The organism is Paeniglutamicibacter sp. NPDC012692 (assembly GCF_042901625.1).
Taxonomy (GTDB): Bacteria; Actinomycetota; Actinomycetes; order Actinomycetales; family Micrococcaceae; genus Paeniglutamicibacter.
This window is the reverse complement of sequence record NZ_JBIBDE010000004.1, coordinates 381372-439042: the sequence shown is the minus strand read 5'-3', so window position 1 is coordinate 439042 and position 57671 is coordinate 381372. Positions and strand designations below refer to the sequence as shown.

At 67.0% G+C, this 57671-nt stretch carries 41 protein-coding genes (2 of these 41 cut by a window edge); 21 read left to right on the top strand and 20 right to left on the bottom strand.

Annotation, left to right across the window (positions count from 1 at the left end):
- Positions 1–1110, top strand: partial view of an HNH endonuclease signature motif containing protein gene (locus ACFY5D_RS16255; RefSeq protein ID WP_387532046.1) — the 3' portion only. Its footprint begins 693 nt before the window's first position; only the last 1110 of its 1803 coding nucleotides appear in the window; its start codon lies beyond the left edge, outside the window; the stop codon is at positions 1108–1110.
- Between the two features lie 77 nt (positions 1111–1187).
- Here the strand turns inward: ACFY5D_RS16255 and gatB are convergent, their stop codons facing one another.
- The 5 genes from gatB to ACFY5D_RS16230 all read right to left on the bottom strand — a co-directional run bounded on the left by gatB (position 1188) and on the right by ACFY5D_RS16230 (position 6097).
- Positions 1188–2702: an Asp-tRNA(Asn)/Glu-tRNA(Gln) amidotransferase subunit GatB gene (gene gatB / locus ACFY5D_RS16250; RefSeq protein ID WP_387532044.1), complete on the bottom strand. Its 1515-nt coding sequence runs from the start codon at positions 2700–2702 to the stop codon at positions 1188–1190.
- Position 2703: 1 nt separating this feature from the next.
- Positions 2704–4251 carry an Asp-tRNA(Asn)/Glu-tRNA(Gln) amidotransferase subunit GatA gene (gene gatA / locus ACFY5D_RS16245; RefSeq protein WP_387532041.1) on the bottom strand — a complete coding sequence of 516 codons (1548 nt, stop codon included), beginning with the start codon at positions 4249–4251 and terminating at the stop codon, positions 2704–2706.
- A gap of 3 nt (positions 4252–4254) precedes the next feature.
- Complete coding sequence (gene gatC, locus ACFY5D_RS16240; RefSeq protein WP_387532038.1) at positions 4255–4551, bottom strand: Asp-tRNA(Asn)/Glu-tRNA(Gln) amidotransferase subunit GatC; 297 nt, start codon at positions 4549–4551, stop codon at positions 4255–4257.
- A gap of 183 nt (positions 4552–4734) precedes the next feature.
- Positions 4735–5337 carry a hypothetical protein gene (locus tag ACFY5D_RS16235; RefSeq protein ID WP_387532035.1) on the bottom strand — a complete coding sequence of 201 codons (603 nt, stop codon included), beginning with the start codon at positions 5335–5337 and terminating at the stop codon, positions 4735–4737.
- 235 nt (positions 5338–5572) lie between these two features.
- Complete coding sequence (locus ACFY5D_RS16230) at positions 5573–6097, bottom strand: GNAT family N-acetyltransferase (RefSeq protein ID WP_387532032.1); 525 nt, start codon at positions 6095–6097, stop codon at positions 5573–5575.
- Between the two features lie 228 nt (positions 6098–6325).
- On the opposite strand from ACFY5D_RS16230, the gene ACFY5D_RS16225 reads away from it, so the two are divergent.
- The 7 genes from ACFY5D_RS16225 to ACFY5D_RS16195 all read left to right on the top strand — a co-directional run bounded on the left by ACFY5D_RS16225 (position 6326) and on the right by ACFY5D_RS16195 (position 14170).
- Entirely contained in the window at positions 6326–7477 is a 1152-nt protein-coding gene (locus ACFY5D_RS16225; RefSeq protein WP_387532029.1) for an ROK family protein, read from the top strand.
- 74 nt (positions 7478–7551) lie between these two features.
- A complete protein-coding gene (locus ACFY5D_RS16220; RefSeq protein WP_387532027.1) occupies positions 7552–8940 on the top strand; it encodes an extracellular solute-binding protein in 1389 nt (462 codons plus the stop codon).
- A 103-nt stretch (positions 8941–9043) separates the two neighbouring features.
- Positions 9044–10012: a carbohydrate ABC transporter permease gene (locus ACFY5D_RS16215; protein ID WP_387532024.1), complete on the top strand. Its 969-nt coding sequence runs from the start codon at positions 9044–9046 to the stop codon at positions 10010–10012.
- Position 10013: 1 nt separating this feature from the next.
- On the top strand, positions 10014–10853 hold the full coding sequence (locus ACFY5D_RS16210; RefSeq protein ID WP_387532022.1) for a carbohydrate ABC transporter permease: 840 nt from the start codon (positions 10014–10016) through the stop codon (positions 10851–10853).
- On the top strand, positions 10853–12337 hold the full coding sequence (locus ACFY5D_RS16205) for a glycoside hydrolase family 3 N-terminal domain-containing protein (RefSeq protein ID WP_387532019.1): 1485 nt from the start codon (positions 10853–10855) through the stop codon (positions 12335–12337). Before ACFY5D_RS16210 ends, ACFY5D_RS16205 begins: the two co-directional genes overlap by 1 nt.
- Positions 12334–13359, top strand: coding sequence for an ROK family protein (locus ACFY5D_RS16200; protein WP_387532017.1), 1026 nt, complete (start codon positions 12334–12336; stop codon positions 13357–13359). The genes ACFY5D_RS16205 and ACFY5D_RS16200 overlap by 4 nt, the downstream gene beginning before the upstream one ends.
- A gap of 19 nt (positions 13360–13378) precedes the next feature.
- Positions 13379–14170 (top strand): glucosamine-6-phosphate deaminase, encoded by a 792-nt coding sequence (locus tag ACFY5D_RS16195; protein ID WP_387532014.1) that lies wholly within the window; start codon positions 13379–13381, stop codon positions 14168–14170.
- Between the two features lie 136 nt (positions 14171–14306).
- Here ACFY5D_RS16195 and ACFY5D_RS16190 read toward each other — a convergent pair whose 3' ends face one another.
- Positions 14307–15206 (bottom strand): inositol monophosphatase family protein, encoded by a 900-nt coding sequence (locus tag ACFY5D_RS16190; RefSeq protein ID WP_387532011.1) that lies wholly within the window; start codon positions 15204–15206, stop codon positions 14307–14309.
- A 922-nt stretch (positions 15207–16128) separates the two neighbouring features.
- On the opposite strand from ACFY5D_RS16190, the gene ACFY5D_RS16185 reads away from it, so the two are divergent.
- The 3 genes from ACFY5D_RS16185 (at position 16129) to ACFY5D_RS16175 (ending at position 23593) form a co-directional block, all read left to right on the top strand.
- Positions 16129–17454 carry an aspartate kinase gene (locus ACFY5D_RS16185; RefSeq protein WP_387532008.1) on the top strand — a complete coding sequence of 442 codons (1326 nt, stop codon included), beginning with the start codon at positions 16129–16131 and terminating at the stop codon, positions 17452–17454.
- Between the two features lie 544 nt (positions 17455–17998).
- Positions 17999–19372 (top strand): aspartate aminotransferase family protein, encoded by a 1374-nt coding sequence (locus tag ACFY5D_RS16180; RefSeq protein WP_387532005.1) that lies wholly within the window; start codon positions 17999–18001, stop codon positions 19370–19372.
- Positions 19373–19429: 57 nt separating this feature from the next.
- Positions 19430–23593 carry a Pls/PosA family non-ribosomal peptide synthetase gene (locus ACFY5D_RS16175; protein WP_387532002.1) on the top strand — a complete coding sequence of 1388 codons (4164 nt, stop codon included), beginning with the start codon at positions 19430–19432 and terminating at the stop codon, positions 23591–23593.
- Positions 23594–23675: 82 nt separating this feature from the next.
- Here ACFY5D_RS16175 and ligA read toward each other — a convergent pair whose 3' ends face one another.
- From ligA to ACFY5D_RS16145, 6 genes are all read right to left on the bottom strand, one after another.
- Positions 23676–25982 (bottom strand): NAD-dependent DNA ligase LigA, encoded by a 2307-nt coding sequence (gene ligA / locus ACFY5D_RS16170; protein WP_387532095.1) that lies wholly within the window; start codon positions 25980–25982, stop codon positions 23676–23678.
- A 126-nt stretch (positions 25983–26108) separates the two neighbouring features.
- Entirely contained in the window at positions 26109–27221 is a 1113-nt protein-coding gene (locus tag ACFY5D_RS16165) for a PP2C family protein-serine/threonine phosphatase (protein ID WP_387531999.1), read from the bottom strand.
- A gap of 1 nt (position 27222) precedes the next feature.
- Complete coding sequence (locus ACFY5D_RS16160; RefSeq protein WP_387531996.1) at positions 27223–28488, bottom strand: adenylate/guanylate cyclase domain-containing protein; 1266 nt, start codon at positions 28486–28488, stop codon at positions 27223–27225.
- Entirely contained in the window at positions 28481–29068 is a 588-nt protein-coding gene (locus tag ACFY5D_RS16155) for a hypothetical protein (RefSeq protein WP_387531994.1), read from the bottom strand. Before ACFY5D_RS16155 ends, ACFY5D_RS16160 begins: the two co-directional genes overlap by 8 nt.
- A gap of 122 nt (positions 29069–29190) precedes the next feature.
- Positions 29191–30057 carry a biotin--[acetyl-CoA-carboxylase] ligase gene (locus ACFY5D_RS16150; protein WP_387531991.1) on the bottom strand — a complete coding sequence of 289 codons (867 nt, stop codon included), beginning with the start codon at positions 30055–30057 and terminating at the stop codon, positions 29191–29193.
- 51 nt (positions 30058–30108) lie between these two features.
- Positions 30109–30969, bottom strand: a complete 861-nt coding sequence (locus tag ACFY5D_RS16145) for an SDR family oxidoreductase (RefSeq protein ID WP_387531988.1) — start codon at positions 30967–30969, stop codon at positions 30109–30111.
- A 194-nt stretch (positions 30970–31163) separates the two neighbouring features.
- Here ACFY5D_RS16145 and ACFY5D_RS16140 point away from each other — a divergent pair, with 194 nt between their 5' ends.
- The 4 genes from ACFY5D_RS16140 (at position 31164) to ACFY5D_RS16125 (ending at position 36153) form a co-directional block, all read left to right on the top strand.
- Complete coding sequence (locus ACFY5D_RS16140) at positions 31164–32777, top strand: acyl-CoA carboxylase subunit beta (protein ID WP_387531986.1); 1614 nt, start codon at positions 31164–31166, stop codon at positions 32775–32777.
- Positions 32774–33001, top strand: coding sequence for an acyl-CoA carboxylase epsilon subunit (locus ACFY5D_RS16135; RefSeq protein WP_387531983.1), 228 nt, complete (start codon positions 32774–32776; stop codon positions 32999–33001). The genes ACFY5D_RS16140 and ACFY5D_RS16135 overlap by 4 nt, the downstream gene beginning before the upstream one ends.
- A 198-nt stretch (positions 33002–33199) precedes the next feature.
- Positions 33200–34297: a FecCD family ABC transporter permease gene (locus ACFY5D_RS16130; RefSeq protein ID WP_387531980.1), complete on the top strand. Its 1098-nt coding sequence runs from the start codon at positions 33200–33202 to the stop codon at positions 34295–34297.
- Positions 34294–36153: an ATP-binding cassette domain-containing protein gene (locus ACFY5D_RS16125; RefSeq protein WP_387531977.1), complete on the top strand. Its 1860-nt coding sequence runs from the start codon at positions 34294–34296 to the stop codon at positions 36151–36153. Before ACFY5D_RS16130 ends, ACFY5D_RS16125 begins: the two co-directional genes overlap by 4 nt.
- A 197-nt stretch (positions 36154–36350) precedes the next feature.
- Here the strand turns inward: ACFY5D_RS16125 and ACFY5D_RS16120 are convergent, their stop codons facing one another.
- The 7 genes from ACFY5D_RS16120 to amiA form a co-directional block, all read right to left on the bottom strand.
- Positions 36351–38057, bottom strand: coding sequence for an ABC transporter ATP-binding protein (locus tag ACFY5D_RS16120; RefSeq protein ID WP_387531974.1), 1707 nt, complete (start codon positions 38055–38057; stop codon positions 36351–36353).
- The gene (locus ACFY5D_RS16115) at positions 38054–39826 is read right to left on the bottom strand and encodes an ABC transporter ATP-binding protein/permease (RefSeq protein ID WP_387531972.1); all 1773 of its coding nucleotides are present in this window, start codon (positions 39824–39826) and stop codon (positions 38054–38056) included. The genes ACFY5D_RS16120 and ACFY5D_RS16115 overlap by 4 nt, the downstream gene beginning before the upstream one ends.
- Positions 39813–41096, bottom strand: coding sequence for a hypothetical protein (locus ACFY5D_RS16110; RefSeq protein WP_387531970.1), 1284 nt, complete (start codon positions 41094–41096; stop codon positions 39813–39815). The genes ACFY5D_RS16115 and ACFY5D_RS16110 overlap by 14 nt, the downstream gene beginning before the upstream one ends.
- 5 nt (positions 41097–41101) lie before the next feature.
- Positions 41102–42490 (bottom strand): YcaO-like family protein, encoded by a 1389-nt coding sequence (locus ACFY5D_RS16105; RefSeq protein ID WP_387531967.1) that lies wholly within the window; start codon positions 42488–42490, stop codon positions 41102–41104.
- Positions 42487–43518: a CocE/NonD family hydrolase gene (locus ACFY5D_RS16100; protein ID WP_387531964.1), complete on the bottom strand. Its 1032-nt coding sequence runs from the start codon at positions 43516–43518 to the stop codon at positions 42487–42489. Before ACFY5D_RS16100 ends, ACFY5D_RS16105 begins: the two co-directional genes overlap by 4 nt.
- Positions 43515–44255 (bottom strand): hypothetical protein, encoded by a 741-nt coding sequence (locus tag ACFY5D_RS16095; RefSeq protein ID WP_387531961.1) that lies wholly within the window; start codon positions 44253–44255, stop codon positions 43515–43517. The genes ACFY5D_RS16100 and ACFY5D_RS16095 overlap by 4 nt, the downstream gene beginning before the upstream one ends.
- An 85-nt stretch (positions 44256–44340) precedes the next feature.
- The gene (amiA, locus tag ACFY5D_RS16090) at positions 44341–44442 is read right to left on the bottom strand and encodes a streptamidine family RiPP (RefSeq protein WP_387531958.1); all 102 of its coding nucleotides are present in this window, start codon (positions 44440–44442) and stop codon (positions 44341–44343) included.
- A 100-nt stretch (positions 44443–44542) separates the two neighbouring features.
- Between amiA and ACFY5D_RS16085 the strand changes: the two genes are divergently transcribed.
- From ACFY5D_RS16085 to ACFY5D_RS16075, 3 genes are all read left to right on the top strand, one after another.
- A complete protein-coding gene (locus ACFY5D_RS16085) occupies positions 44543–45775 on the top strand; it encodes a hypothetical protein (protein ID WP_387531955.1) in 1233 nt (410 codons plus the stop codon).
- Positions 45772–47619: a prolyl oligopeptidase family serine peptidase gene (locus ACFY5D_RS16080; protein WP_387531952.1), complete on the top strand. Its 1848-nt coding sequence runs from the start codon at positions 45772–45774 to the stop codon at positions 47617–47619. The genes ACFY5D_RS16085 and ACFY5D_RS16080 overlap by 4 nt, the downstream gene beginning before the upstream one ends.
- Before the next feature lie 363 nt (positions 47620–47982).
- The gene (locus ACFY5D_RS16075) at positions 47983–49650 is read left to right on the top strand and encodes a DUF885 domain-containing protein (RefSeq protein WP_387531949.1); all 1668 of its coding nucleotides are present in this window, start codon (positions 47983–47985) and stop codon (positions 49648–49650) included.
- Between the two features lie 627 nt (positions 49651–50277).
- On the opposite strand, the gene ACFY5D_RS16070 is transcribed toward ACFY5D_RS16075, so the two are convergent.
- Entirely contained in the window at positions 50278–52848 is a 2571-nt protein-coding gene (locus ACFY5D_RS16070; RefSeq protein ID WP_387531946.1) for a LuxR C-terminal-related transcriptional regulator, read from the bottom strand.
- Between the two features lie 322 nt (positions 52849–53170).
- On the opposite strand from ACFY5D_RS16070, the gene ACFY5D_RS16065 reads away from it, so the two are divergent.
- From ACFY5D_RS16065 to ACFY5D_RS16055, 3 genes are all read left to right on the top strand, one after another.
- Complete coding sequence (locus ACFY5D_RS16065) at positions 53171–54577, top strand: dicarboxylate/amino acid:cation symporter (RefSeq protein ID WP_387531943.1); 1407 nt, start codon at positions 53171–53173, stop codon at positions 54575–54577.
- A gap of 210 nt (positions 54578–54787) precedes the next feature.
- Positions 54788–55438: a TetR family transcriptional regulator gene (locus ACFY5D_RS16060; protein ID WP_387531940.1), complete on the top strand. Its 651-nt coding sequence runs from the start codon at positions 54788–54790 to the stop codon at positions 55436–55438.
- Positions 55368–57671: the 5' portion of an MMPL family transporter gene (locus ACFY5D_RS16055; RefSeq protein WP_387531937.1), read on the top strand. The gene runs 1314 nt beyond the window's last position; the window shows 2304 of its 3618 coding nt (coding positions 1–2304); the start codon lies at positions 55368–55370; its stop codon lies beyond the right edge, outside the window. Before ACFY5D_RS16060 ends, ACFY5D_RS16055 begins: the two co-directional genes overlap by 71 nt.

Sequence of the window (57671 nt, the reverse complement as noted above, 5' to 3'; positions counted from 1 at the left end):
CTCCTGAGCAGCATCCAGAGCTCTCTGGAACAGGGAATCACCCAGCCCTCCGAGGAAGTCCTGCGTTCAAGGCTCGGGTTGTTCTACCGCGGAATGAATTCGGGCACCGCGGAATTCCTCTTGCGGATGCTGCCGGGCGATGCCGAATTCGTTCTCTCGCTCTGCGCCCAAACGGATAATCCCCGCACCAAGGCGGGCGACCGCGCGGGCTTGCTTAAACAATCCCCGTTCGGCACCTCGCCTCGGGAGGGCCTGGTTCCCGACCCGGGTTCGAAGTCATCCGCCGCCCAAGGCAACCGCCGAGCCCCCGGTTCCGAACCGGCTGATGCAAGCCGAACCACCTATCCGGACTTCCTGCTGGCCGCGTCGCCGACACACGACAAACCACTGGCAACTCCCGAAGAGCTCGCCGCAATCACGCTCGGCAACGAGCCAGTCCAGTACCTGCCGCAGGCGACAACGCCAACGCCGGATCCGTTCGAGGTCCTGAACCAGGGTGCAACGGGTGCCGACGGCCTCACTCCCCCGCAGCGCCACCTGCAGGGCCTGCTCAACCTCCTGAAATCCAACGGCATGGCGGACAAGAAATCCACGGGCCTTCCGTCACCGGACATGGTCATCATCGCCACGTTGGCCGAGCTCGAGGAACGCGCCAGCACCAGCTGCATCACCAGGCACGGCCAGCGGCTCAGCGCCGCGGAATTGAGGCAACATCTCTGCAACTGCCGGGCCATCCCCATCGTCATGAACGGCAAGAGCCGGATCCTGGACCTGGGGCGCTCGGAACGATACTTCCCCGACTACATGCGCCGGGCGATCCTCGCCAGGGACGGCGGGTGCGTGGTTCCCGGGTGCACCGTGCCGCCCGAACATTGCGAGATCCACCATCTCAAACCGTGGGAACTCGGCGGGCTGACACGCGTCGAGGACGGCACACCCGCGTGCAGCGGGCACCACCACGCGGTCCACGCGGGCCTGATCGAAATTGTCCACAACGAAGACGGCTTGCCGGCGGCCATCCTTCCCGCCTTCATGGATCCGGGACAGCAGCCGCGGCGCAACACGTACTGGAACCGCCGGCCAACGTTCACCGCCCCCACGCTGTTTTGATTCCCGGCCTCACAAAGCACGAGGCCCCGGCTCCTCCCGCAGGGAAAGGAACCGGGGCCTCGTGGCGTCGGAGGGTGTTAGCCCTCGATGCCGAGCTTCTCAAGCACGAGCTCCCGCACGCGGCCGGCGTCGGCCTGTCCGCGGGTGGCCTTCATGACCGGGCCCATCAGCGCGCCGATGGCCTGCAACTTGCCGGCCTGCACCTTGGCGACAACGTCCGGCATGGCTTCCATGGCGGCGTCGATCGCGGCACCCAGTGCCGAATCGTCGTTCACGACGGCCAGCGAACGCGCCGCGACAACCTCGGACGGGGTGCCCTCGCCGGCAACCACGAACTCGAGCACCTGGCGGGCGATCTTGTCGTTGATCTTCTTGCCCTCGATCAGCGAGTTCAGCTCGACGATCGTGGCCGGGGTGACGCCCAGGTCCAGGATCTCGACGTCGGCGTTCTTGGCCAGGCGTGCGATCTCGCCCATCCACCACTTGCGGGCCACGGCCGCGGTGGTGCCCGCGGCGATGGTCTCCTCGATGGCCTCGGTGACGCCGGCGTTCACGACGTCGCGGAACTCTGCATCAGAGTAGCCCCAGTCGGCCTTCAATCGCTTGCGGCGCTCGGCCGGAGGCTCGGGCAGGCGGGCGCGCAGCTCCTCGATCCACTCCGGGGTGGTGATGACCGGGACAAGGTCCGGCTCCGGGAAGTAGCGGTAGTCGTCGGCGTCGGACTTCGGGCGGCCCGAGGTCGTCGTGCGGGTGTCCTCGTGCCAGTGGCGGGTTTCCTGCACGATGGCCGCGCCGGAGTTCAAAACGGCGGCGTGGCGCTCGATCTCGAAACGCACGGCGTGCTCGACAGCGCGCAGCGAGTTCACGTTCTTGGTCTCGGTGCGGGTGCCGAACTTCTCGGCGCCCTTGAGCATCAGCGAGACGTTTGCATCGCAACGCACGTTTCCGCGTTCCATCTTCGCGTCGGACACGTCGAGCGCCTTCACGATTTCGCGGATCGCGGCAACGTAGGCCTTGGCCAGCTCGGGGGCGCGCTTGCCTGCACCCTCGATGGTCTTGGTGACGATCTCGACCAGTGGGACACCCGAGCGGTTGTAGTCAACCAGCGAGAAGTCCGCACCCTGGATGCGGCCGGTGGCCCCGCCCATGTGGGTGAGCTTGCCGGCGTCCTCTTCCATGTGGGCGCGCTCGATTTCGACGCGGAAGACCTCGCCGTCCTCCAGCTCGATGTCCAGCCAGCCGTCGTACGCGATCGGGTCGTCGTACTGCGAGGTCTGGAAGTTCTTCGGGGTGTCCGGGTAGAAGTAGTTCTTCCGGGCGAAACCGGACCGTTCGGCGATCTTGCAGTTCAGTGCAAGGCCGATCATCATCGCGTATTCCACGGCGGTCTTGTTGACCACCGGCAGCACGCCGGGCAGGCCCAGGCAGACCGGGGTCACGTTGGTGTTCGGGGTGTCGCCGAACACGTTCGGTGCCGCGGAGAACATCTTGGTCTTGGTGTTCAGCTCGACGTGGACCTCGAAGCCCAGCACCGGATCGTACTTTTCCAGCGCGACGTCGAAGTCGACGAGTTCATCGGTGTGCATGGCCATGTTAGGCAACCCCTCCAGTGGTGGCGGCGGACAGTTCCGGGGCCTGGTCGATCAGACGGCCGCCCCACTTGTCTTCCAGCAGCTTCTCAAGTGCCGCGCCGGCACGGTACAGGCGGGCATCCTCGCGGGCCGGGGCCAGGAACTGGATGCCGACCGGAAGGCCCTCGGACAGGCCGCCCGGAACGGTGATGCCCGGGACGCCGGCCATGTTCGCCGGGATGGTGGCAACGTCGTTGAGGTACATCGCCAGCGGATCGCCGGTCTTCGAGCCCAGCTCGAAGGCGACCGTCGGGCTGGTCGGGGAGATCAGCACGTCGGCCTTCTCGAACGCGGCGTCGAAGTCGCGCTGGATCAGCGTGCGGACCTTCTGGGCCGAGCCGTAGTAGGCGTCGTAGTAGCCCGCGCTCAACGCGTAGGTGCCCAGGATGATGCGGCGCTTGACCTCTTCGCCGAAGCCCGCGGCACGGGTTGCACCCATGACGCGTTCGATCGTCAGCGGACCCTCCGTGGGGAGCACGCGAGTGCCGAAGCGCACGCCGTCGAACTTCGCCAGGTTGGAGGAGACCTCCGAGGGCATGATCAGGTAGTAGGCGCCCAGCGCGTACTTGAAGTTCGGGCAGGAAACCTCGACGATTTCGGCGCCCGCGGCGCGCAGCGCCTCCAGCGACTCGTCGAAGCGTGCCTGCACGCCCGGCTCGTAGCCTTCGCCCTGCAGTTCCTTGATGACGCCGACGCGCACGCCGGTCATGTCACCGGAGGCGCCCAGCTCGGCGGAGGCAACCAGCGCCGGAACCGGCTCGTTCAGCGAGGTGGAATCGGCCGGGTCGTGCCCGCCGATCAGCTCGTGCAGGTATGCGGAGTCCAGCACGGTGCGGGTGACCGGGCCGATCTGGTCCAGCGAGGAGGCCATGGCGATCGCGCCGTAGCGCGAGACCCCGCCGTAGGTCGGCTTCACGCCGACGGTGCCGGTGACGGCGCCCGGCTGGCGGATCGAGCCGCCGGTGTCGGTGCCCAGGGCCAGCGGCGCCTCGAACGCGGCAACCGCAGCGGCGGAGCCGCCGCCGGAGCCGCCGGGAATGCGGTTCAGGTCCCACGGGTTGCGGGTCGGGCCGTACGCCGAGTGCTCGGTGGAGGAACCCATCGCAAACTCGTCGAGGTTGGTCTTGCCCAGCATCGGCAGCTTCGCGGCGCGGATCTTGGTGATCACGGTGGCGTCGTACGGGCTCATCCAGCCTTCGAGCATCTTCGATGCCGCGGTGGTGGGCTGGCCCTTGGTGACGATCAGGTCCTTGATGGCGATCGGCACGCCGGCGAACGGGTGCAGCGCTTCCGCCGCGGCGCCGCCCGCTGCGCGGATGGCGTCGACCTCTGCGGCAACGGCCAGTGCCTCTTCGCCGTTGACGTGCAGGAATGCGTGAACGCCGTGCTCTCCCCCGTCAACCTCGGCGATGCGGTCCAGGTGCGCCTGCACGGCCTGCACGCTGGTGATTTCCCCGGCGCGCAGCTTGGCCGCAAGCTCGGTTGCGGAGTAACGAATAATCTCGTTCATGAATTACTCTCCATCCAAAATGGCCGGCACCTTGAAGCGCGTGTCGGCGGAATCCGGCGCGTTCATCAGCGCTTCCTCGGCGGTGAGCGTCGGGCCGACGACATCCTCGCGGAAGACGTTGAACAGCGCAATCGGGTGGGTGGTGGCCGGAACATCGGCGGACGCGGCTTCGGACACCGACGCGATTGCTTCGACAATGACACCGAGCTCGCCGGTCATCTTGTCCAGCTCGGCATCGCTCATCTCAATGTGGGCCAGGTGCGCCAAGTGCGCAACGTCCTCACGGCTGATGGCAGACATGTATCTCCCTAAGTGGGCGGATGGGTTTCCCCACTAGTCTAGTACGCCCCGCGGGTCCGAACAGCGCCGAATTTCCGGGTCGACGCGTGATCTCGCATGTGCATTCGCCGACGCCGCGGCCGGTCCGACGCCCGTGCCGCCAACCCGTCGACCAGGAGTCCCTTTCGGGCGACCGGCAACGCGTCAGGAAAGTTCGACGACGGCACCCGAAACGCTGCCGCCTTCGAGATCGGTCCACGGTGCGTTGACCCATGCGAGCGCACCCGCGGAACCGGATCCGTCGGCTTCGGGGCGGCGGATCACGGCAAGGCCGGGGTGCTCGCCGGTGTCCGTCGCACGGGCATCCGCCGGCGCGGCCTGCAGCGCCGGCACCACGGTGATCGATCCATCGGGCACGTTCGAATCGTTTTGGTGCTGCGCCCGCGCCTTGCCGGCCACCAGTGCACGCATCTGCTCCTGCCACACCGGATCGCCCGCGGCGTCGTAGATCCAGCGGGTGCCCAGCACCCCGTGCTCGCTGGTGCCCAGCAGGTGGTCCTCGGCGCCGGCCAGTGCGGCCCCGCGATAGCTCAGAGGGACGTGGTAAACCACAGGATCCCCCGATCCGGAATCGAGCACCAGGATCATTTCCAGGCCTACCTCGCCGGCCGGATCGTCAAGGCGGAATCCTCCGACCACGCTGAGCACGGGAGTCGCATCGCCCTCGAACCAGGCCTGCTTCGGCAGCCAACCGGCCATCAGTTCGCGCTTGCTCGGGACCATTGTCGTATCGTGGATGACGCTCATGGCGGGGGCTTCCTTCGTTCGGCGGCTGGAACGCATCGTGCGCACACCGTCGAGCGTATCCAAATCCTGCGCCCGATCCCCTCCTGCACACGCGCAATGCCCAACCTCGGCACCGATTCGGGCGGTTGGACTCCGGCGGTTAAACGACGAGGCTTCCGTGCCCCACCCGTCGAAACGGATGGGACACGGAAGCCTCGGTTGCAGGTGCGGTGCCGGCAACGGCGCCGGCGCCGGCTTAGAGCGCCAGCGTGTAAACGACCAGGACGATCTCGGTGTTCGGAACGTACCAGTCGCGCTCGGAGGCGTGCTGGAATCCGTCGGCCTCGTAGAGTGCGCGGGCGGCAACCCAGTGGCCGCCCGTGGTCAGCGAGACGGTGTGCACGTCCTCGATCTCGCGGGCACGGTCGATGACCGCGTTGAGCAGCGCGCGGCCGGCGCCGGTGCGCTGCACGGCCGGATCGATGACCAGCATGCGGAATTCGAGCTCGCCTTCCAGCGCGATGTCGGCATACTCGCTGCCCGGGCGCACCAGGGTGACCGAGCCGATGACAACACCGTCGCGCTCGGCAACGAGGATCTCGGCGGCCGCGTGGCGCGCGGCGACCTGCTGCACGAACTGCAGGTACTCGTGGTCCGGGTCGTCGAAGTGGCCCGCGTCAAGGTAGGAGTCGACGGTGATCCGCGCGATGTGCGGGTAGTCGGCCTCCACGGCGGGACGGATCGTCAGGGTGCTGGCATCGGTGAGGGTTGCTGTAGTCATCACTTTCCAGTGTGACAGCAGGGCGTGCGTCGGGCCGGAAATTCTCGGCGCATGTAGCCAAGCTCACGATCGGCAATCCATCCGCCGCCCCGACGCCTCACGCCAAGTCCGCATGAAGCGGACCACTCCGGATTTTCGCAGTTTGTCCCACGTCACAATTCGATCACAAAGGAAGAACCTAACCCGACACCCTTGTGGTTTGTTTGTTAGTACAGTTTACTAACAACCATGAACACCTCACGGGGTCCCCTGCGCAGCATGGCAACAGGCGCAGCAGCACTGCCCTCACACGGCCGCGCACACAACCTGTCCCTCGCACTGCAGACGCTCCATTCAACGGGCCCGATGAGCCGCGCGGATCTTTCGCGCACCCTCGGCCTCACCCGCGTCACGGTTTCGGACCTGATTTCCGAACTGCTCGAGCGCGGACACGTCATCGAACTCGGCCAGTCCGAGAAAATCAGACCCGGGAAACCCGCCATCATGGTCGATCTAAACCGCCGGGGGCTTCAGATCATCGGTCTGGACCTCGCAGAGAACTCGGTGCTCCGCGCCGCCGTCCTGGACCTGGATGGAAACATCCTGCACCGTGTGGAAACCTCCACCGGGGATGAAAAGGGGCAGGAAGTCACGCAATTGGTGCTCGACCTGGCAACCAGTGCCATCGGCCTGGCCACCGCGCCGCTGCTTGGCATCGGCGTCGGAACCCCGGGCATCGTCGACCACGACGGGGTGGTGCTCACCGCGCCGAACCTCGACTGGAAGGACCTGCCGCTGCGTGAACTGCTCGAGCGGCAGACCGGGCTGCCCACGCTCGTGGCCAACGACGCTGATGCAGCGGTTCTCGCCGAGTTCACCTTTGGGGGCGGCGCGAGCGACATGATCCTGGTCAAGGTCGGCCGCGGCGTGGGCTCCGGCCTGATGGTCAACGGCCAGCGCGCCCGCGGCGTGCACTCGGCGGCCGGGGAAATCGGCCACGTCGTGGTCGGCACCGACGGCGGGCTCGAGTGCAAGTGCGGCAAGCGCGGCTGCCTGGAGACCTGGCTTTCGGTCCCGTTCCTCGAACGCGGACTCGCGGCGGCCGCGGCCTTCGAGGACCCCGAAGCGGCTGCCGAGAACGTCCTGCAGATCGCCGGCGAGCGCCTGGCCGTCGCCCTCGCGCCCATCGTCGGCGCCCTTGATCTGGCCGAAGTCGTCCTCAGCGGCCCGGCACACCTTTTGGAAGGGACCTTGCGCCAAAGCGTCGAAAAGACGCTGGCGGAACGGATGCTTCCACACAGGCCACCCTTGGTTGAAGTCCGCCTCGCCAAGGAACCGCAGGACGTGGTCCTGCGCGGTACCGCGGTCATGGTTCTTTGGAACCAACTGGGAGTGGCCTGACCCGTTGTAACCAGCACGACCCTTCGCATGGGATTACTCGCAGTAAACCCAGTCACCCTCCGAAAGGATCTCCAATGAAGAAGTACCTTGGGCTTGCGGCTCTCACGACCGCCGCGGCACTGTCCCTGACCGCTTGTGGCGGCAGCGGAGCACCCGCTGCGTCGTCCGCACCGGCGTCCACGGGATCCGCGGCGGCCGGCGATCCTGCCGGCAATGCGGGCAAGACCATCACCCTGTGGCTGGCCGGCGGCGACACCCCGGACGAGCTTCGCACCTACTTGAAGGACACCTTCAAGACCAAGACCGGTGCCACGCTCAAGATCGAGGAGCAGGGCTGGGGCGATCTGGTCACCAAGATGACCACCGCGCTTCCCGATGCCAACAACACCCCGGACGTCGTGGAAATGGGCAACACCCAGTCCCCGACCTTCACCAACATCGGCGCCTTCCTGGACGTCTCCGACATGTTCGAGGAGCTCGGCGGCGCCAAGCTGATCCCGTCCTTCGTCGAGGCCGGCTCGGTCGATGGCAAGAAATTCACCCTTCCCTACTACGCAGGCTCCCGCTACATGTTCCAGCGCGCCGACGTGTGGAAGGAAGCCGGCGTCGAGACCCCCAAGACCCTGGACGAGTTCAACACCGCGGTGAAGACCATCACCGAGAAGAACCCGCGCGACATCAAGAACTTCTCGGGCTTCTTCCTCGGCGGCCAGGACTGGCGCAACGGCATCTCCTGGGTCTTCGCCAACGGCGGCGAGCTGGCCAAGAAGGAAGGCGATCAGTGGGTCTCGACCCTCTCGGACCCGAACACCCTCAAGGGCCTGGCCCAGCTGCAGGACCTGTACAAGAGCGCCTCCCAGGCCCCGGCCGACGCCAAGGACGCCACCCCGTGGCTCTACATCAACGATGCCGACCAGATCCTCGACGAAGCGGGCAAGCCCACCGGCAAGACCTCGCTCGCCGCGGCCACCATCATGGCCCCGGGATGGGCGCACTGGTCGATCGGCGACCTGGAGAAGGACGCGAAGACCGGCAAGGACGTCCGCACCTGGGACGACAAGAAGTTCGGCGCCTTCGTGCTCCCGGGCAACGACGGCAAGCCGGCCCCGGTCCTGGCCGGCGGCTCCAACATCGGCATCTCCGCCAAGTCCCAAAACCCGGACCTGGCCAAGGAACTGATGCGCATCATCTTCTCCTCGGACTACCAGGACATGCTCGGCAAGAACGGCCTGGGCCCGGCGAACTCGGACAACAACGCCTCGATGGGTGACGACCAGTTCGCCAAGGCCGGCATCGCCTCGGCCTCGAACTCCAAGCTGACCCCGGCCGCACCGGGTTGGGCGGCCGTCGAATCCTCGATGAAGCTCGAGGAGTTCTTCGGCAAGATCCGCGACACCGCCGACCTGGCGGCACTGGCGAAGGAATACGACGCCCAGATCACCCCGATGCTGAACCTGAAGTAGCACTTGTCGATGGCCGGGGCGCGAACTCGCCCCGGCCTTCCGCTTGGTGCGCAGCACCCCCCGCACGTCGGCATCCGCCGAGACGAAAGGCCGTAAGAAGCTCATGCCCACCCACGCCCCGGCACCGCCGGCGCAGCAACCGCAACAGGTTGAACCCGCCAGCGCCACGACCCACGTTCCCATTGTCAAGAAGCGCACCTCCAGGGCCCCCTTCTGGCTGATCGCCCCGACGCTGGTCATCCTCATCGCGGCCCTGGGCTACCCCGTGGGCTGGCAGATCTACACCAGCTTCCAGAAGTTCGGCCTGAAGCAGCAGTTCGGCGCACCGCCGGAATTCGTCGGACTCGAGAACTACACGACGCTGCTCGGCGACCCGGACTTCTGGGTCATCCTGGGCCGCTCCCTGCTCTTCTGCCTGCTCGCGGCCGGCATCACCGTGCTCATCGGATTCCTCCTCGCGATCCTCATGAAGCGCGTGGGCACCGTCGCCCGCCTGGCCCTGCAGGTCTCCATGCTGCTGGCCTGGGCCATGCCCGTGGTCGCCGCCATGACCGTCTGGGTCTGGCTGGTCGACTGGCGCCGCGGCGTGCTGAACTGGCTGCTGACCCGCTTCGGGTTCGACGCCGAGGGCCACAACTGGCTCGCCGAACCGCTCACCTTCTTCGCCATCGCACTGGTCATCGTCGTCTGGATGTCCGTGCCGTTCGTGGCGCTGAGCATCTACGCGGGCCTGACCCAGATCTCCGAGGAGGTGCTGGAGGCCGCGGCCATGGACGGCGCCACCGGAATGCAGCGCATCCGGTACATCATCATGCCGCTGATCGCCCCGGTCCTCTCGATCGTGCTGTTGCTGCAGCTGATCTGGGACCTGCGCGTGTTCACCCAGATCAAGCTGCTGCAGGACGCCGGCGGCGTGGCCAACGAGACCCACCTGCTGGGCACCTACATCTACCAAATGGGCGTCGGCTCCGGCGACTTCGGCGCGGCAAGCGCGGTGTCCATCCTGATGCTCATCATCACCATTGCCGTCAGCTGGTACTACGTGCGCTCGCTGATGAAGGAGGAAGACTAGAATGCGGCTTAAATCGATCTCGACCGGCGTCTGGACGGCCGTTGCGCTCGTCGTCGCCGTCGCCTGGGCCTTCCCCGTCTACTGGATGTTCAACTCGTCATTCCTGCCCAACTCGGTGCTGCAGTCGGCCACCCCGACGTTCCTGCCCTTCGGCGGATCGTTCGACAACTTCACTGCGGTCTTCGCAGACGGCAAGTTCGTCGCGGCGCTGGGCATCTCGCTGACCGTCACGCTCACCACCGTGGCCGTGGCGCTGTTCGTCGCGTTCCTGGGCGCGCTGGCCATCAGCCGCTTCAAGTTCAAGGGCCGCAAGTCCTTCATCCTGGCGATGCTGCTGATCCAGATGCTGCCGGCCGAGGGCATGTTCATCGCGCAGTACAAGATGATGAGCTCCGTGGGCCTGCTGAACAACGTGCTGGGCCTGACGCTGCTCTACACCGCGGCCGTCATCCCGTTCACCATCTGGATGCTGCGCGGCTTCGTCGCCGGCGTCCCGGCGGAGCTCGAGGAGGCCGGCATGGTCGACGGTCTCTCCCGCACCCAGGCGTTCATGCGCATCACCTTCCCGCTGCTGGCCCCGGGCCTGGTGGCCTCCGGCGTCTACGCGTTCCTGCAGGCGTGGAACGAATTCACCGTCGCCCTGGTGGTGATGACCGAGGACCAGATGAAGACGCTGCCGCTGTGGCTGCGCGGATTCGTGCAGGCCTCCGCCACCCGCGAAACCGACTGGGGCCTGGTCATGGCCGCCTCCATGATGGTCGCGGTCCCGGTGATCATCTTCTTCATGATCGTGCAGTCCAAGATGTCCTCGGGCCTGGTCGGCGGGGCGGTGAAGGGCTGATGAACAACGTGGACTCCTTGAACCCCGCCACCGAGCCGGTGTCAGATCTCCTGTCCGACGCAGGGCTCCGCGCCCTCGCCGCCGGCACCCTGATGCCCGGCTTCACCGGCACGACGATGCCGGACTGGATCGGGTCCGCGCTCGACGCCGGGCTGGGCTCGGTCTGCATCTACGGCACCAACCTCACCTCCCCCGGCCAGCTGGCCGACCTCATGGGCCGGCTGCGCGCCGCGTCGCCCACCGTCCTGCTGACCCTGGACGAGGAGGGCGGGGACGTCACCCGCCTGCACTACCTCACCGGGTCCAACCAGCCGGGCAACGCGGTGCTGGGCCGCATCAACGACCCGGCAACCACGGCAGCCTCCGCCGCCGCCATCGCCGACGAGCTGGCCGCGCTGGGCTTCAACCTGAACCTGGCCCCCGACGCCGACGTGAACTCCACCCCGGAGAATCCGGTGATCGGGGTGCGCAGCTTCGGCGCCGACGCCGCGCTGGTCGCCGAACACACCGCGGCCTGGGTCACGGGCCTGCAGGACGCGGGCGTCGCCGCCTGCGCCAAGCACTTCCCCGGCCACGGGGACACCGCCACCGACTCGCACCTTGCCCTGCCGACGATCGACGTGGACGTCGAAACGCTGCGGGACCGCGAGCTGGTGCCCTTCGCCGCGGCCATCGCCGCCGGCGTCGCCAGCATCATGACCAGCCACATCATGGTGCCGGCGCTGGATGCGGACAACCCCGCGACCTTCTCCCGGGCCATCCTGGGCGAGCTGCTGCGCGGGGCCCTGGGCTTCGAGGGCGCGATCATCACCGACGCCCTGGACATGGCAGGCGCCTGCGCGATCACCGGGATCGAGGTCGCCGCCGTGCGCGCGCTGGCCGCCGGCGCCGACCTGCTCTGTCTGGGCTCGGAAACCTCGGCCGAACGCTACGACGGCATCCTCGACGCGATCGTCGCGGCCGTCCGCGCCGGCGACCTGCCGCTGGAGAGGCTGTGCGACGCCGCGCGACGCACCGCGGAACTGGCCGGAGCCTACCAGCCGGCGGCCCCCGCAGGAACCGGGAAGGCACCGGACTCCGCCACCATTACCGCCGCCTTCGAGGTCTCCGACGCCGCCCGCACCTGGCTGGCCGACCCTGCGCTCCCGGCACTGGTGCAGGTCGGCTCCGAGGCGAACATGGCGGTGGGACACGTGCCCTGGGGCGCCGCCGCGGTCGGCGCGGACACGGACCTCGACGCGGTGGACCGGTACGCGAAGATCGCCCTGGTCGGCCGCGGGCTGGATGCCGGGCACCCGGTCTGGCAACTCGCCGATTCCCTGCGCGCCGACGGCCGACGGGTCGTCGTCGTCGAATGCGGCTGGCCGCGCGGCGGCGCCGACCTCGTCACCTTCGGCGCCTCGCTGACCGTCTCCGCCGCGCTGGCCGGGCTGCTCGACCCGCGGCGCGCCACCCGCGAATCTGCACCTGGAACGAGTGCATGAACCTCGGACTGGACATCGGCGGCACCAAGACTGCCGCCGCGATCCTGCACGACGACGGCTCGGTGGCCACCTTGCACACGGCCCCGTCCGGGCACGGCCCGGGCGAGGTCATCGCGGTGGCGGCGATGCTGGCCAGGGCCGCGATCGCCGAGGTCGCGGCCGCGGGGTTCGCCGTGGCGGGGTTCGCGGCCGCAGGCACAGCCCGCGGCACCGGCCCCGCTGCGGGCATGCCGGCGCGCGGCGAACTGCCGCTCCGCGCCGGGGCGTGCATGCCGGGGCTCGTGGATCCGGCCAGCGGCATGGTCCGTCACGCGGTGAACCTGGGGGTCGACTCCATGGACCTGCGCCGCGGGCTTTCCGAGGCGCTGGGCATGGACGTGAGCGTCGAGAACGACGTGAAGGCGGCCGCGCTCGGCGCCGATGCGCTGCTGCGTGCCAGGTCCGGCGCACCGGGTGTGCCAGCCGCGCCGCCCTCGACTTTCGCCGACGGCCGCACCCTTGCGTACCTGAACCTCGGCACCGGCCTGGCCGCGGCCGTGGTCCGCGACGGCCGAGTGTTACGCGGTCGTGACGGAATCGTCGGGGAAATCGGACACTTTCCGGTGGCCGGCGGGACCCGGTGCAAGTGCGGCCAGTTCGGCTGTCTGGAGACGCTGGCCTCCGGCTCGGCGCTGGACAGGCTGTGGCGGGTGCCGGGGGGCCGCGGGCGCGATCCCTTTGCCGCCGCGGCGTCCGGGGACCCCGTGGCGGCGCACGCCGCGCAGGTGCTCTGCCACGGGATCGCGCTTTCCCTCCAGTTGCTGGTTCTCACCACGGGCGCCGAGCGGATCGTGATCGGCGGCGGGCTGTGCGCGTTGGGAAACGCACTGGAGAACGGGATACGCTCGGAGTTGACCCGTGATGCGGCGGCCTCCGACTTCGTCGCATCGTTGGAGCTGGCCGACCGCTTTGAACTGCTGCCCTCCGACGTACCGGTCGCCGCCCTTGGTGCGGCGCTGCTGCCGGCACGAGATCAGCTTTAGCACTAAGGAACACGTTTACATGGAAGTTTTGATCGTCGATACCCCCGAGGAAGCTGCGGCGTTTGCCGCTTCGGCAGTGCTCGATGGTTTGCGGGCCTACGGCACGGGGAACCCGGTGCTGGGCCTGGCCACCGGGTCGTCGCCGCTGGGACTCTATGCCGAGCTGGCCGCCGCGGCGCAACGCGGGGAAGTCGATTTCTCCGCCGCCCGGGGCTTCGCGCTCGATGAGTACGTGGGCCTGGATGACACGCACGAGCAGTCCTACCGCCAGACGCTGATCCGCGAGGTCTGCAACGTGATCGGCCTGCCCGAGTCCGGGCTGAACGTGCCCAACGGCAACGGGGAAACCGTTGCGCAGATCGCCGAGCAGGCAGCCGCCTACGACGAGGCGATCAAGGCCGCCGGCGGGGTCGACGTGCAGATCCTGGGCATCGGCGCCAACGGGCACCTGGGCTTCAACGAGCCTGCCTCCTCGCTGCGCAGTCGCACCCGCATCAAGCGCCTGGCCGCGCAGACCCGCGAGGACAACGCGCGCTTCTTCGACGGCCTGGACCAGGTCCCGACCCATTGCGTGACCCAGGGCCTGGGCACCGTGCAGGAAGCCGGCCGCCTGGTGCTCATCGCCACCGGCAGCCACAAGGCCGAGGCGATTGCCGCGGCAGTCGAGGGCCCGCTGTCCGCCTCGTGCCCGGGCTCGGTGCTGCAGCTCCACCCGGATGCCGTGGTGGTGCTCGACGAGGCTGCCGCCTCGCGCCTGAAGAACCGTGCCTACTACGACGATGCCGCCGCGGGACTCCAGTTCGGCATCTAGCACCGACCAAAACCTGTTCCGCGCCCGCGGGCGCATGCAAAGAGCCTCATCCCGCCGATGCCAGTCATCGCGGGATGAGGCTCTTTGCGTGTCCACAAGGTGCCGGTTCAGGTGCCGATGCAGGTGCCTGCGAGAGCTACTCGGCGGCGGGCAGCGCCGTGAAATCAAAGTGTCCGGCGGCCTGCCAACCCGGTTCGCTGGCCGGACGCAGCACCGGGATCCCAGCCTCCTCCGCGATCAGGGCACCAGCCGCCCAGTCGAATTCCTGCGTGCCATACTCCGCATAGGCGTCCAGCGTGCCGTCGGCCACCAAGCACAGGTCCAGCGCAGCCGATCCCAACCGCCGCACGTTCGCGAATCCCGGCATGAGCCCCAAGAGTGCGCCGACCTGGAACTGCCGGCGGTCGGCGTCGTAGCCAAAGCCCGTGGCCAGCAATCGGCCGGCTTCCTCCTTGTCGCCACCGTGCAACCGCATCACCGGCCGGGGTCCGGCAGCCGACGGCCCACCGGCCCGGACGCCATCGCGTGGTTCGGCAAGCCAGGCTCCTGAGCCTGCCGCGGCGTAGTACTCGCTGCCCAGGGCGGGCGCATTGATGGCGGCCGCCAGCCAGCGCCCCGTCCCCGGCGCCCCATGGTCGGGACCGTAAACAGCCACCGAGGTGCAGTAGTACACGATGCCGCGGACAAAGTTCGCGGTTCCGTCCAAGGGATCGATCGACCACCGGTAGCCCGACGGCAGCTGCGGGATCGTGCGGCCATATTCTTCGCCGGTGATCGAATCGTTGGGGCGGGCAGCGGCGATGACATCGCGCACCGCCATTTCCGCACGCCGGTCAAAGTCGGTCACCCAGTCCCCCGCGGCGCTCTTGGTGTCCGCATCGACCCTGGACCTGCCGCGCTCGGCCAGCACCGCAGCACCCGCGGCGGCTGCCTCACGGGCGATTTCGAGCAGTTGAGCCACCAGGTCCGTTCCCTCCAACGGGGCAGACGGTCCCCCGGGACTGGCCGAGTGCAGATGCTTTGGGTGCTGGTTCATGTGCTGCTCCTGGGATCGAAATGCTGCTTCTGCGGATCTGTTGCGTATGGTGCGGGATGGCCGGACAGACGGAGCGTGGAACCCATCGCGCCCGGACATTTCGAGCGTACCCAACCTGCACTCGATAACCGTGATCACGGTAAAGGTTCCGGCGCTATGAGTCGCAGGAGGCGTGCAAAAAGACCAGGCTGAGTTGCTGTCGAGGTCACATGAACGGATGTGGTCGGCGGAGTTGGAGGTCGAAGCACGCAGAACACGGTCCGGCCAGCAGCTTTTTCCGCCACGAAATCCGCATGCTAGGTACTGCTTCACGCGCCTTATTGGCTGATACTGAAGACGCCATCGTTATCTTTTGTGCACGTAACGATGGTTTCCGCGCCAAGATTCTTAATGGGATTGACGTTCCCTGCAGCCTTTGGCGTCGCCTGATAGCGGGCCGGTGGTCGGAAAACGAGATGGCACGCTCGTGGCTATGTATCCTCCCCTGACCCTAGATTGACCATTTCATTGGCTAACTTTATTGCTAGTCCCTGCTCAGAGCCGAGTTTCTTCCCGTGTTCAAATGCCGGCAACTGAATCCAGCCAGCCACAACGAAGTTCGTCGGAATCTCTTTGCCCCACGATGCCCGAGTTCTCAGCCAAGACGGGCGAACGTCAAGATTTCGCATACATTCATGTCATGGCTCGTGGAAGTATTGAATCCCCACATGTGCGGTGTCAGACTAGTGCCCTAAATGGTTGCCGTGCCACTTGAGGGGCCTGACAACCATCGGCGACTTTATCTAAATAATCGAACCGAAAACATCGATTAGTCGAGCCCACTCATTAGAAGTGGAGATGCCGAGTCCTCGATCTGCCGGTTTTTTGCAAATCGGGGATCTCGGGGAGAAAACTTATCCTGTTGCGATGACAGATCGTTCCCATGCAATTAAATACTCGCGTAAATTGGAGAGTAGGGAATCAGGGGTTCCCACCATCTCTCACCGGCGATAGCCTGATCGTTCAAAAATACGGCGGCTCATCGATCGAGAATATTGAAGGAATTCAGCGGGTTGCACGAAGAATCGTGGACACCCATCTTGCTGGACATCCTGTGGCCGTGGTTCTTTCGGCCATGGGCGACACCACCGACGAATTATTGGATCTCGCCGCTGGAGTCGCACCGTTGCGGGCATCCCGCGAACTCGACCTGTTGCTGAGCACGGGCGAACGAATCTCGGTTGCATTGCTGGCAATTGCCATTTCAAGTCTTGGGGCTTCCCCCCATGTCTTTACTGGCAACGAGGCCGGGCTGATCACGGACGAGACGCATGGCAAGGCGCGCATCGTCGGAGTGTATCCGCAGCGAGTACGCGATGCTCTCGATCGTGGCGAGATTCCCATTGTGACCGGGTTCCAGGGAACTAGCCGCAGAACCAACGAGGTCACGACTTTGGGACGGGGCGGATCGGATCTGTCCGCAGTTGCCCTGACCGCCGCGCTGAACGCCGGAGTATGCGAAATCTACTCAGACGTTGACGGCGTCTACACCGCGGATCCGCGGATCGTTCCGCTGGCGCAAAAGATCGATATGATCTCCAATGACCAGATGTTGGAATTGGCTGCAGGCGGGGCGAAGGTTCTGCAATTGCGTTGTGTCGAGTACGCTCGACGATTCGGTGTTTCGATCCATGTGCGTTCATCATTCGACCACGGCGAAGGAACGCTGGTAGTTGCTACCCCCACGGACGAGGTCCCTTATCCCGATTCCGAATCCTTGGAACAACCGTTTATCCGCAGTGTCACCGATGATCGTTCGGCGGTGCAGCTCACTGTCACCGGGGTGCCTGATTTGCCTGGCAAGGCAGCGCAGATTTTCCGCATCACAGAGGCTGCAAAGGCCTGCCCAGACATGATCACACAAAATTATGCTGCAGCGGGTCACCGTCCCGATATCGCGTTTACCGTACCCAGCTCCCTGGGACAGCCGATTTTCAAGGCCCTTTCCGAGGCACAGAGCGCCATCGGATTCCACTCGTTGCAGTGCGATGAGGTTGGCAGGCTGTCGCTGATCGGTTCCGGAATGCTCAACGACTCCGGCGTTTTCTGCCGGTTTATGAGTTCGCTTTCAGAAGCTGGAGTCAGCCTTCGGCTAATTTCGAATTCAGATACCCGTATTTCCGCAGTAACGGATATCGGAATGCTGGATCAGGCAGTTCGTGCAGTTCACAAAGAGTTCCGTTTATCCGGTGACTTGCTCATCGGGTAGACGGACGCCAACTAGGTCTTGGCCTTGAGACATCCAAACGTTTCAAGGCCAAGACCGCATCCAACTATTGCTCTAGCGAATGTTCATTCCATGATCCAACTCATCGGCTCCTCAAATGGTTGCCCGATGGCGGGGCTCGCGGTCACAAAACGGACCGCCACCCCAGTCCACCTGGCATCGGATCGACTGAATCCACAGTTCGTCGTACCAGCCCCACTCATGAGAAGCCCTTGCAGGTACCGGGAAACAAATTTTCGCAGCATGGTGAAATGGCCGGGCTCGATACAAGCACGGCCCAAGCCAAATGTTCTGCTCGTGACTTTGAGTTCACGTGAAATGACCACAAGGTTCGTTCCTTAGACTTCATCCGAGATTCGCCAGCCGATCCCTTCGACCAACCGGGAAATTGGAGATGTGGTGGGAATTCGCGAGCACCATGCGGAACGCCCCGTACCGACTTCAACCGCACTTTGCGCGGCCAAAGGCGCCGGAAAACCACCGCGTCCTTTTACCCAAGTAGCAGTCGCTGTAATCGGAGATTTCCATGACCTTCCAAACTGAGCTAGCCGATTTGACCGGTCCGATCGTGTCGGGGCCCGTGCCCGGACCGCGATCCGCCGAATTGCTTGAACGGCAAGCAGCCAGGGAATCCAATGCCCGCACTTACCCTCGGCATTTGCCAATCGCCATCGCTGAAGCTGCAGGTAGCTTTCTCCGAGATGTCGATGGCAATATTTTCATCGATTTTCTTGCCGGGGCCGGAGTACTTTCGCTCGGACACAACCATCCGGAGCTGGTCGGTGCAGCCACGGAGCAACTCTCCGTCCTGACCCACGGGTTGGACTTCCCAACGCCGGCAAAGGACGCCTTCATCGAAGCCCAGCTTTCAATGCTTCCTGCCACCATGCGTGACCGGATGAAGATCCATTTTTGTGGCCCCGCTGGGACCAACGCCGTCGATGCAGCAATCAAGCTGTGCAAGACAGCGACAGGTCGGGGGGAAATCATCAGCTTCCAGGGCGGATTCCACGGCAGTGGAGCCGCAGGCATGGCACTCACGGGCTTGGTGTCTCAAAAAGAGCCTGTGAGCAACGGACTTCCGGGTGTCCATTTCTTCCCGTATTCGTATTGTTCCAGGTGTCCTCTGGGGCTTACCCGGGAGACCTGCAGCACCAATTGCGCCACCTACTTTGAGCATTCGCTCAAGGACGATCTCAGCGGAATCCCTTTGCCGGCCGCGGTGATTATCGAACTTGTCCAAGGCGAAGGCGGAGCAATTCCCGCCACCATTGAATTCGCCCAGCGAGTCCGTGAGGTGACCCGCGAACTGGGGATCCCCCTGATTGTCGACGAAGTCCAGACCGGTTGCGGGCGCACCGGAACCTGGTTCTCCTTCGAGCAGTACGGCATCGAGCCCGATGTCATCGTTGCTTCGAAGGCGCTCAGCGGCATGGGCTTGCCGATTGCTCTGATCTTCTATGACAAGGAGTTGGATGTCTGGGCTCCCGGGGCACACACCGGGACCTTCCGCGGCAACCAACTGGCCTTCGCCACCGGCGTTGAAGCGATCAAGATCATCAAGCGCGACGATGTCATGGGCAACGTCGTCCGGCGCAGCGAACAATGCATGGGTCTCCTTGCACCGCTGCAGCAGCATCCATGGGTAAGGGAAATCCGTGGCAAGGGATTGCTGCTGGGCATTGAGCTGATGCATCCTTCCAGCGGGCTCCCGGCGGGAAACTTGGCCACTGAGGTACAGACCCAAGCGCTCAGCCGCGGGCTGATCCTGGAGCTAGGCGGCCGTGACGGCTGTGTCGTGAGATTGCTACCCCCGCTCAACGTTACCGAGGAGATCATGGAGGCCGCCTGCCGTATCCTGGTCGACTGCATTGACCAGCTTGAGTCGAAGGTCGGCTAGCCACACCGCACCCGCCTAGGTTTACTCGGCCGGTGCAAGCCCGAGATGGAGATCTTCGTGTTCAAGAACAAGCAGGTTCACACCACATCTGAAAAAACCTCCGTGACCGCACCCAAGTCTCTGAGTTTGATGCAAGGTCAGGTCTTGGTGGCTGCCGGCGAAAACCAAAGGGCCCGCTGGCTGCCGGGTGAACGGTTGGATCAGCTCTTTGAGGAACGCTGCGACCGGTTGCGGGAGGCGGGCTTGGGCTCGCATCTGGCCGTTGATTCCGACACGCTCACGCTCACCTACGATCAGTTGGATGGCTTGGCCAACCAACTCGCCCGGTACCTGATCGCGCGTGGATGCCGCCCCGGTGACAAGATTGCATTGCTATTTGATGAGCCGTTGCGATCCTTCGTGGGAATGCTCGCCGTATTGAAGATCCACGCAGCATATGTTCCTCTAGATGCCGGATACCCGGCGGACCGGCTTTCCTACATCATTGCCGATGCCGACGTATCGATGGTGTTGACCTTGTCTCATTTGAGCGACCGGCTTGTGGACGTCATTGCTCCAATTTCTTGTCTGGATAGGGAAGACACACAGATCGATTCCTTCGACGAGGCACGTTTGAGCGCTGTGGAAAAGGGGTCGGCAACCGAGCAGCTTGCCTACATCATCTACACGTCCGGAACCACGGGTCGCCCCAAAGGAGTAGCGATCGAACATGCCAGCATCTGCAATTTCGTGCGGGTTGCCGCCGATTCATACGGTTTCCAGGAAGGAGACCGGGTCTACCAGGGCATGACCATTGCCTTCGACTTTTCCGTTGAGGAAATTTGGGTTCCTTGGATGTCCGGTTGCACGCTGGTTCCCAAGCCGAGCGGCACCACGCTGCTGGGCGCGGAGCTGGCAGACTTCTTGGTTGCCAAACGGATCTCGGCCATTTGCTGTGTGCCGACCCTGTTGGCGACCTTGGATGATGACATTCCCGGCCTCAGGTTTCTGCTGGTGTCCGGGGAAGCCTGCCCCAGAGACCTGATCCTGCGCTGGCACAGACCCGGGCGCCGCTTTCTCAATGTCTATGGTCCAACGGAGGCCACCGTCACGGCGACCTACTCGGTGGTCGATCCAACTCAACCTGTCACCTTGGGAATCCCGCTACCCAGCTACGCGGTGGTCATCCTTGATCCGAGCGAACCACTGGCCCTGCCGGTGGGGACACTCGGCGAAATCGGGTTGGCGGGTATCGGGCTGGCCAGGGGCTATATCAAGCGCGACGACCTAACCGAGAAGGCCTTTATCTCCGATTTCTTGGCGATCGAAAACAACCCTTCGGGCCGGATCTACCGCACCGGCGACCTCGGCCGGATCAACGACGCCGGAGAAATTGAGTATTTCGGCCGAATCGATACGCAGGTGAAGGTCCGCGGCTACCGGATCGAACTCACGGAGATCGAGTCGGTGCTGATGCAGGTTCCCGGCATTTCCCAAGCAGTCGTCGACACCTATGAGTCGGCACCGGGGATGATCGAGCTCGTCGCCTATTACAGCCTGCGGCAAGACACGAAAGCCCTGGACACGGCGAATCTGAGGGAACGGCTCCAATCGCGCTTGCCCAGCTACATGGTTCCTGCATATCTGGAGCATCTGGAAGTCATCCCCATGCTTCCCAGCGACAAGGCGGACCGAAAGAGCCTGCCACCACCGAAGTCACAGCGTTCAAGTTCCAACGCCCAAGAGTACACGGCTCCGACCAACGAAACAGAGGAACTCCTAGCGGCTGCAATGGCCGAAGTCCTCAAGGTCGAGGTCGTATCGACTACGGCAAACTTCTTCACCGATCTCGGGGCCAATTCCCTGTTGCTTGCATATTTTTGTTCTCGCACGAGGAAGAACACTGCCCTTCCCGCGCTTGCCATGAGGGATGTCTACCAAAACCCGACAGTTCAAGAACTAGCCGGGGTGCTTGCTAGCAACAGCTCCGCAGCCGCCCTTCCGGTCACGTATCCCGAGCCAGCCGAAACCAAACCGGCCAGCACCCGCCAATTCGTGACCACCGGGATTCTGCAGGCTCTGATCTTCCTCGCCTACACCTACTCGTTCACCGTCCTCGCGGTCGCCGGATACCACTGGGCGTCGGCGGCGCCGGACGCTCTGCAGATTTGGGCACGGTCGGTCATTTTCACCGTTTCGATGTTTGTCTTGTTGTCGGTGATGCCCATTGCCTTGAAATGGGCAATTGTCGGGCGATGGAAGGAAATGGAAATTCCGGTCTGGTCATTGGCCTATGTCCGCTTTTGGTTCGTGAGGGCGCTCATCAGCAGCAATCCACTTCGAATGTTTGCCGGGACACCGTTGTTCAATGTCTATTTGCGGGCGCTGGGTGCCAAGATCGGGCACGACGTTGCACTGTTCTCAACCTCAGTGCCCATGTGCACGGATTTGCTCACCGTCGGTGACGGCACCGTGATCCGAAAGGACTGCGTTTTCAAGGGCTACCGAGCCGACCGTGGAGTCATCCAGGTGGGGCCGGTGACACTGGGCAAAAACGTCTGGGTGGGTGAGCAAACGGTCATAGACATATACACGGAGATGGGCGACAACTCCCAGCTCGGGCACTCATCGGCCCTGCACCGCGGGCAATCGGTACCGGCCAACGAAAGTTGGCACGGATCTCCCGGACGGTACTCCGGTTTCAACTACAAGTCTGTCGACCCCGCACGGATCACGATGAGAAGGAAGATCACCTACAGCTTCTGGGTCGTGTGCATCCGCATAGTTGGATTCGCTTCCCTCGCAACTTCGCTGATCTCGGCGTTGCTGCCGGACTACCTGCAATCAGGTTTACTCTGGAACGAGACCGGCGGGTTCTTCGCCGACTTGGTGATCATTTCCTTTGGCCTGACAACCGTCGGCATTGTCACTGGTCTGGTGGCAGTGGCCGTCCTACCGCGACTGCTATACCTTCTCCTGACACCCGGCAAGATCTACCCCCTCTATGGTTTCCACTACGCCATTCACGGGATGGTTAAACGACTCACGAACATCTCGTTCTTCACCCACCTCACGGGTGACAGCTCACTGATTCTCTATTACCTGAGCTATCTCGGGTACCACCAGCCGAACCCGGTGCAGACCGGGTCCAACTTCGGGCCCGCCGTCAAGCACGACACTCCTTACACGGTCACCATCGGCTCCGGGACAATGGTGTCGGACGGCCTGTCGGTCATTACCTCCGAGGTATCGAACACTTCGTTCCGCATCGTACCCACCGCCATCGGCGCCAAGAACTTCTTGGGCAACGCCATTACCTACCCACCTACGGGGAAGACCGGCGAGAACTGTTTGTTCGGAACCATGACCATGGTCCCGGTTGACGGTCCCATCCGTGAAGGAGTAGGGCTCCTGGGCTCGCCTCCCTTCGAGATCCCGCGGTCGGTCCAGCGAGATGCCGCCTTCGATGAGATGAAGACGACGGAGGAACTTAAGACGCGGCTTCCCGCCAAGAACCGTCACAACGGCCTCACCCTGGCGATGTTCCTATTGCTACGCTGGTTCGAGCTCTTCCTCGCCCTGTGGATCGGTTCGGTTGTCCTTACCCATTTTGAAGCGGCCGGTGCACTGGCCGTCATGATCGGATTGCTGATCATTGGCGCGGCGTTGGAGGCCATGACCATCGCGATCGAACGCCTCGCCCAGGTCCGCCACAAGTTGGTTCCTACCTTCTCCTCCATCTACGACGTTTACTTTTGGGAGCACGAGCGTTTTTGGAAGTTCATCGCCGGAAGGGCACTTGGCCTGTTCAGCGGCACGCCCTTCAAGTCGATCATTTGGCGACTACTGGGCGTGCGCGTGGGCAAGAGGCTCTTCGATGACGGTTGCGGAATGCCGGAAAAGACAATTGTCACCATCGGGGACGATGTGACCCTGAACTCCGGGAGCGTCCTCCAATGCCACTCGATGGAAGATGGCGCCTTCAAACTCGAGCCCATCACGATTGGCTCCAGGGTCACACTCGGCGTTGGCGCGTTCGTCCACTACGGCGTGACCATGCAGGACGGGTCGAAGCTGGAGGCGGATTCGTTCCTGATGAAGGGATCCGCCGTGCCTGCGGACGGAGTGTTCGGCGGCAACCCCGCGCAGGACCTGTCCGCCTACGTGGTGCGCGATGCGCGGCCGGTCCGGGTCAAGGGCCGGCACCTGGCACGGCGCGCACGGCACGCACGGCTTGTATGACAGCGGCCCCGCCTCCATTTGCAGGAGACGGGGCCGCTGTTTGGCTTCAGCCGGAGGATGAACCGACCGATCGGCCGATCGGTCAGGCCTCGGGGTTCGGGCGTCCCTCCACGGCCTCGGGCCCGCCGTCGAGCAGCAGCTTGAAGCCCTCCTCGTCGAGCACCTGCACGCCCAGGCTGATCGCTTTGTCCAGCTTGGACCCCGCGGCCTCGCCGGCCACCAGGTAGGCGGTGTTCTTGGAGACCGAGCCTGCGGCCTTGCCGCCGCGGATGATGATCGCTTCCTTCGCCGCATCGCGGCTGTAGGTCGGCAGCGTCCCGGTGACCACGATGCTCATGCCCTCGAGGTGCTTGGTGATCGACTCGTCCTGCTCGTCCTTCATCAGCACCCCGGCGGCTGCCCATTCGTCGACGATCCGGTTGTGCCAGCCGACGGAGAACCACTCGATCAGCGCGTCTGCGATGATCGCGCCGACGCCGTCGACCTCGGCCAGCGCCTCGCGCGCGTCCGGGGCGGCGAGCTGCTCGCGGATGGCATCCATCGACCCGTACTTGGTGGCCATGGCGCGCGAGGCGGTGGGACCCACGTGCCTGATGGACAGCGCCACCAGCACCCGCCACAGCGGCTGGGACTTGGCCTTGTCCAGCTCCGTGAACAGCTTCGCGGTGGTCTTGGACGGGACGGATTCCTTCTTGGCTGTGGCCTTCGTGTAGAAGTACGGGACCAGCTGGAACTTGCCGGTGCCCGCGCCCTTGGAACGGATCTCGCGCCACACGTTGACGCCGGCCAGCGCCTCGCGCAGGGCCGGGTCCGGGTAGCTTTCCGCCAGCGCGAAGACCTGCGACTCGGAGGTGATCGGGCCCGGGCCGGCCGGGGCGATCACGCCGCCGTTCTCCGCAGGGTCCGGGCCCGGGCCGACGGTGAGCGCCTGCGCCGCCTCGTAGCCCAGCGCCTCGATGTCGAACGCGCCGCGCCCGCCCAGGTGGGCGACGCGCTCGGTCAGCTGCACCGGGCAGGACTCGGCGTTCATGCACCGGATGTCCACGTCGCCCTCCTTGGCCGGGGCCAGCGGCTCGCCGCAGGAGGGGCAGGTGGTGGGCATGACGAACTCGCGTTCGCTGCCGTCGCGCAGCGCCAGCACCGGGCCGACGATCTCCGGGATCACGTCGCCGGCCTTGCGCAGGATCACCGTGTCCCCGATCAGCACGCCCTTGGCCTTGACGACGTCCTGGTTGTGCAGCGTGGCGCGCTCCACGGTGGAGCCGGCGACCTTGACCGGTTCCATGATGCCGAACGGGGTGACCCGGCCGGTGCGGCCCACCTGCACCTGGATGTCCAGCAGTTTGGTGTTGACCTCCTCGGGCGGGTACTTGTAGGCCACGGCCCAGCGCGGCACGCGGGAGGTGAAGCCCAGGTTGCGCTGGATCTCGAACGCGTCGGTTTTCACCACGATGCCGTCGATCTCGTGCAGCAGGTCGTGGCGGTGTTCGCCGTTGGCGGCGATGAACCCCAGCACTTCGTCGAGCGTGTCGACGACCTTGGAGTACGGGGAGACCGGCAGGCCCCAGGAGGCCATCAGCGCGTAGGTCTCGGACTGGGTGGCGGTCTCGAGCCCGGCACGCACGCCCAGGCCGTGCACGAACATCTTCAGCGGGCGCTTGGCGGTTTCCGCCGGGTCCTTCTGGCGGATGGAACCGGCCGCCGCGTTGCGCGGGTTGGCCAGCGGGGCCTTGCCGGCCTCGATGAGCGCCTCGTTGTAGGCGGCGAATTCGGCCGAGGGGATGAAGATCTCGCCGCGCACCTCCACCTCGTCGGGCCAGTTCTCCCCCGCCAGCTGGGTCGGGATCTCCTTGATGGTCAGCACGTTGTGCGTGACGTCCTCGCCGGTGGTGCCGTCGCCGCGGGTCGCCGCGCGCACCAGCTTGCCGTTGCGGTAGAGCAGGTTCACGGCCAGGCCGTCGATCTTGACCTCGCAGAGCCACTTCAGGTGGTGCCCGGCGGCACGCAGCGCCGCGTTGGCCATGGTCTTTTCGCCCCAGGCCACGACCTCCTCCAGCGAGAACACGTCCTCCAGGGAGTACATGCGCGAGAGGTGCTCGACCGGGGTGAAGGCTGCGGAGACCTCGCCGCCGACTTCCTGGGTCGGCGAGTCGTTGGCGACGATCGCGGGGTGCTGGGCCTCGATGAGTTCCAGCCGCGAGTACAGCTGGTCGAACTCCGCATCGGAGATCAGCGGCGCGTCGTTGTTGTAGTAGGCGGCGCGGTGCTTGCGGACCTGGTCGATGAGGTCATGGTACTCGGCGCGCAGGGCCTCGCTGGGCAGGCCGTCGCCGGAGGCTAAGTCCACGGTCGGGTCGGCACCCGGGATTGGCTCCGGCTGCTGGGTCATGGTTGCGGGCTGGGTCGCTTCTTGGTGGCTCACCCTCCCATTTTGCCCCACGATCGCGCCTCGCGTGATGACGTGGCCGCCATTGCGGTGCTCGTGCGTGGCGTGGCAGGGGTGCGGAGGGGCGGCTCAGGCGGCCTGGCCCGGCTCCGAAACGTCGACGATGACCACCGAGATGTTGTCCCGGCCGCCGCTGGCCAGGGCCGCGTCCACGAGCCGGGCCATCGCCTCGGCGCGGTCCGGCGTCTCGTTGAGGATGCGCTCGATGCCGGCTGGATCGACCTCGCCGGTGAGTCCGTCGCTGCACAGCAGGTAGCGGTCCCCGGCCGCCAGCTCGTGGAACTGCGAGTCGGGAACCGAGTTGCCCCCGGCACCCAGCGCGCGGGTGATCAGGTTGCGTTGCGGGTGGATGCGGGCCTCGGCCTCGGTGATGCTTCCGGCGTCGATGAGCTCCTGCACCGCCGAATGGTCGAGCGTCAACTGGGTCAGCCGACCGTCGCGCAGGCGGTAGCCCCTGGAATCGCCCACGTTCAGCAGCATCAGCCGCACCGCGGGTTCCTCGCCCGGCTCGGGGTCCCGTGATGGATCGCCCTGGGGAACGGCACCTTGGGTTGCCCCGCGCTGGTTTTCGGGGGTTTGTTCCCCGCCATCCAGCCGCGTCACGGCGGGGGTTCCGGCGCCCGCCGCGGGCGTGTAGGGCAGCACGTCGGTGGTCGGCGCCGGCTCCGCGGGTCCCGCCGCCCCGTGGTGGAACACCGCATCGCCGGGATGCACATGCGCCTCCTGGACCGCATCCAGGTAGCGCGCCGGGGACACCTCCGCCTGCGGCGCCGCGGCGGCATCGGGTTGGACAGGCAGCTGAATCGTGGTGACGGCCGCGGGCTTTTCCTGCGGCCAGGTGCCGCCGCCGGGTTCGCAGCTGACCAGGGCCAGCGCGCAGAGCGTGGTCCCGCCGCGGGAACCGATGGCATCGCGGATCATCGCGTCGGCCCGCTCGACCTGTGCCAGCACCGCCTGGGCGTGCGGAAGCCCGGTGGGCCCGACTCCCGCCGGGTCCACGGCGATCTGCGCCAGGGTCTCGATGCACAGCCGCGAGGCGAGGTCCCCCGCCTCGTGTCCGCCCATGCCGTCGGCCACCGCAAAGATGCTCCGGGCGCTGAGGACGGCGTCCTCGTTCACGGCGCGCCGCAACCCGATGTCGGTCAGTGCAGCGCCGTGGATTCGGCCCATCTGCGTGTGCATGTCAGTCCAGCACCAGTCCCGTTCCGGTTCCCGGGGCCAGGCGCACCGGGTTGATGTCGCCGAAGCCGCGCACGGCCGTGGTTTCCAGCGGGTGCAGGACAAACCTGTCGTCGCCGGCCAGCGTGGAGGCGGTGAGCTCGTCGGTGAGCACCGTGCCCGGCTCGGCCAGCGAGGTGAGCCGCGCCGCGAGGTTCACGGTGGGCCCGTAGATGTCGCCCAGCCGCGAGAGAATGCGGCCCCAGACCAGCGAGACGCGGGTGTTGGGCAGCAGCTCGTCGGCCGCGAACTCCCGGGACATGGCCAGCGAGATCAGCGCGCCGGCCTGCGGGGTTTCGGCGACGAAGAGCACCTCGTCGCCGATGGTCTTGACCAGCCGGCCGCCGCCGACGGAGATGATTTCCGCGCACTTGGACTCGAAGCGCTGCACCAGCTGGGCCAGCGTGCGCTCGTTCATGCGGCGGGACAGCGAGGTGTAGGAGACCAGGTCGGCGAAGCCCACGGCGCGGGCCAGCGGCAGCGAGATGTCGTCCTCGGAGCCGTCGCGGCCCTCCTCGGAGGCGGCCAGCCCGGTTTCCGCGCGCACCGCCAGGCGGTGCACGGCGGCGTTGAGCTGGCGGCGCCAGGAGTACACCAGCATCTGCTCGATGGGGTCGATCAGGTCCGGCAGCAGGTTCACCAGGTTGCGCCGGGCCTCCGGGTCGCTCATCTTCTGGTTTTGCACCATGTCCTCGACCAGCGCCTCGACCTGCCAGACCACCATGCGGTCAGTCATCTGGCCGATCGAGCGGGTCAACGAGATCGCGGTTTCCTCCGTGAGCATGCCCTTGCGGACCATGCCGAGCATCAGCTCCAGGGCGCCCTCGTCGACCTCGGTGAAGAAGACCTCCTCGTCCCCGAGGTTCGGGAAGCCCAGGGCGCGCCAGATCTTGCGGGCGGAGAGCAGCGAGACGCCGGCCGCGGCCGCGACCTCGCGTCGCTTCATGGTCCGATCGGCGCCCAGCAGGCGGCGTTCGAGTTCGCGCACGGCGTCGCGCGAGGAGGCAGGGGTCGTCTGGTCGACCTGCTCGGGGCGCCTCATGGCCGCCGCGAGGTCGGCGATGGGGTCGGCGAGCGCCGGCATGTCCCGCGCAGCCTCCGGTGCCGGTGCTTCGGCGCCGCCGAGGTCCTCGCCGTCGCTCGGCTGGCGCATGGCCTGGGCACGTGCCGCATCACGGGCAGCGGTGGGTGCAACGGGCTGTGAACCCGTTGCCTGCGACCGCTCACTCATGCTCAGTCCAATCTCTTTGCTGTGGGTGCGCTGGTTGATCCTGTTCAACGCGCTCTTCCATGTTTACACCATCAACCCGGGGGAAGTGTGGCAGGGCGGTTATCGCGCCGATGCCAAGCTCCCGCATTTTCTGCACGGCGGGCACGTGCGGGATGTTGATTCGCTGTTCGGCCAGCACGATCTGCAGCGTGCCCGGTGCCTCGTACGGGGCGCGCCTGCCCGTCAGCGCCACGATGTCCTGGATCGCGTAGAGGCCGATGGATCGCTGGCCGGCGGCGGATCGGCCGCGTTTTGTCACGATGCGTTCGGTGGTCAGGTAGGTGTAGGTGCCGGCCCAGCGGACCAGCGGGCGCAGGCACCAGATGACCAGCAGCACGCAGAAGACCACCGCTAGCAGGGCGAGCAGCAGCGGGCTGGCCTCGGCGGCCCAATCCGGCAGGTCGGTGCGGATCAGCAGCCCGGCCAGGAAGCTGGTTGCCGCCAGCAGGAGGAAAAACCGCAGCAGCGCTCCGCGCAGCGCGCGGGGGTGCGCGCGCGTCTTCACGATCACGCGTTCGCGCATTTCCAGTATCAGCTTCACGTCCGGCTCCTTCGGCCCCACACCGGTTGTGTGTGCCGGTCTATCCCTACCCATCCATCGTAGGGCCAGTGCACCCACGCTTAGGCCAGAACCCCCCGGTTCTCCACGTGTTTTGCCGCTCCTTAGACGTAGCTGCCGTCGCTGCGGCGCAGGTGGAACACGTCGGCGGCCAGCACGTGGTGCAGCTTTCCGGCCGCGTCTCGCAGAACCAGCGCGCCCTCGGCGCCGAGGTCCTCCGCCGTGCCGCGCAGCACCGTGCCGTCGGGCAGGTGGGCGTCCACCTCGTGCCCGATGCTCACCATGTGCCGGGCGATGGCCTGCCGCAGCGACACCCGGTCCCCGGGGCCGGGCTCATCCGCATGCCCGTGCACCGCGGCGAATCCGGCGTAGAGCTCGGCGACCCGGTCCAGGTAGCCGGCCATCAGTTCGGTCCGGTCGGTGGTGCGGCCCCCCAGCAGGGCGACGCTACCGGCCGTGGGAACGGGCAGCTCCGCACGGTCCTGGCTGACGTTCAGCCCGGCCCCGACCACCACCGCGGGCCCGTCGGCCGTGAGCACCAGTTGCGCCAGCACGCCGCAGAGCTTGTGGCCGCCGGCGACCACGTCGTTCGGCCACTTGAGTCCGGCCGCCAGCCCCGCCCGTTCGGAGAGCGTCCGCACCATGGCCGTGGCGCAGAGCATCGAGAGCCAGGGCAGCCCGGCGGGGTCGAATCCCGCGTCCGGGCGGAAGTAGATGCTGACGGCCAGGGCGCTGCGGTCGGGGGTTTCCCAGCCGCGACCGAGCCTGCCGTGCCCGGCCTCCTGGTGCTCGGTGGTCTCGACGCTCAGGTGGGCCAACCGCCCGGCCTTGGCCCGCTCCACGAGGTCGTCGTTGGTGGACCCGGTGGCCCGGCTGACCCACAGCTCCCCCATGCCGCGGCTTTTCATCGCTTCCCGCACGCGGGTTGCATCGAGGGGCGGACGCTGGACGGGTGCTGGTTCGGGGCTCATGGGCACAAGCCTAGCCACCTCCGCGCCGGCCGGCACCCCCGGGTGCGGCGGTCAGAGGAAGATGTCGGGGACCAGCCGGTCCTCGGGTGCGCCCATGGAGTAGCCGCCCAGGTCGGCCACCCCCGCCGCCGCCAGCACCGCTTCGTCGGTGAAGAAGTTCCCGCTGCAGGTCCCGGCCGGGCTGGTGAGGATGGCGCGGGCGGCATCGGCGACGATGTCCGCGGACCGAGCGGCCTTCACCAGCTGCTCGCCGCCGGGCATGTTGCGGATGGCTGCGGTGTCGATCAGCGTGGCCGGCCACAGCGAGTTCACGCCGATGCCCGATTCACGCAGTTCCTCGGCCAGGCCCAGGGTGGTCAGCGACATGCCGTACTTGGCCATGGTGTACGCCAGGTGCGCGCCGGCCCACTTGGGGTCAAGGTTCAGCGGCGGCGACAGCGTGAGGATGTGCCCGTTGTCGCTGGCGCGCAGGTGCGGCAGCGCCGTCTTGGAGAGCAGGAAGGTGCCGCGCACGTTGATGTCCATCATCAGGTCGTACTTCTTCATCGACACGTCGTCGGTCTTGGAGAGGTCGATCGCGGAGGCGTTGTTGACCACCACGTCGATCCCGCCGAAGCGTTCGACCGTCTGTGCCACGGCGCCGAGCACGTCCTCGTCGTTGCGCACGTCCCCCACGATGGCCAGCGCGGCGCCGCCCGCCGCCTCGATCTGCGCGGCGGCGGTGTGGACCGTCCCCTCCAGGGAGGCATGGGCCGTGCCGGTCTTGGCCATGATGGCCACATTGGCGCCATCGGCCGCGGCGCGCAGGGCGATGGCCAGGCCGATGCCGCGGCTCCCCCCGCTCATCAGGATGGTCTTGCCCTTCAGGGATCGCGCGTTGGCGGCGATGATGTCGCGTCGTGGTTCACTCATGTGACACACGTTACGCCACGCGGCACCCACAAGCTACCCGCCAGTAACTTGTTTTATGGACGACTCGGCCCCCAACACGGAGCGATTTTGTAGGGTTCCTACACACAAATCGACCCAAACCCTCACTAGACTGGCCGAGGTGGCATAGTTATTGTGCCTTTCCTACTACGCAACTACCCCAAGGGAGCCCCGGGATGACCCAGAGCCGCATCGACGACCTCACGGAATCGATCGACCTGTCGACCACGGCCGGCAAGATCGCCGAGTTCCGCCGCCGCGAGGCCCTCGCGCAGGCCCCCTCCGGGCAGGACGCCATCGAGAAGCAGCACGCACGGGGCAAGCACACCGCCCGCGAGCGCATCGACATGCTGCTCGACGAGGGTTCCTTCATCGAGTTCGACGCCCTGGCCGTGCACCGCAGCAACGCCTTCGGCATGGAGAAGAAGCGCCCGCTCGGCGACGGCGTGGTCTCCGGCTACGGCACCGTCGACGGCCGCCAGGTCGCCGTCTACTCGCAGGACTTCACCGTCTACGGCGGCTCGCTGAGCCAGGTCAACGGCGAGAAGATCGTCAAGGTCCAGGAATTCGCGATGCGCAACGGCTGCCCGGTCGTCGGCATCAACGACGGCGGCGGCGCGCGCATCCAGGAGGGCGTGGCCTCGCTGGCCATGTTCGCGGACATCTTCCGCAACAACGTGCACGCCTCGGGCGTGGTCCCGCAGATCTCGCTGATCATGGGCCCCTGCGCCGGCGGCGCCGCGTACTCCCCGGCGCTGACCGACTACGTGATCATGGTCGACAAGACCAGCCACATGTTCATCACCGGCCCCGACGTCATCAAGACCGTCACCGGCGAGGAAGTGGACATGGAGACCCTGGGCGGCGCCCGCCAGCACAACGCCACCACCGGCACCGCCACCTACCTGGCCACCGACGAGCAGGACGCGATCGAGTTCTGCAAGGAACTGCTTGAGTTCCTGCCCTCCAACAACATCTCCGAGGCCCCGTCCGTCGAGTTCGACGAGGAACTCGAGCTCACCGCCGAGGACCTCGAGCTCGACACGCTGATCCCGGACTCGGCCAACCAGCCGTACGACATGCGCAAGGTCATCGAGCACATCGTCGACGACGGCATCTTCCTGGAGATGCAGTCGCTCTACGCGCCGAACGTGATGATCGGCTACGCCCGCGTCGAGGGCTCGACGATCGGCATCGTCGCCAACCAGCCGATGCAGTTCGCCGGCACGCTGGACATCGCCGCCTCCGAAAAGGCCGCACGCTTCGTGCGCCACTGCGACGCCTTCAACATCCCGATCCTCACCCTGGTGGACGTCCCGGGCTTCCTGCCGGGCAAGGACCAGGAGTTCCAGGGCATCATCCGCCGCGGCGCCAAGCTGCTCTACGCGTACGCCGAGGCCACCGTGCCCAAGCTGACCGTGATCACCCGCAAGGCCTACGGCGGAGCGTACATCGTGATGGGCTCCAAGAAGCTCGGCGCGGACATCAACCTGGCCTGGCCGACGGCGCAGATCGGCGTCATGGGCGCCCAGGGCGCGGTCAACATCCTCTACCGCCGCGACCTTGCGGCGGTTGCCGCGGAGGGCGGCGACGTGGAGGCACGGCGCACCGCCATCATCGAGGGCTACGAGGCGGAACTGCTCAACCCGTACCAGGCGGCCGAGCTCGGCTACGTCGATGCGGTCATCGCCCCGAGCGACACCCGCCTGCAGATCGTGCGCGGCCTGCGCGCCACCCGCGACAAGCACGCGGCGCTGCCGGCCAAGAAGCACGGGAACATCCCGCTGTGATCGGCAACCAGCACCAGGCTCCGGCTGAGTCCTCCCTGCGCTTCACGCACGGCGCCCCGACCGCCGAGGAAATCGCCGCGGTCACCGCGGTCGTCGCGGCCATGCAAAGCGCGGGTTCGGCCGCCGAGCCGGAGACCCGTTCCGGCACCGTGCGCCGCAGCCGCATGCAGCGCCGGCGGCTGCTTGCCACCGCCCCGCAGCCGTGGCGCTCGGGCCGCCGCTAACCCGAGACACCCCCTGCAATCCGCCGTCGGCGGGATGCAGGGGGTGTCTTTTTTAACAAGCGGGCGATCCCGCTCCGGGTTCCGGGCAGGCCTCCACCCGCGGCGGGCATCACAGCGCTGGACCGCAAAGCCTCGGCCGATGGCAACCCGTCGAAACCTTTAACGATAATGATTCTCATTTACTGTATGGTGTGAAGCGTGAAAGCTTCCCCGATAACAGCCCTGAACCCTCCGCGCCCCGTGGCGCCCGCAGCGTGGCGGCGGCACGGCGCCACCTGGTTGCTGTCCGCCGGCATCGTGCTGGTCATCCTGATCTCAGCAAGCACCGGGCCGCTGGCCACCAGCCTGCCTGAGGCCGCGAAGATCATCACCGGGCACCTGGTTCCGGGCATGGCGTGGATGAACGACGGCACCATCACGGTCTCGCAGGACCAGGCCGTCTGGAACTTCCGCCTGCCGCGCACCCTGCTTGCCGGAATTGCCGGGGCTTCCCTGGCGCTGGCCGGTGCGCTGCTGCAGACCAACGTCCGCAATCCGCTGGCCGAGCCCTACATCCTGGGCGTCTCCGCCGGAGCCGGGGTCGGCGCTGTGCTGGCCATCGTGGCGGGCTCCACCGCCGTGGCCGGGCTGGGCCTGAACGCGGCGGCCTTCGCGGGGGCCGCAGGGGCCACCGTGTTGGTGTACCTGCTGGCCCGACAGGGCGGGATGATCGCACCCTCCCGGCTGATCCTGGCCGGAGTCGCCCTCGGGTCGCTCCTGGCAGCCGTCACCAACTTCCTGACCATCACCACCGAGGCGCAGAACGTCTACAGCGTGCTCTTCTTCCTGCTCGGCAGCGTCTCCGCGGCCAGCTACCCGCAGCTCATCCTGCCCGCGCTCGCCCTCGCGGGAGTCGGGGTCTATGCCATGCTGCGCTCGCGGGCCCTGAACGCCATGCTCGCCGGGGATGAAACTGCCGTCGCGCTGGGCGTGAACGTCACCTCCATGCGCCGGACACTGCTGCTGGCCACGGCCCTGCTGACCGCCACCACCGTTGCGGTGTGCGGCGGCATCGGCTTCGTGGGCCTGGTGGTTCCGCACGCGGTGCGCATGATCGTCGGCTCGGACCACCGGAGGATGCTGCCGCTGGCCATCGCCGGCGGCGCGCTCTTCCTGATGTTCACCGACCTGCTCGCCCGCACCGTGGCCCAGCCGGCCGAGATCCCGCTGGGCATCCTCACGGCCGCGGTCGGCGCCCCGTTCTTCCTCTGGCTCATGCGCACCTCCGGCGCCCGCGCGGCGGGGGTGGACCGATGAACGTCTCCTTCGAGAATGTGTCCGTCACCCTCGGGGGCCGCCGGATCGTGAACGACGTTTCCCTGACGGTGCCCTCCGGCACGGTGCTGGGCTTGCTCGGCCCCAACGGCTGCGGCAAGTCGACGTTGCTGCGCACCCTGTACCGCGCCCGGAAGCCCTCCTCCGGGGTGGCGCGTGTGGACGGGGCGGATGTCAGGTCGCTCGACGGGCGCGAGCTGGCCCGGCGGATCGCCGTCATGGCCCAGGAATCCACCCAGGAGTTTCCCATCACCGTGCGGGAGATGGCGATGCTGGGCAGGGTGCCGCACCAGCGCGGATTCGGCTCCGACTCCCCCGCCGACCACGACCTCATCGACGCCGCGCTGCGCGAGGTCGGGGCCGCGCACCTGGCCGTGCGCTACTTCGCCGGGCTCTCCGGCGGGGAAAAGCAACGCGTGCTGCTGGCCCGGACCCTGGTGCAGCAGACCCCGGTGCTAGTTCTGGACGAACCCACCAACCACTTGGACATCTCCTTCCAGCTCGAGCTCATGTCGCTGGCGACCTCGCGCGGGCTCACGGTGCTCACCGCCCTGCACGACATGAACCTGGCGACCGAATTCTGCGACAGCGTGGCCGTGCTGCGGGCGGGCGAACTGCAGGCCGTCGGCCACCCTGACGAGGTGCTCGACGAGGACGCCATCCGGGCCGGCTTCGGCGTCGACTCGCGCAGGATCGAGCATCCGCTCACCGGCCGGCCACTGATCGCCGTCGCCCGGCTCGCCCGGGAGCAGGTGCATGCGGCGCCGGCGATTGCTGCTCCCGTGGCTGCTGCTCCGCAACGACATTCCGACCACGAACCCAAACCAAAACAAGGAACTCGCATGAACAACAGAAACCTTCTTCTCGCCTCCGGCCTGCTGCTGGGCGGAACCCTGCTGGCCGGATGCGGCCAGGCGGTCTCCGCCACGGCGCCGACGGAATCCGCCGGCGCCGCGAAAACCATCGAGAACTGCGGCCGCACGCTCACCTTCAATGCGGTGCCGCAGCGTGCCGTGGCCATGACGCCGGGCCAGTCCGAGATGCTGGTGCGTCTGGGCCAGGCGGACAAGGTCGTCGCCGAGGCCCAAAGCAAGGGCCGGGCGCTCACGCCCGAACTCGCGGACCTCGGCACCGCCACGCAGTTGAGCGAGCAGGGACCGCCCTCGCGCGAGGTGCTGCTGGGCGTCACCCCGGACCTGGTCTACTCGCCCACCGGATACGAGTTCACCGCGGAACAGGGCTTCGCCGGCATCGACCAGCTCAAGGCCGCCGGCGCGCAGGCCTACATCGCCACCGCAGGTTGCCCCGAACGCCGCAGCAGCGCCGAGGTGACGGACCTGCTCACCGACATCGAGAACATGGGTGCGGTATTCGGCGTCGACGGGCAGGCATCGACGCTGGCCGGCGAGGCACGGGGAACCCTGGACGGCGTCACGCAGCGGGTCTCCGGCCTGGCGAAGCCCACCGTGGCCGAGCTCTTCGTGGAGGGCAACACCATCGCCGCGATCGGCGCGGGCATCGAGTACAACATGATCGAGGTCGCCGGGGGCGAGAACGTCTTCAGCCCCGACGACAAGGCGTTTGCCCAGTTCTTCTCCTCCGTCATCTCCCCCGAGACGCTGGTCGCCAAGAACCCTGAGGTCATCGTCTTCACCACGATCGACAAGGCCCACGAGCAGGCCACACGCGACTTCCTGCGCACCAGGTTCCCGCAACTGGACGCCGTGAAGAACAACCGACTGGTGGCCATCGACTCCGACGACGTCATGCCGGGCACCTGGGGCAACCTCCGGGCCGTGGAGCAGATTGCCGCCGGGCTTCACCCCGACGCGTTCTAGGGCCGCCGCCCCGCAACACCTCCCGTCGCCTTCGGGGTCCGCCACGTGGCGGACCCCGAAGGCATTCGTGTATCCGGAAGGGATCAGGAAGGCCGGGTCTTGCGCCTTGCCGGCGCGCCGGAAATACGTGCAAACGGCAGGGCCGGAGCCGGGGTCTCTGCCGGTGTTTCGCCCCGGATCCCTCCCGGGACGGCGGGCTATGCCGGCTGGGCCAAGGGTGCTGAGTGCAGGTCGGCGAGGCTGACCCTGCGGTCGCAGCGGACCAGCGTGGACTCCCGGTGCGAGATCGTGATGACGGTGGTGTCACCGGCCAGCGCGGACACGGCATCGAGCAGGATCGCTTCGGTGGCGGCGTCCAGCGACGCGGTGGTCTCGTCCATGACCAGCACACGGGGCCGCAGCAGCAGGGCCCGGCCCAAGGCAATGCGGGCGCGCTCTCCCCCGGACACGCTGGCGCCCGCCTCGCCGATCATGGTGTGCACCCCGTCGGGCCAGCGCCCGGTGTCCAGCCGAAGCCCCGCGCGGCCCAATGCGTCCAGGGCCTGCTCCGCGGTGGCCCCGGGGACCGCCAGGCGCATGTTCTCCAGCAGCGTCCCGTGGAAGATCGTGGCGTCCTGCTCCACCAGGGTGACCAGCGAGCGGAAATCGTGCGGGTCCACGGACGCCACGTCCACGGGCCCGCCGGTGCGCGGAACCAGCTCGATCGTGCCGGTGTCCGGTGCCCAGAGGCGCACCAGCAGCCGCGCCAACGTGGTCTTTCCCGACCCGGACCGACCCGAGATGCCCAGGTGTTCCCCCGGCGCCACGGACAGCCAGCAGCGTTCCAGCGCCGTGGCTCCGTCCCCGTAGGAGAACCCGGCTCCGCTGACATGGAGCCCCAGCGGACCCACCGCGGCAAAGGGGTGACCCGAAACCGACGCCGGAGATTCGTCGGGCATGGAAATCCCCTCCAGCACCCGGGCCGCGCTGGCGCGGTGAGGCTGCAATTGGGTGAGCACCGCGACCGCCTCCATCAACGGGGAAAGCAGCGTGAGCGTCCCGGCGACCACCGCCGGGATCCACAGCCGGTCCAGCCCCGGCTGGTTCCAGGCCGCCAGGAACACCGCGACCAGGATGCCCAGCGAACACAATTCGCGCACGCTTGCCGCCGCGGCCTCCCGTGCCTTGAGCCGTCGCTCGGCCCGGGCCACGGTGCGGGTTGCCGAGGCGAGCTGGCGCTGCACCTGCCCCTGCAGCCCGAAGCCCAGGATCTCCCGGGCGCCGGAAAGCAGGTCCACGGCCAGGGCCGACTGGTCGGACTTGGCCCGTTGCACGGCTTCACCCAGGCGTGCGTTGGCGCGCAGCCAGGGAAGCGTCAGCAGCACCAGGAGGGCAAAACCCGTCAGCAGGGCGGCGGCCAGCGTGCCGCCGATCCGGTACAGCGCCGCGGTGCCTCCAAGGAGCAGCACCGCGGCGCCGGCCAGCTGGGTCAGCGTGTGGGCGTAGAAGAACTCGAGTTTCTCCGTCTCCCCCATGGCGGTGGCAGCCAGCCGGCCGGTATGCCGGCCCGGCGTGCGCGATGGCACCCCGCGGGAAAACCCGTCGAAGAGTGCCATGCGCAACGCCGCGAGCACCCGGTAGGCGATGGAGTGCGAGAGGTCCATCTCGTGCCACGTCAGGACCGCGCGCAGCAGCACGGCCGCGGCCCCGGCGATCCACCACCCGGGTGCAGCCAGCTCGCCCTCGACCAGGGCGAGGGTCACCGCGTAGGACCCGGCCACGGCCAGGAAGACCAGGGCCAGGTTGTTGGCCAGGCCCACCACCCCGGTCCAGAAAAGGGCCATTCGGTGTGCGGCCAAGTGTGGAACAAGCCCCCACAGGGGATCGGCCCGGCGCCCGGCGGCGTCGGTGTGCTGGGTGCTCATAATGCCTCCGGGGATGCGGACGGGATGGTTTCGCGCTGGTTGTCCTGGCGCAGGGCGCCGTCGTGCAGTGTGCCGTCACGCAGGTACAGCACCGTGTCGGCGGCGTCCAGCGCTTCTGCGCGGTGGGCGATCATCACCACGATGCGGTTCCGGGCCTCGGCCCGCAGGGATTCCATGAGCTCGATCGCCAACTCCGGGTTCAGCGCCGAGGTGGGTTCGTCCAGGAGCAACACCGGGCGGTCGGCCAGGATGGCGCGGGCGACGGCCAGGCGCTGAAGCTGGCCGCCGGAGAACGAGTGCCCGGCTTCGGAGACCACGGTGTCCAGGCCGAGTGACCACGAATCCAGCTCGCGCGCCAGCCCGGCCCGCGCCAGCGCGCCGCGCATGCAAGCGTCGTCGGCACCGGGCCGCACGGCCGCGAGGTTCGCCCGGATGGTGCCGGGGAACAGGTAGCTGTGTTGGGACACCACGCTGACGTCCCCGGGTTGCAGCGGCCGCCCGTCCAGCAGGCAGTGGCCGTCGGCGGGCAGGAAGCCCAGCAGGATGTCGAAGAGCGTGCTTTTCCCGGTGCCCGAGGGCCCGGCCACGGCGGTGATGCCGCCGCGGCGAATGCGGGCCGCGGCATGGTGCAGCACCCAGGGCGACCCGGGTCCGTAGCGGAAGGACAGGTTTTCCAGGGCCAGGGTGTGGCCGGCCGGTGGCCGGCCGCCGGTTTCGCCGGCCGAGTCATCGGCGGAGTCCGCGAGGTCGGCACCGGCGGAGGCCAGTTCGGGGCGGGCAGGGAACCCTGGCATTTCGCCGTCGGCACCGATCGCCGCATCGATGCTGCCCAGTGCGGAGATGCCCAGGTAGCCGGCATGCCACTGGCGGGCCAGGTCGCGGATCGGCCGGAAGATTTCAGAGGCCAGGATGAGCGTGAAAAAGACCAGCGTCGGCTCCCCGCCGAGTCCCCCGGGCAGGACGCCGAGCACATCCATGGCTGTCAGTGCCGCGGCGGCCAGCAACCCGGCCTGGATCCCGAGGTCCGCCAGCGCAGTGTCGGCCAGCGAGACCCGCATGGTTGCCACGGTGGCCTTGTGCAACGCGTCGGAGCGTGTCTGCAGCCGGGTGCGGAAGCGCGGGACCGCATCGAGGATCTTCAGCGTCCGCATGCCCTGAAGCGCTTCGAGGAAGTCGGCGCCCAGGGCCTCGTAGGAGTCCCAGTGCGTGGCTCCGCGCCGGGCCAGGAGCCTGCCCCACAGCCGAGGTGCTCCCACGGACACTGCCACGGCGGCCAGCAGCGCCGCCGCGAGCACCGGGTTCAGCACGGCCACCCCGGCGAGCAGGATCGGGCACAGAACCTGCAGCTGCAGTGCATGGGGAATGTAGGCGGTGACGTAGGGTTCCACGCCGTCGGCCCCCTCGCTCAGGGCAAGCCTGCGGGCCCCGCCGCGTTCGGAATTGTCACGCAACCGCTCCGGGCGCAGCAGGGCCGAGGCCAGTGTGGCACGCAATTCCAGGCGCACCGCGGTCCCCAGCGTGCTGGCCAGCCTGGCCTGCACCTGTTGCAATGCCGCGCGGGCCAGGCCACAGCCGAGCACGGCCAGCAGGTTTCCGGTCACCTGCGCAGCGGAGCGTGTCTGGCCCGGCAGCAGCCCGGCCAGCGCGTTGGCCAGGAACCAGGCCTGCACCCAGTAGCTGGCGGTGCAGAGGCACACGACAACAGTGAGTGCGTTGAGGGTTCGGCCGTGGCCGCGGGTCAGGGCCATCAGGCGCCTATTGACCAACATGGGTGTTTCCTTCCGATCTGGGTGCCCGGAATCCGAGCGCGTGCAGCGTGGTGGACCCGCCGTGGGTCCCGGTCCAGCCGGCCACGGGCCGGAAGCTGGTTTCCGGGGATGCGGCCAGGGCGGAGTAGAGCAGGTGGGCGGCGGCGCCGGATGCCCACCACATGGCCGCTTCATCCGGGTCGGAGCGGGTGCGAAAGAGCAGCATCCCGTCCAGTGATTCGATCCATTCCTGTCCCGCGCAGTGCCGGTGCAGCTGCCTGCCGCGGATGGCCTCCCGGTCAAGGAACAGGACCTCGCACCCGGCCGGCGCGGGCAGCGGAAAGGTCTCCAGCAGCTCCAGCAGCTCCGGTGCGGGTGCGGGGTGCGTCTGGTGATCCGGGTGATCCGCGGCGGCAACCGGTCCGCCGATCGGCAGGCTGCGCCGGCGCTGCAGTACTTCCGCCCCGGGTGCGGTGCCCGGCGTCAGGTCCAGCGGCTCCTCGGGGTACCGTAGTCCCGGCCGGGCTGCCCACCGCTCCACGGCCGCCAGCGTGCGCGGTTGCCGTTGCGGTTCCGGCAGCGCCCGGCCCGCGGGTCCCGCGGCACCAAGCCACTGGGCCAGTTCGGGCAGTTCGTCACCGGCGCCCACCGCCAGAGCGGCCAAGGCCAGTTCCGCTCCGGTGTCCGGCCAATGCCGCTGCCACCGCGCGTAGTCGTGCAGCCTGGCTGCGGCGGCCAGGGTGGCCGGGTCCGCGGTGAGCCACCTGCTCGCCAGCCCCCGGGAGGCCGCATGGCGGGCCGTGCCCAGCAGGGCGTAGGCGGTGTCCGCCAGCAGCAGCGGCAGGGCCCTGTGGTGGTATTTCGCCGCTGTGCGTTGGGGCAGCACGGTGAAAACGACGATGGCGCCGGCCGTGGCGGGCGCGGATCCGGTGCGACGGTGCCAGGTGGATCCGGCGGGGTCGTACGCGTGGATTCCCGGTGGCAGGTCGCAGCCGGTGCCGCAGAGCAGATGCACCTGCACCGGGTAGCAGGCCCCGGCCGACGGAATGGCCCGTTGCGGGATGCTGCCCGGCTCCCCGGTGGAGGGGTTCTCATGGAAGCCGCGGGTTAGCCAGAGCGTGTCGAGCACAGCGGCGATCGGCACCGGAGCCCCGGACCGCGCGCGGCTCCCGGATGCGGTCGGGCCCCAGGTGTTGTGCCGGGGCCCGGGGTATGTCATGGCACCGGGGACGTTCTCGGACCAGGCCGCGGCGAAGTCCCCGCACGGGGTCGGACGGCTATCGGGTGTCATGGTTCCTACATGTGGGGTGGCGGGGCGAGGGTGAAATCCTCCGGGCCGTGTGGTGCGGTATCCCGCCAGCCTCGGGCCACCGCGGCCTCTGCGACGCGCGGACAACCCAGGTAGGCGAAGGCCGCCGGGGCGTTGGGGACCAGTCCGCCGACGACGACCCGCACCACGCTCAGCCCGGTCAGGGCAACGTCGTCGGTGGTCAGCTCGCGGGTGTAGATCTCGTGCCCGGCGTCGGCCAGACGCCGGTGGACTTCTTCCATGGGCACCGCGGCCACCTCGTCGATTCCCGCCAGCCCGCCGGCCGGTGCCCTGAAGCGGTCGGCCAGGGCGTGCATCCCCGGATCGAGCCACACCTGCACATGCGCGCCCAGGTCCCGGACGGCTTCGAAGTGCTCGCCCGCGTCCTGCAGGTAGCGGCGGTCTTCCCGATGCTCCAGGTACAGGCCCCGTGCCATGAGCCCGGCCTCGACGGCCTGGAAGACCCAGCCCTCCGCTTCGGTGGCACCCTGGGTGTAGATCCAGGTGTGGACCGCCTCGAGCACCGCCTTGCGTGCGGCATCGGCCGGATCGTTCTTGCAGGAGAATCCGGCGGCGTAGAGCCCGGTGTCGGGATCGAAGACCAGCGCGGCCATGGCCGGGGCGAACTCGCTGGGCATTTCAACAACCCAGTATTTCAGGCGGCAGCCTTCCATGGCTTCGTCCAGCCCGGGGATCGACTCGGTGCGAATCCCTCGGGTGGGGCCGTCGAGGTGCCACCACAGTTCCAGGGCGTCGCGTTCCACGGTTTCCAGCAGTGCCCGGTCCCGCGCATCTGCGAATCCCTGGCCTGTGGCGATCCCCGCGTAGTTCAGGTGGTGGATCCGCAGCAGGTGGGCGAATCGCCTTTGGCGCCAGTTCAGGTAGACCAGGCTCGCGGGCAGCCAGACCTCTTCCCCGTCGCCCTGCCGGCGGCAGGCGGTCCAAAGGGTTTCGGTGCCGGCATCCAGATCGCGGTAGGGGAAGCCGGGGCGCGCCAGTTGCCAGGGGGCAAAGCGGGGCAGCTGGTCCAGCGGCACCACGCGGTACCCGGCGGCCTCAGCCTGCCGGGCGCTGCCGATGAAATGTTCGGCATCGGGGACCTCAGCCGGGAGGAAGTTGCCGCAATAGCGTTCCATACCCTCGGCCACGGCCGCGATCCAGGCCTGTCGTTCGTCGCCGAAGGTGGTTCCCAACGACACCCTGTCCGCGGGCCAGTCCCCCAGCCAGCGGGCGTCGGAGACCTCGGCCGTCATGGACGTGTAGGCGGGCGGGGCGTGTTCGGGCGTGAGCACCGAGCGGACTCGACGGATGATCCCGGTGTGTTCATCCACCAGGGTGTGCAGCGGCAGCAGGCCAAGGTGTTCGGCGGTAGTCATAGGGATCCTTCGCATTCTGGTGGGGCCGGCGGGGTGGCCGCGGCGCGCGGCCGCGTGGGGTCGGCAGGCTCCCAGGAATGGGTGCCGTTGAGGTTTTCGGTGAATTCCCGGGCGAACGGGCGCCGACGGGCGTCGGCAAGGAATTCCTGGATCTGCGCCATGAGGCCGCCGTGGCGGCGCAGCGTGGCCGCGGTGCCGTGGTCCAGGTCGGCGGCCAGCCGGTGGCCCCACGGGCCGGTGAGGAAACCGGTGTTTCCCGCGGCCCAGGCGTCGGCCAGCTCCAGCGCCTCGCGGGCAAAGAAGTCCCGGTGCCCGGAAACAACCAGAAGCGGCGCCTTGCAGCTTCCGTAGCGGGCACCAAGGTCCAGCTTCGGCGCCGTCCACAGCCGCTCCCATTGGCCGGGGGCGTGCTCACCGTAGATGCCCGCGGGCATTGCACTGTGCACCCCGCGTGTTTTCGCTTCCTGGCACCGCCGTTCAAGTTCGGCGATGGCCAGCGGTTGGCGTGATTCGGCAGTGAATCCGTGCATGTGCCACCATCCGATCCGGTCGCGCAGGCGTGCGGTGCCATCGGGGTTGCGGGCAGTCTCAAAGAGCCCGAGGGCGGGGACCATGGCGATCACCGCCGCGGCCTGCACCCGGTGCGCTTCGAATTCGAGGCATCGGGCGGCTTCCAATGCGCAGTGCGCATCGTAGGAGGCCCCGGCCAGGATCAGCGCACCATTCAGCAGGTTCTCGCGTTCCAGGAATCGGGCGGTTTCAGCTCCGTCCGGGCCCTCGGAAGCGTAGGGCAGCCACGTGCCGGTGGAACCGTAGCGGCCGCGCACGTCCTGGACGAGCACGTCATGTCCTTGCGCCTGCCAGGCTTCGGCCTGGGCCCGGTATTCGCGGCGGTCGTACGGCGTGCGGACCAACACGATTCCCCGGCCGTTGTTCTGGCCGGAACGATAATGGTCGCCTGCAAGCACTGTGCCGTCACGCAGCGGTGTGCTCAGGGATGTTGGGACGACCCATGCTCCGGCGTTCACCGCGTTGGACCGGGCCGTTTTGCCGGTTCGGCAAATCCGAGGACCGGATGTTCACTGCTGCACAACGTCCGGGTGTCCAGACGCCAGAGGGTGCGCCGCAGCTTCGGGAGTTCCCGGGTGTCATGCTGCCAAGCCGCGGCCACGGCACGGACCCGGACCGCAAGGAATTGAGCGGCCAGGAGCGGCAACCCATCCAGGGTGGCGTCGGCTGGTCGGGCCGCATTGAGCCAGCCGTCCAGTTCCACCGAGGCGACGGAGGCTGCCAGCCGGCGGCGTATCACCTGGGAACCCGTCGGATCGGAGGGACACAGCGCGAGTGGATCCGCAAAGAGGATCTCCCCCTCGCGGTAGCAGCGCAGCACAGCAGTTCCGGTTGCCGGCAGCGCGTCCAATTCGATTCGCTCCGCCCGGGTCGTTGCGACCTGAACAACCAATCCATGCGACTGCTCCGGGATCTCGGGTTTGGTGACGTGCTGGACATCGAGTCCTGTCAACGCCGAGGCGATGGGCTCCCATCCGACATCCGGGGCAAGCAGGGCAAGAGAATCCCGCCCGGGTCGCGGCTGCATTCCTTGGGCTGATCGTGCTTCAAGCTGTTCCTTGATTTGGCTGCGAAGCGCGTCCGTCACGGGTGCCGGAGCACCGGTGGGCGTTTGAACCCGTAGGAATGTGCCATCGGAGGAACGCACCGTGGCGCGTCCGCTGAGCTCGAAGACGTCGATTGTCGGGCTACTCATGGGTCCTTTCAAGATTCCTGGCTCGGTGGGGGCACGCCCCTGCGGGGGTGGATGCCAGGCATCCACCCCCGCAGCGGAAACGCAATTAGTCGAACGGGTTCTCGACGAGTGCGTTCGAGTGGGTGGCCGACAGGTGGGCCAACTGCTCGGCCTCTTCAACTTCAGCCAGTACCACGGTGTTTTCCATGGGGGTTCCTTTCGTAGGTGTTATTTGCGTTGCCGTTCTGGCAACAACTAGAGACTATGCTTAATGAGAATCATTATCAAACACGCGTAATGGAGGCGTCATGAAACAGGAAGTACTCGTTGTGGCCGATCAGCGGGCCGGAGCCATCGGCTTCATCGATCCCGCGTTCCAAACGGTGGCCGGCTGGATTCCCGGCATGGTTCTGGCGGAACACGCCGGGATCCTGCCCCTGGGCAACGGCAGATGCGCCTGGGTCGACGATGCCGGCGGTTCACTGATCGTCATGGATCCCTTTGCCGCCACGCATCCCGATCCCACGACGGCGATCGAACACCGCATCTCCGTTGCCATCCCAGGCGAACACATTGCCTGCGACCCTTCGGGCCGGTTCGTTGCCGTCAGCACGGGACTCGGGCAATCATGGGAACCGTGGAGCGACCTGCTCAGCGTGGTGGACCTGCAGGCACCGGGAACGCCGCGCTCCCGGAGGATCCGCACGCGCGCCGGCGAGCCGGGAGTCGTGGTCGCCGCCACCCCGGACGGCCCCCGGGTGGTGGTGCGGCACCGCGAGCCAGGAGCCATCGAATCGGTTTCGGTGGACGCAATCCTCACCGAGGGCGCCCATTGCCCGCAGCTGCGCGGCGAGAGCGTCGAAACGGTTGGCGGCGCTGGCCACGGCGACGCCTACGACCCGGCGACGGGCACCATGTTCGTGGCCACCGAGCGCGGCCTCGAGTGCTTCGACGTGCGCGGACCGGCGCCCATCCCCCTGCCGACGCGTCCCTGGGAGGCGCCGGGTCGCGCCTACTTCCTGCGTTTTTGCCCTCGGCGGCGCCTGCTGGTGGCCGTGCTGCGCGAAGGCGGCGAGCACGCGCGCCGGTGGGACACCTGGCGCAATACTCTTTGGGTCCATGACATCGACGCCAACACCTCGCGCACGACGCCGCTTGGCGACGGGATGATCTTCCGCTTTGCCCTGACCCGCGCCTCCATCGCCGTGGCCCGGATCCACCCCGCCGGGGACGACCTGCGCACATACGACGCCAAAACCCTGAAAGAGCGCGGGCGCTGGGTCCTGCCGCCCATGGACAAGGCGCCGCGTCCCGGCGTCGAACCGTGGGACGACGCGGACCGCCGGGCCGTCGCAGGCTCACCCTGTGGCGAATGGGTCGCCGTGACGCGGGGCGGGCACGGCGAGGTGCACCTGGTCGACGCCGGTACGCCCGGGTCGGCACTCCACACCGTGAACGTTCCCACGCCGCTGCACGACGGCGGCCACCTCGGATGGCTCAACCTCGCCGACTCCGGCCCCGGGGACACGGTGGGCCGGTGAACCGGACCACCGGCGCGCAAAGGAATGGGGGCGCGGACGAGGCTTCGCTGGGGCTCGGGCAAAAGCCCCCGCTCTACGAGTACTTCCGGGCCCAAGTGCGGCAGTGGGATTCCACGGCCAGGCAGGGCATGCCCCAGGTCGCCGACGGCACCGCGGTCTTCACTTGGCGGGATTCCGAGGGCGATTTCCCCGCTCTGTATTCGGTTCCCGACCAATGGCTGCGCCGGGCCCTTTCCCCGTGCAATGCGCCTCCACCCCCGCCGCCGGCGGGCTCCGCGCTGCCGGTGCCCCCGAACCAGGTGGTGCGTGGATTCGCCCTCGATCCCTCCGGCACGAGGGTCGCCGCACTGCTCGGTCCGGCGGACACCGAGCTGGCCGGGCTTTGGCTGCTCTCAGCCGGTGCCGCACCGCTGCCGTTGCCGGGTCCTCGGTCCTGGCATGCAGCCCCGGTGTGGTCGCCGGACGGCGGGAGCCTATGGGTGCTTTCCGGCAAGCCTCCAGAGCAAGCCGTTTGGCGCTGCGAGTTTGGCGGGAGCGGCGCCGCTGCGCCGCCCGAGCCGTTGCCCTTTCCCGGGGATCTTGGAACGCCCGCGGCCGGGGCTCGGTTGCGACTGGGCATCAGGGACGGCGCGCTGCTGCTCACGGTGCGCACACCGGGGGCCGGATCCCGCTGCTGGATCCACCGCGAGGGCACCTGGAACCCTGCCACGACCGCGGACCCCAACCTCGATCCCGACCGCGGCCTCGAGCAGATCGCGGGACACAAGATCCTGGCCCGGGCGGGTTGCCCGCAGGGAGACGTGCTGGCCGTCGAGTCGCCCGCCGGCACCACGCTCACGCGGAACGGGGCAACACTGTGGCGGCTGGAGCCGGCCGAGCAACTCACTGCATTGTCGGTGAGCACCCATCCGGACGGTGACGCCCTGTGGATCCAGAGCGCTTCCCCGGAGCTGCCGTCTGGAGTCACCTGCCTCGAGCTGCCGAAAGCATCCGGGACAACCACATCACGGCCACCAGGCAAGGATGCAGGTGCCTTCGTGCACCTGCGATTGGCGATTCCGGCCCGGGACGGCGTGATGGTTCCAGTGATCGTCTCGGCTCGCACCGGGGACCTGGCCGGGCAGTTGCCCCGTTCCCCACGGCCGTTGCTGCTCTCCTGCTACGGAGGGTTCGGGGTCGTGCATCGCACCGAGCCCGAACCCAGCGTGGCGGCTTGGATTGCCGCCGGCGGAATCCATGTTGCGGCACAGGTGCGCGGGGGCGGGGAACTTGGCCCGCAATGGCACGAAGCCGGGCGCGGGACCAACAAGTTGCGCGCCATCCACGACCTGATCGACGTGGCCCGTTACCTGGCGGAACAGGGTTGGACACGCGTCGGGGACCTCGCAACCGTGGGCGCCTCCCACGGAGGCCTGGTTGTTTGCGCCGCCGCCTTGCTGGACCCCGGCGCCTTCGGTCGCGTGATAGCCGTGGCCCCGTTGCTCGACACCGTGGAACTACGGCGGCACGGGCTGGGGACCCAATGGCTCCACGAGTTCGGGGCCGACGGGGAAACCACCGGGCAGCAGCGGGCAGCATATTCGCCTCTGCACCTCCTGGCTGCCCTGGATTCGGCCGGCCATCTTCCTCCAATCCTGTGTTGCTTGGTCGGGAACGACGAACGGGTGGACAACTCCGCGGCGGTCGAATTCGCCTACGGGATCCGCCGCCAAGGCGGCCGGGCCTGGCTGCATCGGGAACACGGCGGTGGACATGCGCAGCGTGCCGCCGGCAGCCTGCTGGACTTCTCCGCCACGGTGCTCTCCTTCGCGGCAGGCCGGCAGCACGGGATGCCGCCGGGTTAGGCCGCGCCCGTTGGCCTGCGGCCCCCCGAAAACACGCCCATCTCCACCTTCTCCTTCCGGCGCCCGTTGGCGGTGATGCGTAGCTTGACCACCCTTCCGTCCCCGTGCGAATGGTTGCGCGGGGACGGAACCCTGGCAGCCCTGAGGGAGGCACTGCCACGGACCCTGACTTGTCACAGTTCCCCTCTCCCTGGACTCGGAACGCATCGATCTCACCGGCGGCCGCACCTGCGCATGCACCAGCCATCACAACTTCGGCAGCGACATCCCTCCGCCGACCGCGCTGGTTCACCGTCGCAAAACGGCCGAAATTATTCGGCCGGAATCTTCAACAACAGCTTCACAAGCGCATAGGCTGGTTCTATGACCAACACCACAGCCACGCGCACATCCAGCGCGATCGACACGGTAGCCACCGACTACTTCAAGAAGCTCCTCGAACTCTCCCCCGAATTCGCCACGTCGCTTGGCCTGCCGGGCAGCGAATCCGCGTACTCCGACTACTCCCCCGCCGGAACCGCCGCCCAGGTCCAGGCCGCACGCGCCGCATTGGACGCGCTCGAATCGCTGCAGCCCGCGGACAGCGTTGATGAGATCACCCTCGATGCCATGCGCGAGCGCCTCGGCCTGGAAATCGAGATCGCCGACACCCACCGCACCGAGCTGAACAACATCGCTTCCCCCGCCCAGGACATCCGCGCCATCTTCGACCTGATGCCGCAGGAAAGCGCCAAGGACTTCGCGTTCATCGCCGAACGCATGCACAACCTGCCGGCTGCCATGGAGGGCTACATCGCCTCGCTGCGCGACTCGGCCTCCCGCGGGCTGGTCTCCTCGACCCGCCAGGTCAAGATCGTCACCACGCAGGCCCGCGACTACGCCAGGGACGGCGGCTTCTTCGACACGCTGGCCGAGGCCGGCAGCAAGGTCTCACCGGAGCTCGGCGAGCGCCTGGCCTCGGGAGCGCAGCGGGCCAACGCCGCCTACCTCAACCTGGCCGATGTGCTGGAAAACGAGCTGCTGCCGCAGGCACCCGAAAAGGACGCCGTCGGTCGGGAGTACTACTCGCTGATGTCCCGCCGTTTCCTGGGTGCCACGGTGGACCTCGAGGAAACGTACGCCTGGGGCGTGCAGGAACTGGCGAACATCATCGCCGAACAGGAGCGCGTGGCCAAGCTGGTCTCCCCGGGGGCCTCCATCGCGGAGGCCAAGGCGATCCTCAACGAGGATCCGGCACGCCAGCTCAACGGAACCGACGCGTTGCAGGCCTGGATGCAGGAAAAGTCGGATGCCGCCATCCGCGCCCTCGCCGGCACGCACTTTGACATCCCCGCACCCATGGACCAGATCCAGTGCATGATCGCCCCCACCCAGGAAGGCGGCATCTACTACACCGGTCCGTCCGAGGACTTCTCGCGCCCCGGCCGCATGTGGTGGTCGGTACCCGTCGGCGAGGACAAGTTCACCACGTGGTCCGAGCTGACCACCGTTTACCATGAGGGCGTGCCGGGCCACCACCTGCAGGTCGCCACCGCGGTGCTGGCCCGCGAGACGCTCAACGACTGGCGCCGCCACGCCTGCTGGGTCTCCGGACACGGCGAAGGCTGGGCACTGTACGCCGAACGCCTCATGTTCGATCTCGGCTTCCTCTCCGACCCGGGAGACTACATGGGTATGCTCGATGCCCAGCGCATGCGTGCCGCCCGCGTGGTCTTCGACATCGGCGTGCACCTGGAGCTGGAAATCCCCGAGGCCTGGGGCAGCGGAATCTGGGACTCGGAAATCGGCTTTGCGTTCCTGGAAAAGAACCTGGACATCTCGGCAGGTCAGCTTCAGTTCGAGTTCACCCGATACCTCGGCTGGCCCGGACAGGCACCCTCGTACAAGGTCGGACAGCGCCTGTGGGAACAGATTCGCGACGAGCGTTCAGCACGCGCGGGCGACGACTTCGACCTGAAGGCGTTCCACTCCCAGGCGCTGAACGTCGGCTCGGTGGGTCTTGACACATTGCGCCGCGCGCTGCTGGGCTAAACCCCTCCCGACGGATTGGGCCCGTTTTCTCCCTTCGATCGAGAAGGAGGAAAGCGGGCCTTCCCGCGTTCGACCCGGCCCGGTGGGACGTCGACGGCTGCCCGGCACGGAAATCGCGCACGGCGGCTGACCACCGCGCGGCGCTGCCGAAATGTGCCCTTGACATCACAAGGAACGTCACCGAGAAACGGAAGCCCGGTTCCCGCGGTGGCTCCACTCCCCGAATCATCACCGGCGTGACCGACTCCACCTTTTCTCACCTTGTAGGACAATTGGGGTGCCAATCTTGGAAAACGCTCGGTGAATACCGTTCAGTGATTCGAAATGAGTGCGTTTGAGGGTGAACGGCAGGGTGAATAATCGGTCAATCGATTATGGGGCAACGGATCTCTTGAGATAGTTGTTTCTATCACTGCGAAATAGCCTGAGGTGACCACGGCTCGGAAACTCGAGAAACTCCACTTCAGGTAGTAAAGCGAAAGCCGTTTGGGGAAACGATCGCGGAGGTGCGCTAGTGCAAGCTTGGGGGCTGCACCGGCATTTGGGGAAAGATTCCGGGTTGGTACATGGTGGAATCGACTCCCCGCAAAGGACTGGACGTCCAGGGCAGGCCGCAATTAGTTGGCGCTATCCCCCGTCGTGTGGAACCTGCGAAACAAGAAGTCCTTGGGCCCGCGCCATGTCAATGGCGGCCGCGCGTTCCGAGACACCGAGCTTGCGATACACGCTCCGCAACTGGCTCTTGACGGTATTGACCGAAACAAACTGGCGCTCCGCGATTTCGGCGACGCTTGCCGTGGAGACCAGCTCGCCCAGCACCGCCCGCTCCCGTTCGCTCAGGACCACACGGCCCAGACCGCAGGGGATGCTCGAGACGGCGTTGTCATCGACAACAAGGCGCACGTTCATGCTTCGTGCATGGCTGAGCACCCGTTCAAGATCCGGTGCCGGCAACAGATTCAACGCGATCCCCAGCCCAAACTCGTCACTCAGTGCTGCGACAAGACGCATGGCTCCGCCGATGGCCGGTCGGTTGTTTTGCTGCAGGGTTGCCGCCAAGACCAAGACCGCCTGCTCAAAGCGCGGACGCGGCGAGACCGGAATCCCCACGGTCGCACACAGTCGCAACACCTCGGCCGCGTCCCCTTCGGCCAAACGGACGCGCGCCTGCAGCAACCGCTTCGCCACCGGATTGGTGGATTTCAACGTCACCCGATGCGCCCCACTGGCGTCGCCGGTCGCCAGGTTCAAGAGGCTGGAAGCGTCAATCAGCATCTGCCGCCCAACTTTCTGGGCGACAGGCTGCTCACGTTCTCGCACCAAGTAGTTCTGCATACGAACGAGGGAGGCCGTCGTTTCGCCGTTGACGATCGCGAGCACCGATTCCGCCAACCGGATTGCCGGCCAGAATTCGTTGCCTTCCTGGTCGATTTGCAGAAGTGCCAGCCACCGTTCGGCCTCGTCAAAACGCTGTTCTTCCAGGGCGCAGAGGAACGAGGTGAGCCTAAAGGGCGTGGCAAAGTAGGCGCTGGTCGCCGGGTTGGACCAGTGCTCCGGCCGCGATTCCAGCAGCTGCGCCTTGGCCATGTGGATGTCACCCCTCAGCGCATGCAGATAGGCGCGCAACGTGCCGGCGTACATGTCGCTTTCACCGCGATCGTGCCGGTGGTCCGCGGCGACCCCGAGTTCCACGACTTCCAAGGCTTCCTGGTGCAGCAGGCTGCTGTGGAATGCCAGCACGAATTGAACCAAAATCGCGCCCTCGAAGGGGCCGATTTCGTCCCGCTCGCTCGGCGCCATTTCCCGATACAACGAGACCCCAGCCCGGGCCGCGCGAGCCGCACGCTCGCCGAATCCGCTCAGCCGCATGGCCACCGATTCGATCATGATCATGACCAGCCGGTCCGCAGCGGGTCCCTTCCTGGCGACGGTATGGGCACCGGTCGCGGCCAAGGCCAACAGCTCAAGTGTCTTGAACTTGAACTTCCCCGTGGCGCTATAGGCAACGGCCAGGCAGACCGAGAGCATCGGGTACTTGGCCAATACCGTCATCGGCAGCTTGTCGAGCAGCAGGGATCCGCGTTTTCCCAGGTCCCCGTCAAAGTATTCATCGGCGCGCAGCCGAAGGATATCCGAAGCCAGCTTGTAGTCGGCGGCTTCCAGCGCGTGGCGCAGGGCCCGGAAGGACGATCCGTTGGCCAGCTCAAGTCGCGCACAGCGTTCATGCAGATCACGGAACCGCTCGGGTTGCGGGGCCAGGTACTTGTCTTGCAGGACCCTGCGAAAAATGGGATTGATTCGATGTTCCCGCTCGGGGTTTCGCGACGATCGATAGACAAGTCCCCGCGATTCCAGATCGCCGAGCCACTGTGGCTGCGCCGCGGGAAAAAGCTGGGGCGGGATGGATTCGTCCACGAATGACGGCACCGACAACGCAGCAAAGAACTCCAGCTGCTCCGGTTCCAGGTGCTCGTTTTCGATCAGTAACAACACGTCGCGGCGGACCGCGGCCTGGACGGCATCCACAATGGCGCGCGCCTCCGGATCGAATCTGCCACGATCGGAGCCCAAGGACGCTTCAAGGCTGCTGCGCGGGGCCGGCGGGAATGTGCCGCCGAACGACCGGGGCATGTCGATGGTCTCCGCCCGAAGTTTCGCCAGCCGAAGCAGCGAAGCGGAGCCACAGGATTCCTCGGTCAATTCCAGCGCGAAGTCGGCCAACAGCGTCCCCGCGAGGTATAGCTTGGTTTCCTCGGCGGTGAATGCGAATTCATGCGGGGGGATCACGGAGATGTCCACGGGAGCCAAGGTCCTGCGGCGTTCGATCGCCAGGAATTCGTGCGTGATGATGATCAGGCGCCGGCCTGGATGCTGCTCGGCGTTTTCCTCCAGCATGGCCGACAGCGCCGAATCGTGCTTCGCGGCAAACGCATCAAGCACCAACAAATGGGAGTCTGGATTTGCAGCCTGTTCGAATTTCCGGCGGATATGCGCGAGACGCAGTTCGGCCACGCTGTCGCCTGCGAGAAGGTTCGATGCCGCAGGGCCCGCTTCCCCGTCGACGGTTTCGAGTGCAAGCTGTTCATCGAGCTTGGGAAGGTTGATCCAGCTCCAGGTCTCCGCCATCCGGTCCTGGCGCTTCAACCAGTCGCGAACCGCAGTGGTCTTGCCCGCGCCCCGAGGTCCCCTGGCAATCACGATCGACGAACCCACCGCTCGTTCGAGCAGGATATCGAGTCGACTGCGAACGACCGCGCTGTCTGTGCGACCCCAACCCATATGTATCCCACCCCGGCCCTTGCGAATGTCGGACGAGCCGCACCTACCCCCCAAACCACTTCGTCACAAGGCAAAACAAGTGGTTCACCAACCAAGCGGTTGGAAAGTAAAGCTTAACACCGCGACTTTGAATTGTGTAACAAATCACAAAAGAAGTGCAATGTTCGGGAACAAATCCCCGCTTCGTAACATTTCTCAATGCTGGCTTTCTTTGGTAATTTGCACCGCCTACCTTCTAAAGGTGACTACATCAACTTCCACGCCGAAGCGCCGCCTGCCCTCCTGGGCCACCGCATTCGGCCCGCAAATCATCATCGCCCTGATCCTGGGCCTCGGCCTCGGCCTGCTGGCCAAGTACACCGGCCACACCGAGGAAACCCCTACCGGCCTGGGTGCCACCCTGGCCGTCATCGGCTCCAGCTACGTCTCGCTGCTGAAGTCCGCGGTCATTCCGCTGGTCTTCTTCGCAGTGGTGGCATCGATCGCCAACCTCTCCAAGGTCACCAATGCGGCACGCCTGGCTTGGCAGACGATCCTGTGGTTCGGCATCACCTCGCTGGTCTCCGTGATCATCGGCATCGTGCTGGGTCTGGTCTTGCGTCCGGGCGACGGCACCGGTCAGGCCGCACCGGCCGAATACACCGGGCGCACCGGCGACTGGTGGGCGTTCCTGATCGGGCTCATCCCGTCCAACTTCCTTGGCCTTGGCGCCACCTCGAAGATTTCCGAGGCCGGCACCGTGACCACCGCGCTGAACTTCAACGTGCTGCAGGTGCTTGTCATCGCGATCACCGTGGGCGTCGCCGCGCTTAAGGTCGGCGACGCCGCCCGCCCGTTCCTCGAGTTCTCCACCGCAACCCTCGCGGTCATCCAGAAGATCCTCTGGTGGATCATCCGCCTCGCGCCGCTGGGCACCATCGGCCTGATCGGCAACGCCGTTGCCACCTACGGCTGGGACACCATCGGCGCCCTGGGCAAGTTCTCCGTGGCGATCTACATCGGCCTGGCCCTGGTGCTGTTCGCCTTCTACCCGGTGCTGGTCCGGGCGCACGGCCTGAGCGTCAAGCAGTACTTCTCCGGCGTCTGGCCGGCCGTGCAGCTGGCCTTCGTCTCGCGCTCCTCGATCGGCACCCTGCCGCTGACCCAGCGCGTGACCGAACGCAACCTGGGCGTGCCCTCCGGCTACGCATCCTTCGCAGTCCCGCTGGGCGCCACCACCAAGATGGACGGCTGCGCCGCGATCTACCCGGCGATCTCCGCGATCTTCGTCGCCCAGTTCTTCGGCATCGACCTGGGACTGACCGACTACCTGCTGATCGCACTGGTTTCGGTGCTCGGCTCGGCCGCAACCGCCGGCACCACCGGCGCCGTGGTCATGCTGACCCTGACGCTGTCCACCGTCGGCCTGCCGCTGGCCGGCGTCGGCCTGATCCTCGCCGTCGACCCGATCCTGGACATGGGCCGCACCGCGGTGAACGTCGCCGGCCAGGCCCTGGTTCCGACGATCGTCGCCAAGCGCGAGGGAATCCTGGACGAGGAGCTGTACAACGCACCGCGCCACGGCGATCCGTTCAACGACGAGTTCGCCTCCGATTCCAAGGTCGAGTCCGCACAGGACATCGCCCCCGAAAAGGTGCCGGTCGGCTAACAAGCCCCCGGATGTAGTCGCTTCACGGCGGGCCGCATTCGATCGCTACCGTTCCCCGCAGGGAGCGGACGGCGATCGGGTGCGGCCTTCGTCTTTTAAGGGCGCTCCGGCCGGCGCCACAGCACCCCGTGCACCGGCGCTGGAAACTGTCTCCGCCCGGCCAACTCCCACAAATTGCACAGCATGCAAGTTTGCACGTAGTGTAGAAATGTGAGCTCCCCAGAGACAAGTGCGCCCTCGAGGCGCGAACTGAACAAGACGGCCACCCGCGACGCGATCGTCCACGCAGCATTTGAACGGTTGAACGACGGCGGGTTCGCCGCGCTGACCGCCGAATCGGTGGCCGAGGCCGCCGGGGTGTCGCGCCGGACCTTCTTCAACTACTTCCCGTCGCTCGAGGCCGCGCTCAACGAGCCGACCAGGCAGCTGCTGGACCGGGCAGTCGCCGCCCTCGACGGCATGGACGAGGACGTGGAACTGCTCGAAGCCGCGGTGGTGTCCATCGAGTCCCTGGTGGAACCGGCCTACCTGGAACCCGTTGCAACGCTCTACCTGCATGCCGCGGCGCACCCGCAGATGGGGCGCATGCAGCTTGAGGCGTGGAACACCTGCGCCGAGCAGCTCACCCAGATCATCACCGCCCGGGCCCCGCAGGGCACGGAGCTGGCCGCCATGGTCCTGGCGCACTCGATCGTCGGGGCCGGCAAGGCAGCCTTCGCCCAGTGGTCGCGGAACCTCAACGGACCGCTCGACGCGCAAAGCACGCAATTGCTGCGCGCCACCCTGGCCGATGCCATCTCCCAGTTGCGCGACGGCTTCCCCTCGCTGCAGCAACGCGCCGCCCACCCCCGAAAGGCCTAAGCATATGGCTTCCTTCCTCTACCGACTCGGCGCCCTGGCGTATCGCCGGCGCTGGGCCGTGCTCGGCATCTGGGCCGTCATCCTGCTGCTCATCGGCGTCGGTGCCGGGGCCTTCATGGGCAAGCTCTCCAACACGTTCTCCATCCCCGGGACCGAAACCCAGCGGACGCTGGACCGGCTCAAGGTCGAGATGCCGGAACTTGCCGGCGGCACCGGGTCGATCGTCTTCCGCACGCAGGACGGCACGGCCCTGACCCAGGCGCAGCACCGCGCCATCGCCGATTCCCTCGGCGACCTGGCCGGCCAGTCGGAGGTCACCGAGGTCCGGCAGCCGTTTGAGCTGCAGAAACAGCTCGACGACGCCCAGCCCCAGCTCGACGAGGGCCGGGCCAAGCTCGATGACGCCGCCAGGCAGCTGGAGCAGGGCAGGAAGCAGCTGGCCGACGGCAAGGCGGCCCTGGAGAAGGGCCAGGACGAGCTGGATTCGGGCATGGTGCAGCTCGGCGAGGCCAAGGCGAAGATCGCCGACGGCCGCAGGCAACTGGCCGCCGGGCAGGCCAAGATCGATTCCGCACGCACCGAGTTGAACGCCGGCGAGGCGCAGCTGAAGGACGGAAAGGCCCAACTGGCCGCCGGGCAAAGGCAGTGGGACGCGGGCAACCGCGAGTACCGGGCCGGCGCCGCAAAGATCGCCGACGGCCGGACGGAAATCGCCAAGGCGCAGGCGAAGATCGACGCCGGCAGGAAGGACCTGGCCGCCGGGCAAAAGAAGCACGACGCGGGCATGTCGCAGATCCTCGGCGGCAAGTCGCGCGCCGCCGTGGAGAAGGAACTCGCCCAGGGCAAGGCCGCCGCCGAGCAGGGAATCACCGAGGCAGAGGCCGGGATCAAGCAGCTCGATGCCGGCATCGCACAGACCCAGACGGGCCTTGCCCAGGCGCAAGCCGGGCTGGCGGCACTGGAACAGATCCCCGAAGCCGACCGCACCGCCGAACAAAACACCCAGATCGCCACGCTGCAGGGCCAGATCGCCGGAATGAACACCGCCCTGAACGGCGTTGCCGGCGACCCCAGCCAGCCGGGCATGATCGCCCAGCGCGCCGCCGCCGTTGCCGGCAAGCAGCAGGCCGAAGCCGGCCTGGCACAGATCGCGAAGGGCACCGATGGCCTCAAGGCCCTCGACGCAGCCCAAAAGAAGATCGACTCCGGCAACAAGGACCTGGCCGCGGGCCAGAAGACGCTCGACGGCAAGAAGGCCGAACTCGAGGCGGGCGCCGCCAAGCTGCCCGCCGCCAAGAAGAAGCTCGACGCCGGGGCCAAGGAACTCGCCGCCAACCGGGCCAAGCTGGATGCCGCGGCGGCCCAGGTAACCGACGGACAGGCGAAACTGCGTGCCGGCCAGGCGGAAATCGACGCCAACGCCGCCACGCTCGCCGCCGGCCAGAAGGCCATCGACGAGAACCAGTCGAAGCTCGTCGCCGGGCAGAAGACCCTCGACGAGAAGGCCGCGCAGATCCCGGAGGCCGAGGCCAAGCTGGAGCGGGGCGCCAAGGACCTGGCCACCGGCGAGGCGGAACTCGCCTTCGCCGCACGCCAGGCCGGCGCCTCCGAGGGCATGCGCTTCATCTCCCTGGACGGGTCCACCGCCGTGGCGCACGTGGGCTTCAAGGGCCAGACCGACTCGCTGACCACCGCGCAGCGCGCGGACATCAAGTCGATCGCCGCGGGCCCGGAGGCCGCGGGCGTCGAGGTGCTCTTCTCCAAGGAGATCCTGCAGGACCTCTCCTCGCTCTTCGGCGCCGCGGAGGTCATCGGCCTGGCCGTGGCCGCCGCCGTGCTGCTGATCATGCTCGGCACCCTGGTGGCCGCCGGGCTGCCGCTGCTGATGGCCGTGCTCGGCGTCGGGGCGGGCGTGGGTGGAACCCTGGCGCTGTCCTCCGCCATCGAAATGGCCTCCATCACCCCGGCCCTGGCGCTCATGCTGGGCCTGGCGGTGGGCATCGACTACTCGCTTTTCATCGTGCACCGGCACCGCCGGCAGCTGCTCGAGGGCGTCCCGGTGGGCGAATCGATCGCCCGGGCCACGGGCACCAGCGGCAACGCCGTGGTGTTCGCCGGCCTGACCGTGGTCATCGCGCTCTCCGCACTCGCCGTGCCGGGCCTGCCGTTCCTGGCCATCCTCGGCTTCTCCGCCGCGTTCACCGTGGCGATGGCCGTGATGATCGCCATCACG

Coding starts and splice junctions, on each gene's coding strand:
- ACFY5D_RS16120 (WP_387531974.1), bottom strand. CDS start 38,057: ATGAGCACCCAGCACACCGACGCCGCCGGGCGCCGGGCCGATCCCCTG.
- ACFY5D_RS16105 (WP_387531967.1), bottom strand. CDS start 42,490: ATGACTACCGCCGAACACCTTGGCCTGCTGCCGCTGCACACCCTGGTG.
- ACFY5D_RS16230 (WP_387532032.1), bottom strand. CDS start 6,097: ATGACTACAGCAACCCTCACCGATGCCAGCACCCTGACGATCCGTCCC.
- gatB (WP_387532044.1), bottom strand. CDS start 2,702: ATGGCCATGCACACCGATGAACTCGTCGACTTCGACGTCGCGCTGGAA.
- ACFY5D_RS16235 (WP_387532035.1), bottom strand. CDS start 5,337: ATGAGCGTCATCCACGATACGACAATGGTCCCGAGCAAGCGCGAACTG.
- ACFY5D_RS16075 (WP_387531949.1), top strand. CDS start 47,983: ATGACCAACACCACAGCCACGCGCACATCCAGCGCGATCGACACGGTA.
- ACFY5D_RS16145 (WP_387531988.1), bottom strand. CDS start 30,969: ATGAGTGAACCACGACGCGACATCATCGCCGCCAACGCGCGATCCCTG.
- ACFY5D_RS16140 (WP_387531986.1), top strand. CDS start 31,164: ATGACCCAGAGCCGCATCGACGACCTCACGGAATCGATCGACCTGTCG.
- ACFY5D_RS16210 (WP_387532022.1), top strand. CDS start 10,014: ATGCGGCTTAAATCGATCTCGACCGGCGTCTGGACGGCCGTTGCGCTC.
- ACFY5D_RS16220 (WP_387532027.1), top strand. CDS start 7,552: ATGAAGAAGTACCTTGGGCTTGCGGCTCTCACGACCGCCGCGGCACTG.
- ACFY5D_RS16125 (WP_387531977.1), top strand. CDS start 34,294: ATGAACGTCTCCTTCGAGAATGTGTCCGTCACCCTCGGGGGCCGCCGG.
- ACFY5D_RS16195 (WP_387532014.1), top strand. CDS start 13,379: ATGGAAGTTTTGATCGTCGATACCCCCGAGGAAGCTGCGGCGTTTGCC.
- ACFY5D_RS16165 (WP_387531999.1), bottom strand. CDS start 27,221: ATGCACACGCAGATGGGCCGAATCCACGGCGCTGCACTGACCGACATC.
- ACFY5D_RS16160 (WP_387531996.1), bottom strand. CDS start 28,488: ATGAGTGAGCGGTCGCAGGCAACGGGTTCACAGCCCGTTGCACCCACC.
- ACFY5D_RS16190 (WP_387532011.1), bottom strand. CDS start 15,206: ATGAACCAGCACCCAAAGCATCTGCACTCGGCCAGTCCCGGGGGACCG.
- ACFY5D_RS16185 (WP_387532008.1), top strand. CDS start 16,129: ATGCAATTAAATACTCGCGTAAATTGGAGAGTAGGGAATCAGGGGTTC.
- amiA (WP_387531958.1), bottom strand. CDS start 44,442: ATGGAAAACACCGTGGTACTGGCTGAAGTTGAAGAGGCCGAGCAGTTG.
- ACFY5D_RS16205 (WP_387532019.1), top strand. CDS start 10,853: ATGAACAACGTGGACTCCTTGAACCCCGCCACCGAGCCGGTGTCAGAT.
- ACFY5D_RS16085 (WP_387531955.1), top strand. CDS start 44,543: ATGAAACAGGAAGTACTCGTTGTGGCCGATCAGCGGGCCGGAGCCATC.
- ACFY5D_RS16095 (WP_387531961.1), bottom strand. CDS start 44,255: ATGAGTAGCCCGACAATCGACGTCTTCGAGCTCAGCGGACGCGCCACG.
- ACFY5D_RS16200 (WP_387532017.1), top strand. CDS start 12,334: ATGAACCTCGGACTGGACATCGGCGGCACCAAGACTGCCGCCGCGATC.
- ACFY5D_RS16115 (WP_387531972.1), bottom strand. CDS start 39,826: ATGTTGGTCAATAGGCGCCTGATGGCCCTGACCCGCGGCCACGGCCGA.
- ACFY5D_RS16110 (WP_387531970.1), bottom strand. CDS start 41,096: ATGACACCCGATAGCCGTCCGACCCCGTGCGGGGACTTCGCCGCGGCC.
- ACFY5D_RS16150 (WP_387531991.1), bottom strand. CDS start 30,057: ATGAGCCCCGAACCAGCACCCGTCCAGCGTCCGCCCCTCGATGCAACC.
- ACFY5D_RS16180 (WP_387532005.1), top strand. CDS start 17,999: ATGACCTTCCAAACTGAGCTAGCCGATTTGACCGGTCCGATCGTGTCG.
- gatA (WP_387532041.1), bottom strand. CDS start 4,251: ATGAACGAGATTATTCGTTACTCCGCAACCGAGCTTGCGGCCAAGCTG.
- gatC (WP_387532038.1), bottom strand. CDS start 4,551: ATGTCTGCCATCAGCCGTGAGGACGTTGCGCACTTGGCGCACCTGGCC.
- ligA (WP_387532095.1), bottom strand. CDS start 25,982: ATGACCCAGCAGCCGGAGCCAATCCCGGGTGCCGACCCGACCGTGGAC.
- ACFY5D_RS16225 (WP_387532029.1), top strand. CDS start 6,326: ATGAACACCTCACGGGGTCCCCTGCGCAGCATGGCAACAGGCGCAGCA.
- ACFY5D_RS16215 (WP_387532024.1), top strand. CDS start 9,044: ATGCCCACCCACGCCCCGGCACCGCCGGCGCAGCAACCGCAACAGGTT.